General features: G+C 67.1%; 48 protein-coding genes and 5 pseudogenes. 25 read left to right on the forward strand and 28 right to left on the reverse strand.

Annotation, left to right across the window (positions count from 1 at the left end; genetic code table 11):
• Nucleotides 1-157 (forward strand): annotated as a pseudogene (locus tag ACWDA7_RS22705) (IS982 family transposase); the annotation flags it as partial.
• Between the two features lie 516 nt (nucleotides 158-673).
• Here ACWDA7_RS22705 and ACWDA7_RS22710 read toward each other — a convergent pair.
• The 24 genes from ACWDA7_RS22710 to ACWDA7_RS22825 all read right to left on the reverse strand — a co-directional run bounded on the left by ACWDA7_RS22710 (nucleotide 674) and on the right by ACWDA7_RS22825 (nucleotide 28,479).
• Entirely contained in the window at nucleotides 674-1,114 is a 441-nt protein-coding gene (locus ACWDA7_RS22710) for a kelch repeat-containing protein (protein ID WP_450606051.1), read from the reverse strand.
• A complete protein-coding gene (locus ACWDA7_RS22715; RefSeq protein WP_450606052.1) occupies nucleotides 1,051-2,037 on the reverse strand; it encodes a Kelch repeat-containing protein in 987 nt (328 codons plus the stop codon). The genes ACWDA7_RS22710 and ACWDA7_RS22715 overlap by 64 nt, the downstream gene beginning before the upstream one ends.
• Entirely contained in the window at nucleotides 1,959-2,441 is a 483-nt protein-coding gene (locus tag ACWDA7_RS22720) for a hypothetical protein (RefSeq protein WP_450606053.1), read from the reverse strand. Before ACWDA7_RS22720 ends, ACWDA7_RS22715 begins: the two co-directional genes overlap by 79 nt.
• 424 nt (nucleotides 2,442-2,865) lie before the next feature.
• Nucleotides 2,866-3,681 carry an SDR family NAD(P)-dependent oxidoreductase gene (locus ACWDA7_RS22725; RefSeq protein WP_450606054.1) on the reverse strand — a complete coding sequence of 272 codons (816 nt, stop codon included), beginning with the start codon at nucleotides 3,679-3,681 and terminating at the stop codon, nucleotides 2,866-2,868.
• A complete protein-coding gene (locus tag ACWDA7_RS22730) occupies nucleotides 3,678-4,436 on the reverse strand; it encodes an SDR family NAD(P)-dependent oxidoreductase (protein ID WP_450606055.1) in 759 nt (252 codons plus the stop codon). Before ACWDA7_RS22730 ends, ACWDA7_RS22725 begins: the two co-directional genes overlap by 4 nt.
• Before the next feature lie 35 nt (nucleotides 4,437-4,471).
• A complete protein-coding gene (locus ACWDA7_RS22735) occupies nucleotides 4,472-5,665 on the reverse strand; it encodes a thiolase family protein (RefSeq protein ID WP_450606056.1) in 1,194 nt (397 codons plus the stop codon).
• Between the two features lie 31 nt (nucleotides 5,666-5,696).
• Nucleotides 5,697-6,923 carry a CaiB/BaiF CoA transferase family protein gene (locus tag ACWDA7_RS22740; RefSeq protein ID WP_450606057.1) on the reverse strand — a complete coding sequence of 409 codons (1,227 nt, stop codon included), beginning with the start codon at nucleotides 6,921-6,923 and terminating at the stop codon, nucleotides 5,697-5,699.
• On the reverse strand, nucleotides 6,920-7,636 hold the full coding sequence (locus ACWDA7_RS22745; RefSeq protein WP_450606058.1) for an SDR family oxidoreductase: 717 nt from the start codon (nucleotides 7,634-7,636) through the stop codon (nucleotides 6,920-6,922). The genes ACWDA7_RS22740 and ACWDA7_RS22745 overlap by 4 nt, the downstream gene beginning before the upstream one ends.
• A gap of 29 nt (nucleotides 7,637-7,665) precedes the next feature.
• On the reverse strand, nucleotides 7,666-8,841 hold the full coding sequence (locus tag ACWDA7_RS22750; protein ID WP_450606097.1) for an acyl-CoA dehydrogenase family protein: 1,176 nt from the start codon (nucleotides 8,839-8,841) through the stop codon (nucleotides 7,666-7,668).
• Between the two features lie 26 nt (nucleotides 8,842-8,867).
• Entirely contained in the window at nucleotides 8,868-9,965 is a 1,098-nt protein-coding gene (locus ACWDA7_RS22755; protein WP_450606059.1) for an acyl-CoA dehydrogenase family protein, read from the reverse strand.
• A 134-nt stretch (nucleotides 9,966-10,099) separates the two neighbouring features.
• A complete protein-coding gene (locus tag ACWDA7_RS22760; protein WP_450606060.1) occupies nucleotides 10,100-11,203 on the reverse strand; it encodes a homogentisate 1,2-dioxygenase in 1,104 nt (367 codons plus the stop codon).
• Between the two features lie 49 nt (nucleotides 11,204-11,252).
• Nucleotides 11,253-11,789, reverse strand: coding sequence for a MarR family winged helix-turn-helix transcriptional regulator (locus ACWDA7_RS22765; protein ID WP_450606061.1), 537 nt, complete (start codon nucleotides 11,787-11,789; stop codon nucleotides 11,253-11,255).
• Nucleotides 11,790-12,172: 383 nt separating this feature from the next.
• The gene (locus ACWDA7_RS22770; RefSeq protein WP_450606062.1) at nucleotides 12,173-13,372 is read right to left on the reverse strand and encodes a flavin reductase family protein; all 1,200 of its coding nucleotides are present in this window, start codon (nucleotides 13,370-13,372) and stop codon (nucleotides 12,173-12,175) included.
• Nucleotides 13,373-13,416: 44 nt separating this feature from the next.
• Nucleotides 13,417-13,743: a hypothetical protein gene (locus ACWDA7_RS22775; protein ID WP_450606063.1), complete on the reverse strand. Its 327-nt coding sequence runs from the start codon at nucleotides 13,741-13,743 to the stop codon at nucleotides 13,417-13,419.
• 3 nt (nucleotides 13,744-13,746) lie between these two features.
• A complete protein-coding gene (locus tag ACWDA7_RS22780) occupies nucleotides 13,747-15,024 on the reverse strand; it encodes an NAD(P)/FAD-dependent oxidoreductase (protein WP_450606064.1) in 1,278 nt (425 codons plus the stop codon).
• A complete protein-coding gene (locus tag ACWDA7_RS22785; protein WP_450606065.1) occupies nucleotides 15,025-16,221 on the reverse strand; it encodes an alpha/beta hydrolase family protein in 1,197 nt (398 codons plus the stop codon).
• A 75-nt stretch (nucleotides 16,222-16,296) separates the two neighbouring features.
• Nucleotides 16,297-17,358: an LLM class flavin-dependent oxidoreductase gene (locus ACWDA7_RS22790; protein WP_450606066.1), complete on the reverse strand. Its 1,062-nt coding sequence runs from the start codon at nucleotides 17,356-17,358 to the stop codon at nucleotides 16,297-16,299.
• A 65-nt stretch (nucleotides 17,359-17,423) separates the two neighbouring features.
• On the reverse strand, nucleotides 17,424-17,840 hold the full coding sequence (locus ACWDA7_RS22795) for an Lrp/AsnC family transcriptional regulator (RefSeq protein ID WP_450606067.1): 417 nt from the start codon (nucleotides 17,838-17,840) through the stop codon (nucleotides 17,424-17,426).
• A 386-nt stretch (nucleotides 17,841-18,226) separates the two neighbouring features.
• Complete coding sequence (locus ACWDA7_RS22800) at nucleotides 18,227-19,309, reverse strand: 2-oxoacid:ferredoxin oxidoreductase subunit beta (RefSeq protein WP_450606068.1); 1,083 nt, start codon at nucleotides 19,307-19,309, stop codon at nucleotides 18,227-18,229.
• Complete coding sequence (locus ACWDA7_RS22805; protein WP_450606069.1) at nucleotides 19,296-21,218, reverse strand: 2-oxoacid:acceptor oxidoreductase subunit alpha; 1,923 nt, start codon at nucleotides 21,216-21,218, stop codon at nucleotides 19,296-19,298. The genes ACWDA7_RS22800 and ACWDA7_RS22805 overlap by 14 nt, the downstream gene beginning before the upstream one ends.
• A gap of 585 nt (nucleotides 21,219-21,803) precedes the next feature.
• Entirely contained in the window at nucleotides 21,804-24,602 is a 2,799-nt protein-coding gene (locus tag ACWDA7_RS22810; protein ID WP_450606070.1) for an ABC transporter permease subunit, read from the reverse strand.
• A 104-nt stretch (nucleotides 24,603-24,706) separates the two neighbouring features.
• A complete protein-coding gene (locus ACWDA7_RS22815) occupies nucleotides 24,707-25,393 on the reverse strand; it encodes an ABC transporter ATP-binding protein (protein ID WP_450606071.1) in 687 nt (228 codons plus the stop codon).
• Nucleotides 25,394-25,535: 142 nt separating this feature from the next.
• Nucleotides 25,536-27,071: a class I adenylate-forming enzyme family protein gene (locus tag ACWDA7_RS22820; RefSeq protein WP_450606072.1), complete on the reverse strand. Its 1,536-nt coding sequence runs from the start codon at nucleotides 27,069-27,071 to the stop codon at nucleotides 25,536-25,538.
• Nucleotides 27,072-27,204: 133 nt separating this feature from the next.
• Nucleotides 27,205-28,479, reverse strand: a complete 1,275-nt coding sequence (locus ACWDA7_RS22825; protein WP_450606073.1) for a CaiB/BaiF CoA transferase family protein — start codon at nucleotides 28,477-28,479, stop codon at nucleotides 27,205-27,207.
• A 201-nt stretch (nucleotides 28,480-28,680) separates the two neighbouring features.
• On the opposite strand from ACWDA7_RS22825, the gene ACWDA7_RS22830 reads away from it, so the two are divergent.
• From ACWDA7_RS22830 to ACWDA7_RS22850, 5 genes are read left to right on the forward strand one after another with little or no spacing between them, the layout of a single operon-like run.
• Nucleotides 28,681-29,436: an SDR family NAD(P)-dependent oxidoreductase gene (locus tag ACWDA7_RS22830; protein ID WP_450606074.1), complete on the forward strand. Its 756-nt coding sequence runs from the start codon at nucleotides 28,681-28,683 to the stop codon at nucleotides 29,434-29,436.
• Nucleotides 29,433-30,443: a phosphotransferase family protein gene (locus ACWDA7_RS22835; RefSeq protein WP_450606075.1), complete on the forward strand. Its 1,011-nt coding sequence runs from the start codon at nucleotides 29,433-29,435 to the stop codon at nucleotides 30,441-30,443. The genes ACWDA7_RS22830 and ACWDA7_RS22835 overlap by 4 nt, the downstream gene beginning before the upstream one ends.
• Before the next feature lie 7 nt (nucleotides 30,444-30,450).
• Nucleotides 30,451-31,731, forward strand: coding sequence for an acyl-CoA dehydrogenase family protein (locus tag ACWDA7_RS22840; RefSeq protein WP_450606076.1), 1,281 nt, complete (start codon nucleotides 30,451-30,453; stop codon nucleotides 31,729-31,731).
• Nucleotides 31,728-32,750 carry an NADPH:quinone oxidoreductase family protein gene (locus ACWDA7_RS22845; RefSeq protein ID WP_450606077.1) on the forward strand — a complete coding sequence of 341 codons (1,023 nt, stop codon included), beginning with the start codon at nucleotides 31,728-31,730 and terminating at the stop codon, nucleotides 32,748-32,750. The genes ACWDA7_RS22840 and ACWDA7_RS22845 overlap by 4 nt, the downstream gene beginning before the upstream one ends.
• The gene (locus tag ACWDA7_RS22850) at nucleotides 32,747-33,796 is read left to right on the forward strand and encodes an NAD-dependent epimerase/dehydratase family protein (protein WP_450606078.1); all 1,050 of its coding nucleotides are present in this window, start codon (nucleotides 32,747-32,749) and stop codon (nucleotides 33,794-33,796) included. The genes ACWDA7_RS22845 and ACWDA7_RS22850 overlap by 4 nt, the downstream gene beginning before the upstream one ends.
• Before the next feature lie 433 nt (nucleotides 33,797-34,229).
• On the opposite strand, the pseudogene ACWDA7_RS22855 reads toward ACWDA7_RS22850, so the two are convergent.
• Nucleotides 34,230-34,877, reverse strand: a pseudogene (locus ACWDA7_RS22855) (ISL3 family transposase); the annotation flags it as partial.
• Between the two features lie 140 nt (nucleotides 34,878-35,017).
• Between ACWDA7_RS22855 and ACWDA7_RS22860 the strand changes: the two are divergent.
• The 5 genes and pseudogenes from ACWDA7_RS22860 (at nucleotide 35,018) to ACWDA7_RS22880 (ending at nucleotide 40,380) form a co-directional block, all read left to right on the forward strand.
• The gene (locus tag ACWDA7_RS22860) at nucleotides 35,018-35,143 is read left to right on the forward strand and encodes a hypothetical protein (protein WP_450606079.1); all 126 of its coding nucleotides are present in this window, start codon (nucleotides 35,018-35,020) and stop codon (nucleotides 35,141-35,143) included.
• A gap of 314 nt (nucleotides 35,144-35,457) precedes the next feature.
• On the forward strand, nucleotides 35,458-36,531 hold the full coding sequence (locus ACWDA7_RS22865) for an ABC transporter substrate-binding protein (RefSeq protein WP_450606080.1): 1,074 nt from the start codon (nucleotides 35,458-35,460) through the stop codon (nucleotides 36,529-36,531).
• A 340-nt stretch (nucleotides 36,532-36,871) separates the two neighbouring features.
• On the forward strand, nucleotides 36,872-38,077 hold the full coding sequence (locus ACWDA7_RS22870; protein WP_450606081.1) for an RNA-guided endonuclease InsQ/TnpB family protein: 1,206 nt from the start codon (nucleotides 36,872-36,874) through the stop codon (nucleotides 38,075-38,077).
• A gap of 91 nt (nucleotides 38,078-38,168) precedes the next feature.
• Complete coding sequence (locus ACWDA7_RS22875) at nucleotides 38,169-39,347, forward strand: iron-containing alcohol dehydrogenase (protein WP_450606082.1); 1,179 nt, start codon at nucleotides 38,169-38,171, stop codon at nucleotides 39,345-39,347.
• A 116-nt stretch (nucleotides 39,348-39,463) separates the two neighbouring features.
• Nucleotides 39,464-40,380, forward strand: a pseudogene (locus tag ACWDA7_RS22880) (YceI family protein).
• 315 nt (nucleotides 40,381-40,695) lie between these two features.
• Here the strand turns inward: ACWDA7_RS22880 and ACWDA7_RS22885 are convergent.
• Together ACWDA7_RS22885 and ACWDA7_RS22890 are read right to left on the reverse strand one after the other, a co-directional pair.
• Nucleotides 40,696-41,607, reverse strand: coding sequence for a hydroxymethylglutaryl-CoA lyase (locus tag ACWDA7_RS22885; protein WP_450606098.1), 912 nt, complete (start codon nucleotides 41,605-41,607; stop codon nucleotides 40,696-40,698).
• Between the two features lie 287 nt (nucleotides 41,608-41,894).
• Nucleotides 41,895-42,269, reverse strand: a pseudogene (locus tag ACWDA7_RS22890) (transposase family protein); the annotation flags it as partial.
• 4 nt (nucleotides 42,270-42,273) lie between these two features.
• On the opposite strand from ACWDA7_RS22890, the pseudogene ACWDA7_RS22895 reads away from it, so the two are divergent.
• From ACWDA7_RS22895 to ACWDA7_RS22920, 6 genes and pseudogenes are all read left to right on the forward strand, one after another.
• Nucleotides 42,274-43,146 (forward strand): annotated as a pseudogene (locus ACWDA7_RS22895) (IS1634 family transposase); the annotation flags it as partial.
• A 301-nt stretch (nucleotides 43,147-43,447) separates the two neighbouring features.
• Nucleotides 43,448-43,639, forward strand: coding sequence for a ferredoxin (locus ACWDA7_RS22900; RefSeq protein ID WP_450606083.1), 192 nt, complete (start codon nucleotides 43,448-43,450; stop codon nucleotides 43,637-43,639).
• A gap of 121 nt (nucleotides 43,640-43,760) precedes the next feature.
• Entirely contained in the window at nucleotides 43,761-44,522 is a 762-nt protein-coding gene (locus tag ACWDA7_RS22905) for an enoyl-CoA hydratase-related protein (protein ID WP_450606084.1), read from the forward strand.
• A gap of 172 nt (nucleotides 44,523-44,694) precedes the next feature.
• Nucleotides 44,695-45,165 (forward strand): nuclear transport factor 2 family protein, encoded by a 471-nt coding sequence (locus ACWDA7_RS22910; protein ID WP_450606085.1) that lies wholly within the window; start codon nucleotides 44,695-44,697, stop codon nucleotides 45,163-45,165.
• On the forward strand, nucleotides 45,162-46,013 hold the full coding sequence (locus ACWDA7_RS22915; RefSeq protein ID WP_450606086.1) for a MaoC/PaaZ C-terminal domain-containing protein: 852 nt from the start codon (nucleotides 45,162-45,164) through the stop codon (nucleotides 46,011-46,013). Before ACWDA7_RS22910 ends, ACWDA7_RS22915 begins: the two co-directional genes overlap by 4 nt.
• Nucleotides 46,014-46,087: 74 nt before the next feature.
• The gene (locus ACWDA7_RS22920; RefSeq protein WP_450606087.1) at nucleotides 46,088-48,433 is read left to right on the forward strand and encodes a transketolase-like TK C-terminal-containing protein; all 2,346 of its coding nucleotides are present in this window, start codon (nucleotides 46,088-46,090) and stop codon (nucleotides 48,431-48,433) included.
• A 300-nt stretch (nucleotides 48,434-48,733) separates the two neighbouring features.
• On the opposite strand, the gene ACWDA7_RS22925 is transcribed toward ACWDA7_RS22920, so the two are convergent.
• Nucleotides 48,734-49,387, reverse strand: a complete 654-nt coding sequence (locus tag ACWDA7_RS22925) for a TetR family transcriptional regulator (RefSeq protein ID WP_450606088.1) — start codon at nucleotides 49,385-49,387, stop codon at nucleotides 48,734-48,736.
• Between the two features lie 215 nt (nucleotides 49,388-49,602).
• Here ACWDA7_RS22925 and ACWDA7_RS22930 point away from each other — a divergent pair, with 215 nt between their 5' ends.
• The 8 genes from ACWDA7_RS22930 (at nucleotide 49,603) to ACWDA7_RS22965 (ending at nucleotide 57,002) form a co-directional block, all read left to right on the forward strand.
• A complete protein-coding gene (locus tag ACWDA7_RS22930) occupies nucleotides 49,603-50,580 on the forward strand; it encodes a quinone oxidoreductase family protein (RefSeq protein ID WP_450606089.1) in 978 nt (325 codons plus the stop codon).
• A 286-nt stretch (nucleotides 50,581-50,866) separates the two neighbouring features.
• Entirely contained in the window at nucleotides 50,867-51,379 is a 513-nt protein-coding gene (locus tag ACWDA7_RS22935) for a nuclear transport factor 2 family protein (RefSeq protein WP_450606090.1), read from the forward strand.
• Nucleotides 51,380-51,450: 71 nt separating this feature from the next.
• On the forward strand, nucleotides 51,451-52,869 hold the full coding sequence (locus tag ACWDA7_RS22940) for an aldehyde dehydrogenase family protein (RefSeq protein WP_450606091.1): 1,419 nt from the start codon (nucleotides 51,451-51,453) through the stop codon (nucleotides 52,867-52,869).
• Nucleotides 52,870-53,716: 847 nt separating this feature from the next.
• Nucleotides 53,717-54,364: a class I SAM-dependent methyltransferase gene (locus ACWDA7_RS22945; protein ID WP_450606092.1), complete on the forward strand. Its 648-nt coding sequence runs from the start codon at nucleotides 53,717-53,719 to the stop codon at nucleotides 54,362-54,364.
• A gap of 400 nt (nucleotides 54,365-54,764) precedes the next feature.
• On the forward strand, nucleotides 54,765-55,340 hold the full coding sequence (locus tag ACWDA7_RS22950; protein ID WP_450606093.1) for a hypothetical protein: 576 nt from the start codon (nucleotides 54,765-54,767) through the stop codon (nucleotides 55,338-55,340).
• Nucleotides 55,341-55,492: 152 nt separating this feature from the next.
• Nucleotides 55,493-55,891, forward strand: a complete 399-nt coding sequence (locus ACWDA7_RS22955; protein WP_450606094.1) for a hypothetical protein — start codon at nucleotides 55,493-55,495, stop codon at nucleotides 55,889-55,891.
• Between the two features lie 222 nt (nucleotides 55,892-56,113).
• Nucleotides 56,114-56,446, forward strand: a complete 333-nt coding sequence (locus ACWDA7_RS22960; protein ID WP_450606095.1) for a hypothetical protein — start codon at nucleotides 56,114-56,116, stop codon at nucleotides 56,444-56,446.
• A gap of 286 nt (nucleotides 56,447-56,732) precedes the next feature.
• Nucleotides 56,733-57,002: a hypothetical protein gene (locus tag ACWDA7_RS22965; RefSeq protein ID WP_450606096.1), complete on the forward strand. Its 270-nt coding sequence runs from the start codon at nucleotides 56,733-56,735 to the stop codon at nucleotides 57,000-57,002.
• Nucleotides 57,003-57,034 lie beyond the last annotated feature (32 nt).

Consider the following 57,034-nt stretch of genomic DNA (forward strand, 5'->3'; position numbering starts at 1 on the left):
CAAAGGCCAACTCGACCTGGAACAACACGGCGCACGCACCCATGAGGGCGTCGCCGTGCGGGTCGCTCAGCGCGTGCTGGCGCTGGCGGCCGCAATCTGGCACAACTTCCAGACCGGCCAGGCGGTCAGCCGCTCACTGACCGCCTTCGATCACTGATCGTATTCGGACAGACTCGTCTAGGCTCGCGCGAGCACGAACCCCGCCAGCACATCGGTCTCGAACTCGGCGAGCTCCTCCTCGCTCACCGGCGCTCGGTACTCGCGCAGATCGCGCACTACGGCCGCAGCCAACCCACGCCTCCGCGACTTCACCCAGACCGAAGGAATCCCGACAGGGATGAGGGTTGCGCACTACGGGGGAGGGTGGGTCAGAACGGGCTGCGGTCACCCGGACGAGGTAACAGGCCCAGGTCCAGGCACTCTCAGTCGTGCCAAGAGCTGGGGGAAGAACGCAGAACTTGGGGACTATTGCTCACCCTATTCGTGCCGGCCCACGGACTTTCGTCGTCATCACGACGGACACCGACGTTGTGGAACAGATGGGCCGGATCACCGGCACCGACGTACGTGGTTGTCCACTCGCTGACAGAGGGGGCTCCCGGGTGTGGGTTTCCCGGGAGCCCCGTCAGATTGTGCGCATTCGGTCAGATGCGGACCGGTCAGCCGTCCGCAGTCAGTGCATGCCGGTCACCTTCATCGTGGCGGCGAGCGCCGGGACCGCGTACGGCGAGTCCGTTGCGACGGTGAACCCGCTCGTGTAGGTGCCGGCCTTGTCGACCTTGCCCGCGTCCAGGGAGACCCGCACCGTCACCGTGGCACCAGGAGTGACGGTGACGGTGTGCGGCGCCGACAGCCAGGCGGCGGTACCGGAGCTGCCGCAATCGTCGTATCCGGGCAGCTGCTCGACGCCGGTGACCGGATTGCCGGTGCCGTCCGCGCCGCCGACGACGTACAGCCCGCAGGCCCCACCGGCACGAGTGAGCGGCACGTTCGTCGCCGGCAGAGCCGACCACGTGTTGGCCGCCGGGTCGTACTCCTCCGCCTGGTTGGTCAGCTTTCCGCCGCTGATGCCACCGACCAGCTGAAGCCGCCCGCCGGAGGAGGCGGAGGCCATTGCCCAGTTCGGGTACGGCAGATCGGCCCGCGCAGTGCACGCGCCGGTGACCGGATCGAAGGCGTACGTCGCCGTCGTCTCCTGGCCGGTGACCGGATCGGTCCCGCCAGCGCACACGACCTGGCCGTCGATGCCAGTGCAGGAGAACCACGAGTCGGTGACCGGGTAGTTCGCCACCTGGCTCCAGGTGTTGGCCTGGGGATCGTAGACGTGGTCGCCTGCGAGGCCGGGAAGCAGTTGCCGCCGCAGCCGGCGATCACGTAGAGCCGGCCGCCGAGGACCGCCGTGCCGCCGGCGACGACGCCCGCGGGGAGCGACGCCACCGAGGACCACGAGTCGTGCTTCGGGTCGTAGCGGTATGCCGCGGCTGAGGCGTTCTCTGTGCTGTCCCAGCCGCCGACGACATAGATGTCGCCGCCGACCGCCTCCACACCGGGCTTTCGCAGCTGCTGGGGCATGTTCGCCAGCCGCTGCCAGCCGCCGGTGGCCGGGTCGTACACAGTGGCCTTGGACAGCGGGACGCGCCCCTGGGTCCCGCCGAAGGCGTAGACCTTCCCGTCGAGGGCCACCGTGCCGCCGTCCTCGACCGCTGACGGCAGGGCGTCGGCGGTCGTCCACGCGGTGCCGCCGGCCACGGCGGTCGTGCTGGCCCGGCCCGTCGGTGCCGCGGCACCGTGCACCGTGCCGGCGAGCAGCGGCCCGCTGGTGAAGGCGCCGCCGATGTGCCGCACTGCCGCACCGGTGCCGGGCTTCGCCGAGCTGCCCGGGTGCGAGTCCGGCGTGTACGAGCCGTCCTGCGGATTGAGCAGGATGTGGACCGGTGCGGTGCCGGTGTTGCGGAGCGTCACGGTCCTGGTAGCCGACCGGCCCAGCGGCTGGGTGACCCGCAGTGAGTCGCCGGAGACGGCGATCCCGGCCGGCACCCAGGCGCCAGTTCCTTCCGAGTGACAGTGTCGTGGGCGACGAGGACCTTCGCCGTCGAGCCGGAGTACGCGCCGTCGACAACGCCCAGCGTGGTGCGGCCCGAGCCGTCAGCGGCCGAGGCGGGCGCGAACAGCTCGTAGGCGCCGCCGGTCGTTGTGGCCGTCGGGGTGCCGGCCACGCTGACGGTGGCGCCGGACAGTGCCTGGCCGGTGTTGGCGTCGACGGTGCCGGTCACGAGCCCGCCGGCAGCGGTCTCGCAGGAGCGGTTGCCGATGAAGACGTTGTCGACCATCCACCACCACGAGTGGACCGCGTCGTACCGGAACCGGATCCGCACGTCGTTCTTGCCGGCGGCCTGCAGGATCGCCACGACCTGGGGGCCGTAGGAGGTCGTGCTGGCCATGTGCCAGACCGAGGTCCAGGTCTTGCCGCCGTCGAGGCTGACGTCGACGTAGGCGTTGGAGTTGTAGTGGGGGACTGGAAGCCGTTGTCGAAGGAGACAATCGGCGTGTGATCGCCGCTCAGGTCGACGACCGGCGAGACCAGGGTGGTCGTCTCCCGGGCGTCAGCGTCTGCGTCGATGGAGTCGACCTCCGCGAACTGGCCGGTGCCACCGGTTTTGTTGCCAACGCGGGCCGGGTCGTCGAAGCGCCAGGTGACGCCGGAGCCGCTGTCGTCGGTGACCGTCCAGCCGCCCTGCGGTGTGGCGCCGGACCAGCCGTCGAAGCCGGTCGTGGTGCCGGCGTACCCGTAGCGGTAGCCGGGCGCGGCGCAGTCAGTCGCGTCTACCGACAGCGACACGCCAGGTCAGGTTGCTTCGGGGATCGCTAGCTCCCAGACGACGCGATCAGCAATTCGCCCCCGTCGACGGGGACGACCACGCCGGTGATGTAGGCCGCGGCGTCGCTGGCCAGGAAAGACACGAGGGCGGCGACATCGCCGGGGCGCCCGATCCGATCCTGCGGGTTGACTGCGATCTTTTTCGCCGCCACAAGCGACTTGATCGGTGCCAGCAGGTCGGTGTCGATCTTGCCCGGCGCCACGGCCAGGACCCGGATGCCGTCCCGCGCCCACTCCAGTGCGAGCACGCGGGTCAGCATGGTCAATCCCGCCTTGCTGACGTTGTACGGCGCCAATCCGGTTGTCGGGTAGTGCGCTGCTGTACTGGTGATATTGACGATGACTCCACCGCACTCTCTCATGAGTGCGTGCGCGCGTCTGGCAAGCGTCCATGGAGCGCTGAGGTTGATCCCCAGAATGGTGTCCCACTCGTCATCGGTGACCTGCTCGGCCCGGGTTGCCCGAGGGAGAACTCCGGCATTGTTGACCAGCACGTCGAGCCGTCCGTACTGGCGGGTCACCGCGTCCATCAGTTGGTTCAGCGAGTCGCGGCTGCCGACGTCGCACGTCATGCCGGTAGCCTGACCACCGTCGGCCCGACACGCGGCCACCGCCTGCTCGACGGCTTCCTGGGATCGGGAAGACACGATCACGTGATAGTTAGCTGCGGCGAGCCGTAGGCTGATGGCGAGGCCGATGCCCCTGGTGCCGCCGGTTACGAGCGCGATCTTGCTGCCTCGGGCGGGGCTGTCCGGCACGCCGGGGCCTGTGGCGTGATCTGGCTGGCGTGGTTCGGTGCTCACCGGGGAGCCATCCGGATCGCTCCGTCGAGACGGATGACCTCGCCGTTGAGCATGCCGTTGGCGACGATGTGCGCGACGAGTGCGGCGAACTCGCTCGGATCGCCGAGGCGCTTAGGGTGCGGAACCTGCTGCGCGAGCGACTGCTGCGCCGCCTCCGGCAGCGACGCCAGCAGCGGGGTCCGGAAGGTGCCAGGGGCGATCGTTGCCACGCGGATCTGGTAGTCGGCAAGCTCCCGGGCGATTGGCAGCGTCATCGCGACGATCCCGCCCTTGGACGCGGAATACGAAGCCTGCCCGATCTGACCGTCGAACGCGGCCACCGACGCGGTGTTGACGATGACGCCTCGGTCGAGATCCGCTGGCTCGTAGTGCCGCATCCGAGCAGTTGCGAGCCTGATCACGTTGAAAGTCCCGACGAGGTTCACCGTGATTGTCCGGGTGAAGCGCTCGAGCGGCTGAGGGCCCTCCTTGGTCACGACCTTCATCGCTTCGCCGATTCCAGCGCAGTTGACGATGACTCGGACTGGTCCCAGTTGCTCCGCTGCGTCGAGGGCGGCGTCGACGTCGGCTTCGGAGGTGACATTCCCCGCCGAAAAGGTGAGGTAGTCCGATAGGGGCGTTTTCGGGTTGCCGTGGTCGTCCGGGAGGTCGAGGACTACTACCTTGGCTCCGGCGCGCGTGAGCAACTCTGCCGTTGCCCTGCCCAAGCCGGAGGCTCCGCCGGTTACGAGCGCGGACGCACCGTCAAGATTCATCGGTGAGACTTCCTTTCATTGGCCGGGGGTTCCGGTCACAGGCGCTCGACGAGTGTGGCGTTGGCCATTCCGCCGCCCTCGCACATCGTTTGGAGGCCGTAGCGGCCGCCGGTCTGCTCCAGCGTCGTGATCAGTGTCGTGAACAGCCGGGCCCCGGAGGCACCGAGGGCGTGGCCGAGCGCGATCGCCCCGCCATGCTGGTTGAGGCGGTCGGGGTCGGCCTTGAGGTCTTTCACCCAGGCGAGCGGGACGGACGCGAAGGCCTCGTTCACCTCGTACGCGTCGACGTCATCGATGGACAGGCCAGCGCGCTCGAGGACCTTCCTAGTGGCCGGGATGATGCCGGTCAGCATGAGGACGGGGTCGTCGCCGACGACGGCGAACGATCGCAGCCGGGCTCGGGGTGTCAGGTTCAGCGACCGTGCCGCGGCTTCGCTCATGATGAGCACCGCTGAGGCGCCGTCGGTGAGCGGCGAAGAGTTGCCCGCGGTGATCGACCACTCGATCTCAGGGAACCGCGCACCGTCCGGGTTGCTGGCGAACGCAGGCTTGAGCGTGGCGAGCGTCTGGACCGTTGTGCTTTTCCTGATCGTCTCGTCTACCCGGTGGACGGCGCCTAGTCCGTCGGGACCGGGCACGGTGACCGGAACGATCTCCTGGTCGAAGGCGCCTCGTCCGGTTGCCTCGGCGGCCAGCCGGTGTGATCGCGCGGCGAACTCATCGAGGTCATCCCGCCGCAGGCCCCAGCGGGACGCGATGATCTCGGCCGACAGTCCCTGGGTTATCAGGCCGTGCGGGTACCGTTCGGCGACCTTCGTGCCGTAGACGTCCTGTCCTTGGATTGCCGAGAACATCGGGGCACGGCTCATCGACTCGACACCAGCGGCGATGACGATGTCGTAGCAGCCGGCCATGACTCCTTGCGCCGCGAAGGCGATGGCCTGCTGGCTGGATCCGCACTGGCGATCGACGGTCGTTGCCGGGACTGTCTCCGGGAAGCCAGCGGCAAGGACCGCGTTGCGTGTGATGTTGACCGCCTGCTCACCGCCCTGGGTGACGCAGCCGCCGATGACGTCGTCGACACGCGCCGGGTCGATCCCGTTTCGCTCGATGAGCGCGGTCAGCACGCTCGCGAGCAGGTCCACCGGATGCTCGTTCGACAGAGCGCCGCCGGGCTTTCCCTTGCCCGAAGCGGTCCGTACCGCGTCCACGACAACCGCGTTGATCATGTCTGCCATCTCCTCGTCTGATATGCCCGTATCAGCTGGCGCTGGTGATCGTGGGTGTCGTCATGAGCGGCCCGAGCACTTCGTCGTTGTGCTCGCCGAGCAGCGGGGCTCCGCGCCGCACATAGCCAGGGGTGCCGCTCAGCTTGGGAACCACGCCGGGCATGGGGACCGTCTCCCCGCGGAGGCCGGGCTCGGGCACGTTCAGGATCATTTGCCGGGCCGCGTACTGCGGGTCACCCGCGATGTCACGTGCGGTGTAGATCCGTCCGGCGGGGACACCGGCCGCGTCCAGCAGGGCCAGCAGGTCTTCAGAGGTCCGGGTCCTGGTCCAGGCCGCTATCTCCGCGTCCAGCTCTCCCTGTGCGTGGCCGCGCTCAAGGTGCGTCCGGTATCGCGAGCGTGGATTGAGCCAGTCGTCGCGGGCCATTGCCGTCGCCAGGCGGGCGAAGACGCTGTCCTGATTGGCGCCGATGAGGATCCACTCGTTGTTCGCGGTGGGGTAGACGTTCGACGGTGCGATATCCGGCAGAGTCGGTCCCGTCGGCTGCCTGACGCGGCCCAGTTTCGCGAACTCGGCGAGCGTGGACTCCATGTACATCCACATCGCCTCATAGAGGGCTACGTCGACCATCTGCCCGACACCCGTGCCGCCGGGGCGGTCTCTCGCAAACAGCGCCAGGAGCGCACCGACGAAGCCCTGGGTGGCTGCCAGTGCGTCGCCGAGCGAGATTCCGACCCGGACCGGCGCCCGGCCGGGCTCACCGGAGAGATGACGAAAGCCGCTCATGGCTTCAGCCACGGAACCGAATCCGGCGCGGTCCTTATAGGGCCCGTCCTGACCGAACCCGGAGATCCGGATCATGATCAGGCGAGGGTTGAGCGCGCTGAGCTGCGCCCAGCCGAGGTTCCATCGTTCGAGGGTCCCGGGGCGGAAGTTCTCGATGAGGACGTCGGCGGTGGCGGCAAGTCTGCTGAGCAACGCTTGGCCGTCCGGCGTGCGCAGGTCGAGCGTCACCGACTTCTTGCCCCGGCCGATGATCGACCAATACAGCCCGACGCCACGGTACAAGCCGCCCCACTCGCGCATGGGGTCGCCCTTGCCCGGGGGCTCGACCTTGATGACCTCAGCGCCGTGGTCAGCGAAGAGGTGGCCGCAGAACGGTCCTCCGATAATGTGGCCGAGCTCGAGAACGCGCAGCCCTGCGAGGCTGCCGGCGGTAGCGGCGCGTTCTGACTGCGGCAACTCGCTGCTGGTCACATCGACATCCCGCCGTCGACAGGCAGCACGGCCCCGGTGATGTAACCCGCTTCCTCGGTTGCGAGAAACGCGACTGCGCTTGCGATCTCGCTGGGTTCCGCGAAGCGTCCTTGCGGGATCGCGCTGGTCAGTGCTGCCAGCTTGTCGGCCGGGATGCCCGTGACCATGGCGGTTGCCGCGTTCGGGGAGATGGCGTTGACCGTGATGCCGAACTGGGCCACTTCCTTGGCCACGGTCTTCGTCATCCCGATGATTCCTGCCTTCGCCGCGGCGTAGTTCGCTTGCCCGATGTTTCCGTGCATGCCGGTATAGGAGGTGACGTTGACGATGCGGCCGAACCCTGCCGCGCGCATCCCCGGGATCACGCAGCGGGTGAAGTTGAAGGTGCCCCCTAGATGCACCCGCAGTACCGCGTCGAAGTCGGCGGGTGTCATCTTCCAGACCACCGCGTCGCGGGTGATGCCGGCGTTGTTGACCAAGGTGTCCACCTGGCCGCACCAGTCGAGGATGCGCCCGACCGTTCGCTCGACCGAGCCGGTGTCGCCGACATCCGCCGCATAGACGGACAGCAGTTCGGGTCGGTCGGCCTGGTCCGCCCAGTTCCGCCGCAGCGCCGCCTCGTTGCTGTCGATGACGGCTACCCGCGCGCCGACGTTCAGGAATGCCCGGGCTATCGCGTGGCCGATGCCCTGTGCGGCACCCGTCACCGCCACGCTGCGGCCGGTGAAGTTGAAGGTGGTGTTCACGACCGCCTCGTCTCGTTCCATGGCACGCCCTTGTCCGCGCGCTGTTCGACGGGAAGACCGAGGACTCGCTCGCCGAGGATGTTCTTCAGGATTTCCGACGTGCCTCCTTCGATCGAGTTGGCCAGCGACCGCAGATAGTCATAGCGGATGTCCCCGTTGCCGCCCCGCACCGAGGTGAAGTCAGGCCGGGTCTCGGCGTAGCCGCCGAACAGCAGGGCGTCGGTGCCGATGAATTCCATCGCCAGCGCGTAGATCGACTTGTTGAGCTCGGCCATCTGCAGCTTGGCGATCGATCCCTCAGGACCCGCCGCCCTATCGGCGGCGCGCATGTTCGTCAGCCGGGCAGCCTCGGCCGCGACCCATAGTCGCATCAGGCGATCGAGGTCAGCGGGATCGGCCCGCCCTGCCGACGCAGCCTCCCGGAACGCTTCGACGGCCTGTCCGATCGGCCCTTCGCTCCGCTCGACATGCCTGCCCCCGAGTGACTGCCGCTCGTTCATCAAGGTGGTGACGGCCACCCGCCACCCGCCTCCGATGGCTCCGAGCACACAGTGGTCGGGGATGTACACGGCGTCGAGGAACACTTCATTGAACTCCGCCTCGCCGGTGAGCTGGCGCAGCGGACGGACTGTCACTCCCGGTGCGGACATGTCGAGCAGGAAGTACGTCAGGCCCTCATGTTTCGGCGCCGCCGGATCCGTACGCGCGAGGAGAAGGCCCTGCGCCGCGACGTGGCCAAGGCTCGTCCATACCTTCTGGCCATTGACGATCCATCCGCCCGGCGCGCGTTCCGCGCGGGTCGCCAGGTTCGCCAGGTCCGATCCCGCGCTGGGTTCTGAAAAGAGCTGGCACCAGATCTCTGCACCGGTGAACAGGGGTTTCAGGTACCGCAACTTCTGCTCTGTCGTGCCATGGGCATGGATGGTCGGTGCCGCCATGCCGAGTCCGATGACGTTGCGGGCGTCCCAGTTCGCCGCGCCCGCTGCCGTGAAGACGGACTCGACATGTGCCTGTGCGGAGGGAGCCAGGCCGAGTCCGCCGAAGTCCTTGTCGAAATGGACGAATGCCAGGCCTTCGTCGAACCGGGCAGCTCGCAGTTGGTCGTCGGGGGTGTCCGCGACCGGGAAGCGTCGCAGGAATGACGAGACGAGACCTGTCAGCGGCTCGCCCAGGCGGCTCAGCGGGTTCAGGTCAGAGCTCACGGCGCCGCCTTCACGATCTGGAGACGTTCGGCCAGCCGACGCCTCGCCAGCACGGCGTCGCCGAAAAGAAGGGATGACGACTTCGCCCGTTTGAGATACAGGTGCGCGGCGTGTTCCCAGGTGAAGCCGATTCCTCCGTGAATCTGGATGTTGTCGCTCGCACAGGCCAGGAATGCTTCCGAGGCTGCTGCTCTGGCCAGCGCCGCCTCGACCGGCCGGGCCGCCGGGTTCACCTCGCTCTCGTGCAGGGCGAAGTACACCACCGACCGCGCAGACTCGACGCGCACGAGCATCTCCGCGAGGCGGTGCTTGATCGCCTGGAAGGAGCCGATGGGCCTGCCGAACTGGTAGCGGGTCTTGGCGTAGGCGAGGGCCATGTCGAGCACGGCTTGCGCTCCGCCGAGTTGCTCGGCCGCCAGCAACAACCAGGCGGTGTCCAGCGCCAATTCGATGACCGGCCGTGCATCCGCCGCAATCTTCTGGGCCGGTGCCGACGAGAACGTTACCTTCGCCAGGGGGCGGGTTGAGTCAAAGGCCGTGAGCCGCTCGCGCCGCACGCCGGCGAGGGGCGCCCGGACCAGATATAGGCCAATGTCCTTGCGGGCATCCATGGCCGCGACCAGCAGGCAGTCGGCTGCCCAGCCGTCCATCACGACGGGCGCGACGCCGTCGATCCCGTGCGCGGTCGCGGCAAGGGGCGCGCCGGAGACGGCCGCCGACAAGCCGGCCCCGGCGACCACGACAGACCCGTCCGCGATGCCGCGCAGGAGTTCCGCGGCATCCTCGCTCACCCGGCTGAGCTCACTAAGCGCGGTTGCCGTGATGCCGACCGTCGAGAGGAACGGCGCGCATACCAGCGCCCGGCCGAGTTCTTCGAAGCAGACTCCGAGTGTGGTCAGGTCGCTTCCCGAGCCGCCGAATTCCTTCGCGACCGGCAGGCCCTGTACGCCCAACTGCCGGGCCGTCAGCGTCCAGAGCGTCGTGTCGTAGTCGTCCACGGAATCGGTCAGCTCGCGGAGCGCGCTCTCCGGCGAGTGCTTGGCGAGGAAGTCGCGGAAGTACAGGCCGAACTGCATCGCGTCGTCGTTCGGCATAAAGCTCATGTCCACCAAACCTCAACATTGCAGAAGTGACATCCGCCCGGGACGGTCCTGGCGCTGGAGGCAGCTGCCGCATGGTCACGCGCACAGCTTGTTGCGCCCGTCGGCTCTGGCCGCTCGACCGCGTTTCAGGCGGTCGGGGTGGCAAGCACCGGATCCAGCTTGAGCGGTCGCGCCGCCTCGACCATGATCAGCTCCCACTCCATGCGCGCGTACTGATCCCACTGGCGGCGTGACTTCAGGCGGGCCCGGTCTGGCATCCCGTGGTGGATGCCCTGGGGATCGTGGCTGACGAGTCCGGCGGGTAGCGGCTGGTCCAGCGACTTTCCGCCGTGGATGAGCGTGATCTCGTCGTAGTCGGCATTTCGGTGGAACCAGGGCATGCGCTCCACCCCCTGGACTGACTCCAGCGGGCGCGGCAGCAGGTTGATGATGTTGACACCGTTCGCGACGAGGAACACATGCATCGACGGGGGGAGATGGAGGCTGTCAGACATGATGACGTTCCAGTCGCGGATGTTGAAGGCGAACGGGAAGTAATCGCCCTTCCAGCCCTCTACGTCGCAGGGGTGCGTGTCCTGGAAGATCGAGGAGTACTCGCCGTCATACTTGACGAGTACCTCGTACTCGTCCCGGTCGCTGGGATGAGCCCGCGGTTCTGGAACCCGGATGACATCGGGATCGAAGGGAGCGTGCCGCCCCAGGCCCACGTAGGTCGGAGCGCGGAGCTCACCGACGGTCTCGATGCAGAACAGGACCGTCTCGTCGCTGTCGACAACCCAGCGGTGAGTCATCGCCTTCGCGATGACGACGTAGTCGCCCTGTCCGAACTCTATTGGCCCGAATTCGGTCTCCACGACACCTGATCCGCGGTGCACGAACCAGCACTCGTCGCCGTCGACATTGCGCCGGAAATAGGGCATCGGCACGCTGCGCCGGGACAGCCAGATCGTGACGTCCTGGTTGTAGTACAAGCGCTGCGGAGTGCCCCGGGGATCGGTGAGGTCACTCGGTTTGATGTCGGTCAACATGGTGTACGTCGAACGGAAGCGGCCCGCGGTGCGGAACACCGTGGGGTCGTTCGTCCGGTAGAGGACGGCTTCGCGACCGTCGAAACCCTGACGGGTCAGCTCGTCGTCTTTGAGAAGCACCTCTGCAAGGGCGGAACTGGGAAGGTCCCGATGAGCCTGCTTGCTCGTGCGTCCCTTGCTCAGCTGGATAAGTGGCCGCATGGAAGGAGCGTAACAGATCATCAAGCTTTTTACAAACACCGTTTGATTACTAGGCCTGGGGACGTGCCTGATCCGCCAGCGAGGTCAGCGTCGCGGTCAGCTGGCTTCGGGCGGAGGGCGTCAACGCGGCGAACCACGCCTTCTCCCGCCGTGCTTGGTCCAGCATTCCTTCCTTGAGTTGCGAGATGCCCAGTTCCGTCAGCGTGACGTCGACGAGCCGGCGGTCGTGGTCGCTACGGCTGCGCAGAACGAGGCCGTCGCGCTCCAGCGTCTTCACGGCGCTGGAGATGGCAGCACGCGAGTCGCCGGTCAGTCTCGCCAGGTCTCGGACCTCGACCGTGCTGAGCGCCCACAGGACGTTCATGATGCGAAAGCCCGGCCAGGACCAGCCGCGGCGCCGATGGATCGATTCGAAGTCTTGCGACAGCCGGGTGTGCAAGCGCATGAGGCTGAACGTGAGGAGCGCGTTCGCGACGGCCTCCTCATCGACCGTTCCCTCCGCGGTGTGGCGCGCGGCAAGTGCCTGCCGGAACTGCTCGACGGTCGCCGCGGAAGCCTCGGCCTCTCTGCTCGATCCGATGTCCATGCCCACCATCTCTCCTCGACGTCCAGTGACAGCATCGTCGCTCGGGATGGTCCCGCCAGGCAATGCCGTTGCTTGAGCATGGCAAGTAGTTCGTGGAGACGTTGGGCCGACGCGGTCTTTGGGTTTGCTATGCATCCGTGGGTGGGGGGTATCTGATCAGGTGCGGCTGGGTGGGGTCCGTACGGTCTTCGTCTGTCGCACATCCGGTGGTGACGGATGGTGATGACTGCGATGGGAGACCCACGAATCAAGAACGTGCAGGTCCGGTGTGCTGGAGCGGTCGTTCGTTGGAATCGGCCAGCCTGTGCCACGGTCGCCGATGTGAGTCTTGGCGTGCCCCGGGCCGCATCCACCGCGTTCGTAAGCAGTATGCCGCGGCGCGGCTAGTCACCTTTCCCCGGGTCATGGCGTGGCGACTGTGAGCCGATGAGCCGGCTCGCTTCATGACCTGCTGCGATGAGCTGCGGGGCGAGGTCCATGATGTTAGGCGACTCGCTGGTGAATCCGTAGAGCGTCAATGCGAGCGCGACAGCGCCGTCGCCGGCGAATATCGGAACCGAGATTTGCCCGATCCCTGCTGCGTCGGTATCGGTCAGTTCGGGCGGGTCAAACACCAGATCCTGAACCAGCGCGGTCATCGTGTCGTCGGAGACTGGTGCCGCGTTCGCCATCTCCGCGATCGCCCGGGCGAAAGCATGCTGCGCAGGGCTCTTCATCGCGACGGAGTAGCCGCGCCATCGCACCGTGTCCAGCATGTGTCTGATCCGGTCGTGGTCCTCGGCCCGCGCCGTTCTCCGTATCCAGGTATCCAGTTTGTCATCGGGATCCCACGCGGTGAGGACGGCGGCCGCCGGCAGCACGAGCGGTAGCCGCGTCCCGACAAGCGTGGTGTCTTGCCGCCCCGAATTGCCGGTTCCGGCGCGCGCGGCGATGACGACCTCGTCCCCGGCGCGGGCGGTGGCTATGCAGGTGCAGGCGAGCCTCGTCGCGAGCGACTCCATAAGTAGACGGATCAGGTCGACGCGGCGCAGCTGCTCGGCGAGTTCGCCGGTCGGGTCCGGCGAGGCGAGCGACAACGGCTGGAAGCGTCCGTACCCGCCACGGAAGAACAGTAGCGGTAGCGACGGGTTCTCGATCTGCAGGTTCAGCACCCGGCCGAGGACGACGAAGTGGTCACCAGCTTCGCTGACCGAGGCGATCTCGCAGTCGATCCAGGCGACAGCGGAGTCGATCACCGGGGTGCCCTGGGGGGAGATCCGGTGCTTGATCGGGTCCATCTTGCGGGGATGCTTCGATGCGATCTGCCGGCAGACCCACTCCTGCTCTTCGCTGAGAATGTTCACGCAGAAGCGTCCTGAGGCCTGAATCTTCGGCCACGAGGTGGACCCCTTGTCCGGAAAGAACGCGACGAGCGGCGGGTCAAGAGACACCGACGTGAACGATCCGACCGCCATGCCGACCGGGTTATCTTCGGGGTTCACCGATGTCACGGCGCACACCCCGGTGGGGTATTGCCCCAGCACCTTCCGGAACCAAGCAGGGTCGATCTCGCCAGCAGAGTGGATGGACTCAGTGTCAGTCACGTAGCACCTTTCCCGCCGAGTCATCTCTTTTCCGGGCGCTCATATCAGCCCCGGACGATATGGGTTGCCAAAGTCTGTGTGGCTGGCTCGAGCCAGCCGCGGTCCCCGCTATACCGGAGCATCTGCTCGAAGCGCGACGTCCAGTCTTCGCCGACGCTCGCGGCTTGGGCCGACGAACGCAGCCATTCCACGCGGATGCGTACGTGACCAGGTTCCGGGTGCGCGAGCGCGGCGCCGCGAGCAGCAAGCAACTGCAGAACCTGCTCGCCGGTGAGCCCCGAGCTCACGATGTGCAGCCGGGTGCAGTCGTCCGGTTCCCGGACCTCGACCTGCGGTTCCCCCTGAGCCGACTGCTTCACCTCGACATACACCCGTCAGCTCCTGTCATCACCGGGATCGAACGGTAGGGCGCTTACGCCCAGCGCCGAGCTCGTTGGCGAATGGTCGCGGTCCGCCAACGGCACCGTAGGGTCGCTGAGCCGCCCGGCGTGGACGACTCCGTCCGCCGCGAGCGCCCGGCGGCCCGCCGCCATCTCCGCCGGCGCGTTGATGGTGAGCAGGGCGGTCATGCGACCTGTGCCATCCACCCACGCTGCTGAGCGCGATCGGGTGCCATGGTCCCCGCGCCAGACGACGCTGTCCGAACCGCTCGCGACGCCGGCGAACTGTAGTTTGCAGCCGAACTGGTCACTCCAGAAGTACGGGACGGGATCGAAACTCAGGCGCGGTGGCTCGGAACGGATCGTGCGGTCGAGGACGGCTGCCGCAGCCGTGCGCGCCGCAGTCGCGGCGTTGTCCCAGTGTTCGACCCGCAGGCGGCGCTGATATCGCGGCGACCAGCGGGCAGCGGCATCGCCTAGCGCCACGATCCCGGCGGTGGCCTCGAGGTGCTCGTCCACGATCACGGCGCCATCTGCCCTCGGCAGCGATCCGGCGAGCCACTCGGTGGCAGGCTTGACGCCGACGCCGGTGACGACGAGGTCACCGTGAAGGACAGTTCCGTCCGTCAGTTCGACTCCGTCGGCGACGACTTCGCGGACGCGACATCCGGTCCGCAGGTCCACCCGATTCCAGAGCGGAGCAAGCTCCGCACCTACCTGCTCGCCAAGGGATGCGGCGAGCGGCGCTTGCGCAGCCTCCAGACAGATGACCGAGCAACCGCGAGCCAGCGCCGCGGTCGCCACCTCCGCGCCGATCCAACTGGCACCGATGATGATGACAGCCGATCCGGGAACGAGCCGTGACCTGATCGCACGAGCATCGTCGATCGTGCGCAGCGTGAATTGCGGACCCGAACCCGGCAGTCTGATGGAGTGGGCTCCGGTAGCGATGACCAGGCCATCGAACGACAGGGGCCCGTGATCGGTGATCAGGCAGCGTCCCGGCACGTCCAGCGACGTCGCGTTGCTGCCAAACCGGCTGTCGATATCCAGCCCACGCAGGTCGACCGACAGCGCCGTGTCGTCACGTCGCCCGTGCAGGACGTCCTTCGACAACGGTGGCCGGTCGTACGGCGCATGCGGTTCACTCCCGAGCAGCACGATTTCGCCGGTGAAGCCCTGCCTTCTGAGTTGCTCGCAGGTCCGGCCGCCGGCCAGACCCGCACCTACGACGACAATCCGATTCATCGTTTCATCCACAGATGTCGACAACTAGCCGAGGTTGTGCCGGTGCAGCCAGCCGTACACCACGTCCGCGGCCTCGGCCATGGGCGCGCGCTGGGTCGTGCCACTGAAGTAATGGTTCGCGTCGGTGATCTCGACGAGCTCCTTGTCGTCGTGCCCGATCGCGTCGTACACCTGGCGGGGATGGCTCGCTGGTACCGCGTCGTCGCGGCCATTGACGACCAGGAGCACCGGAACCGTCACCCGCGGCGCGGCGCCCGCGGCGTCAACCTGCGCCGTTGTCAGGCTCCACTGAGACAGCCAGCTGCGTGTCGTCGTGAAGCGCATCAACGCCCCCGGGCTGTTGTTCGCGACAGCGGGGTCGCCAAGGTAGCTCCGGCCTGGCTGCCGTCCGTTCGGTTCGATGGTGGGGTCAAGCCAGCGCGGATCGGCCATGGTGCCGTGGACTATGAACGCGTGCTCGTCATGCGGTTGGCCCGCGGCCGCGAAGCTTGCCAGCTTGCTTTGCGCGAACTCGGTGATCCGCAGGTTGCGTGTCCGCTGGCGCGCGCGGTACTCCCGCAGGTAGTCCGCCGAGTACGGCGCCTGGTTCGGGTTCGCCGGATCGTAGAGGTCGAACTCCGGGTCGCGACCGGAGTCGGGATCGAGCTCGTTCGTGATCGAGGCGTCCAGGAAGTCGGTGAGCAGGCGGTGCCTGCTGCGCGGCGCAGCGAGCAAGATGACGCCGTCTGCGGGCATCAGGTCGGCGTTGGCCAGGAGTGTCGGTTCCCCGGCGGCCGTCACGCTGATCGCCGGTTTCTCCGCCTCCGCCTGGTAACCCATCATCGGCGAGCCGCCGCCGCTCCATCCCGCGAGTACCACGTGCCGGTAGCCGAGGCGCTCGCGGGCATCCCGAACGCAAGCAGCGAGGTCGAGCAACACGTTCTCCATCTGGAGTGCGGCGTCGCCCGCCGAGTAGCGGTTTCCGCAGCCGATGACGTGAACGCCGGTTCGCGCGAGTTCGGAGAAGAGCGGGAGGTAAGCCGGCGAGCCGATCGGATGCATCGCCAGAACCACCGTGTCCGAGTCGGCCGGCCCGCGCAGCAGCTGCGCCTGCCGCACTACGTGGTCGCCGATGCTGCCGTAGACGTCCTTGCGGATCGCGCTCTCCCGCGTGACGACGAGGTAGGGCGTGCGCGTATATCTGACCCTGGGAACAATGTCGGGCGCGCTCTGGTCAGCCATGTTCTGCTCCGTTCAGTCGGTGGCTCTCGGCAGAACCGATCGCGCATAGGTTGGTCCTTGCTCCGTGGCGGCCGCCTAGGCTGACACCCCTTCTTGCGGGTCTTCCGGCAACCGTGGCAGCACCTCGGTGCCGAGCACCTCGACCATGGACACGAACTCGGCAGCTGGCTGACCGCCCATGTCCATGTAGACGATGTTCACGTCGGCTTGAAGCTTCTCCGACACCGTGCCCAGCCGGTCCGCAACCTCCTCAGGGCTGCCGACGATCGCCGGGCCACTCGTGGTCAGGTACTCAAAGTCAAACGGCTTCTTCGCGAAGGCCGGCGGATCGGGGTTGACGCGATGCAGGATTGCGCTGAACAGCTCGAAGTAGGCCCGGTACCGGGGTTCCCACCGCTTGCGCGCGCGCTGGCTGGTCTTGTCAACGTTGAGGTGCCAGCAGGCCCCGATGCGTGGCTCCCCAGGGTGCCCGGCCGCGGCGAACATCTCCTTGTACTTCTCCGCGGTCGGAGCGAACAGCGTCGGGTTGCCGAACGAGCTGGGCAGCATGAGGTCCAGGCCGAGTTCCGCAGCGAGCATGAGTGTCTCCGCGGACGCCCCCCCGCCCACCCAGACCGGAGGCATCGAGGCGGGGGCGGGCTGGAGCGTGAAGTCCTCGATCGGGGTGCGGAATTTCCCGCTCCAGGTGATCTTGTGACCGCTCCAGAGATCGATGATCAGCCGGACGTTCTCCGCGAACAGCTCGTGTGAATCCTCAGGCCGCAGGCCGAAGAGGTCATAAGTGCGGGTGAAGAAGTTTCCCCGTCCGACAACCATCTCCATCCGTCCGTCGGACAGCGCGTCCACGGTCGCGTAGTCCTCGGCCACTCGCACTGGGTCGAGATTCGCAGCCAGTGTCACTGCCGTGCTCAGAACCAGCCGTTGTGTCCGCGAGGCGATCGCGGACAGGATGACCGGCGGAGCGGAGTAGATGTACTCCATCCCGTGATGCTCGCCTACATGGACGCCGTGCAAGCCGACTTGCTCCGCCACCACCGCCGCTTCGACGATCGCCTGGTGGCGTTGGGTAGGGGTTTCACGCTGCCCGGTGACAGGGTCTGTGTCCAGATCACCGAGCGTCATCAAGCTCAGCTTCACGCAGCCTCCTTCGTAGTAGCGCCCCTAAATTCTAACACTGTTTGGTTTACTGGGCAAAGAGAGTCTCACAGTGGTGGCTTTGCGTCAGCCGGGCCCACGGTCTCGCCGGTCGCCACGGGTTCAGTCGACAGTCGGCCCGCGGTGCCTCTGGCTATCGCACACGGTCTGCGCAACGGAGCAGCAAAAGGCGTGATGCGGTAGTTCACGAGTTCGCGCATCACGAGCGCGGTGTTGGTGCGTTCGACCCCGCGGATGGCCAGGACCCGGCCGGCGATGCGGTAGAGGTCGTCAGCGTCGGCCGCGACGTGCGCGAGCAGTTCGATCTCTCCGCTAATGCCGTGGACCTGCAAGACCTCCGGGATGCTGGCGAGCACTGCGGCTACCTGATCAAGCTGGCGCTGGGTGACCCGGATGGTGATATGCGCAGTGAGCGGGAAGCCGAGCATCGCGGGCGGGATCTGGCACTCGAGGGAACCGAGCACGCCGCTTCCCCCAGCCTGGCGAGCCGGGTCTGAACGGTGTTGCGAGACAGCCCTGTCTGCCCGCTGAGGGCGATGGCCTTGGCACGGGGCTGCCGGGCCAAGACGAGGATGAGCAGGGTCTCCTCGGTGGCATACGCGTCAGAGCAAGAGCGGGTCGCTGCAGAAGACCGGTAGAGCCAGCCGCTTGGGCAGCAGTGTCTCCGACATCTGTGTGGTGCTCAGGGGACGGCCCAGCAGACACCGCTTGGGCAGGCACATAGGCGGAGTGTAGGAGCGGGCACCGGGGGCGGGGACCACGCGGAAGAAGGCAGATACTGACCGATGGCCAATATCCGCCCGATTCCAGCAAACGCTGTGATGGGCGCAGGTTGCTGCCTACCGCTCCGTCAGCTGACGACCGACCACGCGTCGTTGCCGGTGAGGAGGGCGGCGAGGTCGCCTTCTCCGCTTCGTTCGACGGCGGTGTCGAGCTGTTCGGCCATCAGCGTGTCGTAGACCGGACGGTCGATGTCGCGGAGGACGCCGATAGGGGTGTGGTGGAGGGTGTCGGGGTCGGCGAGGCGGGAGAGGGCGAAGGCGGTGGCGGGGGAGGGGGCGTGGGCGTCGTGGACGAGCACGTCGGCCTCATTGTCGGAGGTGACGGTGGCGATGGTCAGCTCGCCGGTGTCCGGGTCGCGGATGACGCCCTTGTCGCCGCCGGTGCCGAAGCGGATGGGTTGGCCGTGTTCGAGCTGGATGAGGGCCTCGTCGGCGGTGTCGCGGTCCTTGAGGGCGTCGAAGGCGCCGTCGTTGAAGATATTGCAGTTCTGGTAGATCTCGACCAGGGCCGTGCCGGAGTGGGCGGCGGCCTGACGCAGCACGCCGGTGAGGTGTTTGCGGTCGGAGTCGATGGTGCGGGCGACGAAGGAGGCCTCGGCGCCGAGTGCGAGGGAGACGGGGTTGAAGGGCGCGTCGAGGGATCCCATCGGCGTCGATTTTGTGATCTTGCCGATTTCGGAGGTGGGGGAGTACTGGCCCTTGGTCAGCCCGTAGATGCGGTTGTTGAAGAGCAGGATCTTGAGGTTGACGTTGCGGCGCAGGGCGTGGATGAAGTGGTTGCCGCCGATGGACAGCGCGTCGCCGTCGCCGGTGATCACCCAGACGCTCAGGTCGCGCCGGGAGGTGGCCAGGCCGGTGGCGATGACGGGGGCGCGGCCGTGGATGGAGTGCATCCCGTAGGTGTTCATGTAGTACGGGAAGCGGGAGCTGCAGCCGATGCCGGAGACGAAGACGATGTTCTCGCGCTTGAGTCCGAGTTCGGGCAGGAGGCCCTGGACGGCGGCGAGGATGGCGTAGTCGCCGCAGCCGGGGCACCAGCGCACTTCCTGGTCGGACTTGAAGTCCTTCATCGTCTGCTTGGCCTCGACGGCCGGGACCAGCGACAGCGCCGGCATGGCCTGTGATGTGTCCTGCGGCTCAGTCGACGACATCGATGGCCTCCTCGAGGGCGTGGGCGAGCTGTTCTGCCTTGAAGGGCAGGCCGGTGACCTGGGTGTAGGAGCGGGCGTCGACCAGGTAACGGGCGCGGATGAGGGTGGCCAGCTGGCCGAGGTTCATCTCGGGGACGACGACGTGGTCGTAGGCCTGAAGCACCTTCTCCAGGTTGGCGGGGAAGGGGTTGATGTGGCGCAGGTGGGCCTGGGCGATCTGTCGTCCCGCCCCGCGCACTCGGCGTACGGCGGCGGTGATGGGCCCGTAGGTTGAACCCCAGCCGAGGACGAGGGTGGTGGCCTCGCCGGTCGGGTCGTCGACGGTGATGTCGGGGACGGCGATGCCGTCGACCTTGGCCTGGCGGGCGCGGACCATCAGGTCGTGGTTGGCCGGGTCGTAGGAGATGTTGCCGCTGCCGTCCTGCTTCTCGATGCCGCCGATGCGGTGTTCCAGGCCCGGCGTGCCCGGGATCGCCCAGGGGCGGGTCAGGGTTTCTGGGTCGCGCAGATACGGCCAGAAGGCCTGGGTGCCGTCCTCGAGCTGCTTGTTGGGCTCGGTGGCGAAGTCGACGCGCAGGTCGGGCAGCTCGTCGAGGTCGGGGATGCGCCAGGGCTCGGAGCCGTTGGCCAGGTAGCCGTCGGAGAGCAGGAAGACCGGGGTGCGGTAGGTCAGCGCGATCCGCGCGGCCTCCAGCGCGGCGGTGAAGCAGTCGCCGGGGGTGGCCGGCGCCACGACCGGTACCGGTGCCTCGCCGTTGCGGCCGTACATCGCCTGCAGCAGGTCGGCCTGCTCGGTCTTGGTCGGCAGACCTGTGGAGGGGCCACCGCGCTGGATGTCGACCACCAGCAGCGGAAGCTCCAGGGAGACCGCGAGCCCGATCGTCTCGGACTTCAGCGCGATGCCCGGTCCGGAGGTGGTGGTCACCGCGAGCGAGCCGCCGAAGGCCGCCCCCAGCGCCGCACCGATACCGGCGATCTCGTCCTCCGCCTGGAAGGTGCGCACGCCGAAGTTCTTGTGCCTGGACAGCTCGTGCAGGATGTCGGAGGCCGGAGTGATCGGGTACGAGCCGAGGAACAGCGGTAGCTCCGACTGGCGCGAGGCGGTGACCAGCCCGTACGCCAGCGCCAGATTCCCCGAGATGTTCCGGTAGGTTCCCGACGGAAACGCGTCCGCTGCCGGAGCCACCTCGTAGGTGACGGCGAAATCCTCCATTGTCTCCCCGAAATTCCACCCCGCCTGGAACGCCGCGATATTCGCCTGCGCCAGCTGCGGCTTCTTGGCGAACTTCCTGCGCAGGAAGGTCTCGGTGCCCGCGGTCGGCCGGTGGTACATCCACGACAGCAGGCCCAGCGCGAACATGTTCTTGCTGCGTTCGGCCTCCTTGCGGGTCAGGTCGAACTCCTTCAGCGCCTCGACCGTCAGCGAGGTGAGCGGCACCTCGTGCACCGCATACGCCGACAGCGACCCGTCATCCAGCGGGCTGGCGGCGTAGCCCACCTTGGCCATCGCCCGCTTGGTGAATTCGTCGGTGTTGACGATGATCTCCGCGCCGCGCGGCAGATCGCCGATGTTCGCCTTCAAAGCGGCCGGGTTCATCGCCACCAGCACATCCGGCCGGTCCCCGGGCGTGAGGATGTCGTGGTCGGCGAAGTGCAGCTGGAAGGAGGAGACCCCCGGCAGCGTCCCGGCAGGGGCCCGGATCTCGGCCGGGAAGTTCGGCAGCGTCGACAGGTCGTTGCCGAACGACGCCGTCTCGGAGGTGAACCGGTCACCGGTCAGCTGCATGCCGTCCCCGGAGTCCCCCGCGAACCGGATGATCACCCGGTCAAGACGCCTGATTTCTTTGCCGGCCTTGCGCTGTTCTCCGAGAATTGCCTGATCGGCTGGGCTACTGACCTGGCTGGCCACTGAACTAGACCTCCTTCGAGATGGCGCGATGGAACGCTTCCCCTTGGCCATTTAGTCCTAGGACCCAGGGATTCCCTTAAGGCTGAAGCGGCTGTGTCCGACAAGGCTCGCGCCTGACACCATGTCGGATGATCAAGAATTGAGGTAAGTCAGCATGGCGAGAACCGGCCGGTGGTCGCTCTCGCTGGGGGAGCGTTTCTCAGCCACTTGACGAACTACAGGAGCGTCAGCACTCTCGCCGAATCCTTTTCCAGGCTCTGAAGCGGGAGCTGGCTCATTGGTGACGCTGGGCCTCGAAGACGCAGGCCCGGCTGGAGATCTTTGATCGCTCCACGTACGCTACAACTCGTCGTATAGAAACCGGTGTCCACTGCCGGGGAGTAACCTCATCCACCTGATCGTCCTGCCTGACGGACACTTGGCCAGCCCTCTGCGCGACGTACTGGTAGCCGACCTTATCGAGCTTTCCGAGCAGGCTCGCCGCGCGAATGCGTATAACGGTTTGCTTGGCGATTGGCTCGGGCACAGGTTCCGCGACGAAACGAAGCTCGTTCAAGCTGGGCTCATACAGGCGATAGACCTTTATCATTCCTCCGGAGTCAGTGCCGGCGCTGGCTGGTTACGCACGACCTGGGCGTCGTCAGATATACCCACGTACGCCTCGACCACTGCCTGATGCGTGCGCACGATGTCCGGCGGGGAGGCCGGTAGCAGTTCGGCGCCGGCGCTCATCACGGTGATCTCGTCGCAGACAGACAGCACAACGTCGAGGTTGTGCTCAACAAGCAGGACACCGATGCCCCACTGGTCGGCAAGAGCACGGATAAGGTGGCCGAGTTCTTCCGCTTCGGACGAGTCCAGTCCCGAGGCGGGCTCGTCGAGCAGAAGCACCGAGGGCGCTGACGCGACGGCGCGCGCGATGGCAACCATCCTGCGCTGCCCGAAGGGCAGGCTATCCGGCCGTTCGGCGAATACGTCCTCGAGCCCGAAGGTATGTGCCGCCATTGTGGCGGCAGCACTCAACTCGATCCGGCCTGGATGAACGAGATCGCTTACGTACCGGGTTAGCGACAGATCGTCACAGGCGACGGTCAGGTTCTCCAGCACGCTGAGGTCGGCAAAGAGTTCTCCGCTCTGAAACGAGCGGGACAAGCCGAAGCGACTACGGCGCCGAGCGCTCCAGCCCTCAATATTCGTCTCGTTCAACTTGATGGTGCCGGAGCTTGCACGAACGAATCCGGTGACTGCGTCGATGAACGTCGTCTTACCCGCGCCGTTCGGTCCGATGAGGCCATGGACTGTTCCCGGCCGGACAGTCAGTGAGACGTTGCGAACTGCGGTCACGCCGCCGAATCGCACGGACAGCCCTTCGACCATGAGCGTCTTGGGCTCAACCCGTATGGGCTGCCGCTGTGGTTTCTGGATGGCCCTGTTCGCGGTCCCTACCGCCGTCGCCGACGCCGCGTGCTCAGGTTTGCCGGCCTGTCGGGCCTTTCCCGGCTCGATACCGGTAAGCCGACGTAGCATGCCTGCGAGTTTGCTCAGCAGCACGCGGTTCTGCTCAAACATGCCATCCGCTCCTGCGAGCAGGACGAGCAGGACGAGCACACCGCTGATCAACGGCAAGTACAAGTTCAGGGTCACACTGAGACTGCTCAGGAACGTGGAGGTGATGCCGCCGCTGACAACCGTCGACCCCAGGATCCCGCCGCCCACCATACCCAGACCGCCGACCACGGTCGCCGTCACGAACCCCATCGAGCTGAAGACGTCGAAGGGTGCGAACAGGACGCTGGTGTTGAGGTAGGCGACTGCACAGACACCGACGGCAGCGATACCAGTTGACAACATGAAGGCGTAGAGCTTGCTGGTGTAGACGCTCACTCCGAGTGCCAGTGCCGCACGTTCGTTGGACCTGACCGCGAGCATGCGGCGCCCCGCGGCGCCGCGGCGGAGGTTCGCTATTCCGATCGCTATGAGGACAAGCACCGTCAAGGTGATCAGCCCGTAGCGTTCCGGATGAGTTGCCGGGTCAATGCTCCAGCCGAAGATGCTCGGAGTGGCGATCGGAACGCCGCCGATCACGCTTACCAAGCTGATGTTCGTGAGGAAAAGCGAGTAGATGGCAACACCGATGCCCAGCGTCACGACGGCGAGCGTGAGTCCGCGGGTGCGCAGCGCCGGCGCGCCTACGAAGGCGCCGACGGCCACTGCGGCGCCGACGCCGATCATGAAGGCGAGAACGAATGGCACATGCGCGTCAGCCATCAGCTTGGCGCCGATGAATGCGCCGATGGCACCGATGGTGGATTGCGCCAGCGACAACTGTCCCGCATACCCGGTTACGACGACCACCGAGATGCAGACGATGGCGTAGCACAGCGTGACCGTCAGGGCGATGGACCAGTTCGCAGGGAACCAGACGATCGCGGCCGCGCAGCCGGCGACCGCAGCGACGACCGGTATCGGCCGGATACGGCCCGTGCCGACCTTCGGCAGCCGGTCGGAAAGATAGCTGCGCAGGGGAATGCCGCGCCCCCGGACAATGAGGTAGCCGATGACGACCAGGAAGGGCAAGCTGTTGGACCAACCGCCCCACCAGTTGCGTGCGGATGCCTCGTAGGTGATGACAGACTCACCTACTCCGATACCCAGTGCCGCGCAGAAGGCCGCTGGGTAGGAGGAAAAGCCGCCGAGCAGCGCGGCGGCCAGCGCCGGGAGGACGATCGCCGGCGTCTGCGCTGGCTGCAGCGATGTGACAGGTGCGATCAGGGCTCCGGTGGCAACGGCAAGTGCAGTGCCGATAGCCCAGTTCCCGCCTGCGATCAGATCTGGCGACAGCCCCATTGAGGCGGCCGCAAGCTCGTTCTCCGAAACCGCGGTTGTCGCCTTCCCGAACCGCGTGAAACGGTACATCGCCCAGAGGAGCGCCGTCGCCACGACCCCGAGAAAGAACAGGACGATGTAGTCCTCGGTGATGAGGATTCCGCCAATGTGGACTAGGTCGGCGGGAAAGATCGCGTTGACGCTCACGATGTCGTGGCCGTAGCGCAAGATCGCCGCAGCCTGCAGGATCTGCAGGATGCCGAGCGTGGCGACAACACGCGCGATTGGCGAGGAGCTCTTGAGCGGGCGCATGACGGCGAAGTGCACTAGCAACCCCAGCAGCGCCCCGGTTACCAGGACCAGGACTAGAGACGATATCTTGTCCAGACCATCTTGCTGATTTAGCTCGTAGTACTCGTAGCCTCCGAACATGACGAAGCCGCCCAGCGCCAGGTTCACAATGCCCGACGCGCGATACACGAGCACGATCCCCTGCGCGGCCACCGCGTACAGCGATCCGATCGCCAAACCCAAGAGCACGAATCTGAATAGCTCCACGAACTACAGCCCTCCTATTGCCTTTACTACCGGGAATCTCTCGCGACCTCGGGAGAATCAGGTGCGGATAGGCGGACGACGCTCATCCGGATGGCCTTCCTGCGTCACATATAGGCATCCGAGAGGTCACTGACGCTGGTCGTGGCAGTAATGCCAGATCCGGCGAGCGCACCGTGCCGCAGCAGGTACCAGCGATCGGCGACAGACAGAGCGCGCTGCACCTGCTGTTCGACCATGAGGACCGCTGTTCCGTTTTCGGTCGCCGCACTGCGCAGCATCGAGAACAGGGACTTGACGACGATCGGCGCGAGCCCCAGGGACAGCTCGTCCACGAGCATGATCGACGGCTTCGATGCCAGGCATCGCGCGAGCGTCAACATTTGCTGTTCCCCACCGGAAAGCAAGCCGCCGGCCCGCCCGAGCAGTGGCTGGAGTTGCGGAAACATGTTCAGCACCGCGTCAACGGGGCCGCGTCCGAGCCGGAGGTTGTCGTGGACGCTGAGCTTGCCGATGACCGAACGCTCTTCGGGAATGAACCCCATGCCCTTCCGCACCCGTCGGTGCAGCGGTGAGGTCACCACTTCGCCGTTCCACCGGACGGTTCCCTTGATCACCGGCAGCGCACCGCCAAGTGTCTTCAGGGTCGTCGTCTTGCCGGCCCCGTTCGGGCCGAGGAGCGCGACGATCTCACCAGGACCTACGACGAGGTCGAGGTCCCGCACGGCCGCGAGATCACCGTAGCCCGCGAATAGGCCCTCTGCTTCGAGGATCGGAGTTCCTGCGTCATTCATATCACTGGGACCTGTCTGTCCATGGTGTGTGAATACCCGCCAAGGAGCCGAAATCTAACGCTGATTGGCAACCGGGTCAACAACGGTGCCACCGCGGTCGCTGTCGTAGGTGCGCGCGTACCGGAGCCGGTGGCACCAGGCGTCAGGCGCCCACATTTCCGAAAGTCCGTTCGACCCACCGCAAGTCGCGCTTGCCGGAGTCGTGGTGCGGAATGCTCGGCACGGTCACCACCCGAGTGGGCAGCTTGAACTTCGCCACGCGGTCGCGGCAGAACTGGAGGATGCTCTCGATCGTCATGTCAGCGCCGTCACGCGTGACCACCACGGCCAGGCCGGTCTCGCCCCACTTCTGGTCAGCCACCCCGATGATGGCGACCTCGGTGATGTTCGGATGCTCGATGAGCACCGCCTCGACTTCCGCCGGATAAACGTTCTCGCCTCCAGACTTGTACATGTTCTTGAACCGGTCCACGACGAAGTAGAACCCCTCGTCGTCTCGATAGGCCGCGTCTCCGGTCCTGAACCAGCGGCCCTCGAAGGACTCGGCATTGGCCTCGGGCGAAGCCCAGTAGCCGTCGGTCACGCTTGGTCCTGAAACCCAGATTTCGCCGATCTCCCCAGGGGTGACCTCCTTCCCCTCGTCACCGACCAGACGCACCCGGGTGTGCTGGACCGCCCGGCCGATCGAGCCGAGTTTCCGGGCAGCGTCGGCCACCGGCATCTGCATGACCGCAGGCCCGGTCTCGGTCGCGCCATAGACCGCCTGGAGGGTCACCCCCTTCGCGGCGAAGGCGTCGAACACGTGCCGGGGAAGCCGCCCCCCGGCGAACTCCATGAACCGGACCCCGGAGAAGTCCGCCGTCTTCCACCCCGACGAGTCCATGAGCATCTGGTAAATCGTCAGAACGCCCGTGAAGTGCGTCATCCGCTGGGCGGGATCGCCGAGCAAGCGCACCGTCTGTTCCGGGTCGAACCGTCGGGCGATGGCAAGTGACCCGCCGGCGAGCAGGATCGGGTTGGCCAGTGCGGTCAGGCCGCCGCCGTGGAAGAGCGGGAGAGGGTTGTACATCCGGCTCGTATGGTTGACGCGCTTGTCTGACTGGATGTTGAGCAGATTCCAGATCATCGTCCGGCGGCATAGGCTCACCCCCTTCGGCTGGCCGGTGCTGCCAGACGTGTACAAGATATGGGTCGGCTCGTCCAGGTCGTGGTCGGCGATCTCGGCGTAGGCCGGAGCGTCGGCGATCGCACGCTCGTAGTCCAGCCACGCGCCTGCGGTGTTCCATGCCATCGTCGGGATGTTCCGCGCTGCCGCCAGCGCTGCCGCGGTGTCGGCGACCGCGTGATCGTAGACGATCACAGCGGGCTTGGCATGGTCGACGAGTGCACCGAGGTCAGCGCGCACCAGCCGCCAGTTCAGCGGCGCGATGATTGCGCCGATGCGCATGCAGGCGAACTGCAGCTCGAACACGCGAGGGTCACTCTCGGACAGGACCACCACCCGGTCGCCGCGCCCCACGCCGCACTGCCCGGCGAGAACACTGGACAGCCGTGCCACGCGGACATCCAGCTCGCGCCACGTTATCGCCCAGCCGTCGTCGACGCTGAGCAACGCCTCCTCGTCCGGTGTCCGCTGTGCGTGGTAACTGACCCAGTCACAGCCCAGGTCGCTCGACATGCTGATCTCCTCGGCGGCTCGTTCCTCGGACCGGTGTGTGTCACATTCTCCAAGATTGGTCGACGATTATCAATCGTCGTTTGATTTAATCTGCGGGACCGGGTCTGTGCCTGCCGATGAACAGTCGGGTACGTCATGAGGTGCCCCCCGGAGCAGCACCCGGCGTCAGCGCGCCAGCAGCCACGAGCGCTATCACCTCGTCCTCGGTGAAACCCGCCTCGGCCAGCACGGCGCTGGTATCCTCGCCCCGCTCGCGCACCCGCGGGGCGAGGCGCCAGGGACTGCGCGACAGCCGTGGGGCCGGAAGCGCCTGAAGCACCCCGTCAGAAGTAGTAACGGTGCCGCGTTCACGCAAGTGCGGGTCGCCGGCTAGCTCCTCCAGGCCGAGCACGGGGGTACCGCAAGCGTCCACCCGTGAAAACTCTGCCGCCCAGTATTCCCTTGGCTTCCCGGCGAACGCCGCTGCGATCCGCTGCCGCAGGGAGGGCCAGCATGCCTGGTCGTGCCGGTCGCCAAGGCGCCTGAGCTCCTCGCCGTCGAGGCCGAGCACCTCGATGAGATTCTGGTAGAACCGCTCTTCGATCGCTCCTACGGCGAACCATTGCCCGTCGCTGCACTCATACACGCTGTAGAACGGCGCGTTGCCGCTCAGCATGCTGTGACCGAGACCGCGCCAGGTCCCGGCGGCGTAATCGGCGAACTGCCCCGCGAGGAGCATCGCTGCGCCGTCGACCATTGCCGCGTCGACGACCTGTCCCCGGCCGGACCGGTCTCGCTCCAGCAGGGCCAGCAAGATGCCCAGCGCCGCGGTGAGGGACCCGGATGCGAAGTCGCCCAGGATGTTCAGTGGCGGCGTGGGGCGGTCGGTGCCGATCGCGCCCAGGGCGCCTGCGGCGGCGATGAAGTTGACGTCGTGTCCAGCGCGCTGTGCGTAGGGCCCGCTCTGGCCGAAGCCGGTGATCCGGGCGTACACCAGGCGCGGGTTCTCCTCCGTCAGCACGCTCGGACCGAGGCCGCGGCGCTCCATCGCTCCCGGGCGGTAGCTCTCGATGAAGACATCAGCCGTCTGCGCCAGGCGACGCACGACCTGCGCGCCTCCCGGGGCGCGGATGTCGACTACTACCGACCGCTTCCCGCGCGAAAAGAACGGGGAGGGATCGAACGGCACCGGGTCGGGTCGCTCGACTGCAATGACATCGGCCCCGTAGTCCGAGAGGAGCATCGAACAGAACGGTCCGGGGCCGAGGCCGCTGATGTCGAGGACCTTGACACCGTGCAGCGGGCCCCTCGAGCGAGGTTCATCAATCATGGCAACCTGTCCCAAGTCGATGTGGTGGATCGATCGTGCTCCGCGACCACCAGGGGCGACGCGCGACCGCGTGACCATAACCAAATTCTGTTTGCCCACAGCCGCAGCGTCTGGAGGACTGCAGCCGTGGCGTTGCCGGAAACTATCAAACGATGTTAGATTAAGTCACGGCACGGCCCCGCTGCCGGCTCATACCGAGGTCACCCCAGTATCGCCAGGCTTAGGAGGGCCATCTCCGGGCCGCGCGGTGGTGATCGGCTAGGCGTGTGCTCAAGGAGTCACTCGAAGGAGTGGAGAGTCATGAGTTTTGCCGACCTGTCCGGCAAGGTCGCGTTGGTGACCGGGGGATCGCGCGGACTGGGCAAGGAGATCTGCCGGGGCTTCGCGGCCGCTGGCGCGGACGTGATTGCCGTGAGCCGCAAGGCGGAGAACTGCACGCGGCTGGCCGGGGAGATTCAGGACGAGTTCGGGGTCAAGGCATCTGGCATCGGGTGCCATGTCGGGCGCTGGAATGACATCGACGCGCTCGTCCAGCGTGTCTACGCCGATTACCCCGGTGTGGACATCCTGGTGAACAACGCGGGCATGTCGCCGGTGTACGACACCGAGAGTGCGGTATCTGAGGAGCTGTTCGACAAGGTCATCGGGGTCAACCTGAAGGGCCCGTTCCGGCTTAGCGCGCTGGTCGGCGAGCGCATGGCGGCCGAGGGTCGCGGGGGATCGATCATCAACATCACGAGCATGGCGGCGGTCAATCCCCAAGGCCCGTCGCTGCCCTACGCCGCGGCCAAGGCCGGGCTCAACACGCTCACGGTGGCGTTCTCGCGCCGGCTGGGGCCGACGGTGAGGGTGAACGCGATCATGTGCGGTGCGTTCTTCACCGAGGTCTCCGGGCACTGGGACATGGACGAGTTCAAGGCCCGGGCGGCGCGCCACTCGCTGCGTCGCGGAGGGCAGCCGCACGAGATCGTGGGTACGGCGCTTTATCTAGCCAGCGATGCTTCCAGCTTCACGACGGGCGTCGTGATCCCGCTCAACGGCGGCGAAGTCGCGTGACAGTACACCCTCCGGACACGCATGAGCTCAAGGAGCGGCTGGCGCGCCATCTGGGGACGGATGAGGCCGTCGTCTCGCTGGATCGCCTTCCTGGGGGCCTGTCGGGGATCACCTACTTGGCGTTGTGCGAGGGGGCAGCGGGCACACGGCGGATCGTCGTCAAAGTCGCTCCCCGCGGCGTGCTCCCGACCGGCAACCGCGACGTTCTCCGGCAGGCGGCGATACAGCAATTCCTCCGCTCGGCCGGGGCCGTTCCCATCCCAGCAGTCCTGTTCTCCGATGGCGGGGATCCCCCTGACATCCCTCCCTTCTACGCAACCAGCTTCCTCGATGGCGACAGCTGCGAACCACTCGACGAGGAGACCTCTTCGGTACCCGCCCCCGACGTACTGCGACGCCGTTACCTCACCGCAGCCCGGACCCTGTCCCGGCTACATGCCACGGCGACAACAGCGACGCTCTTCGCGAGGGTGCCAGTGATCACTCCGGGTACAGAACTGGACCGGTGGATCCGGGCTTTCGAAGCGGTCCCCGAAGAACTCCAGTTCAGCAGCGCCCGCGTGGGTCGTCGCCTGGCGCTGTCCACGCCAGAACCGCTGGGCTCGGTACTCCTCCACGGGGACTACCGCCTGGGCAACACGATCTGCGTCGGTAGCGACGTACGAGCCGTCATCGACTGGGAACTGTGGGGACTGGGCGACGCCCGCACCGATCTGGCCTGGTTCCTGCACATGTCCGACCCCCACGTCAAGACCGCCCGGCGGCAGCTACCGGGCGTGCCGACTCAAGACGAGATCGTCCGGGCCTACTGCGGCGAATCCGGCACCGAGATGCCCCACCTTTCCTGGTTCATGGCGCTTGCCCTTTTCAAGCGCGCGGCCGCGACCGCGCTGATCGTGAAGTACAACCGCCGTTCCGACAACCCCGATCCTGCGAAAGAGAAGGCGCTCGAAATCATCGAGCCCCTGTTGACTGCCGCCGAGGCGGCCATGAGCCAGACGGAATGAGGCAAGCGTGACAGTCGATTTCTCCCCCGATGCCGCGTTCGAGGAGAAGCTCGCCTGGGCCCGGGAATTCGTAGTCAACGAGGTCGAGCCGCTCGACCTACTGTTTCCTGGCCTGCACTACGCGCCGCCGACTCCGGAGATCGCAAAGATCGTCAATCCGCTCAAGGAGCAGGTGCGCGCCCAAGGCCTGTGGGCTTACGCGCTGCCCCCTGAGCTCGGGGGCTGCGGTGGCAGCGCTGTCCGGCTCGCCCAGCTGAACGAGCACGTCGGGCGCGCCTGGTGGGGACCTGTCATCTTCGGTTCCCAGGCCCCCGACACCGGGAACGCCGAGATCCTCGCCAAGTTCGGGACCGAGGAGCAAAAGGGGAAGTACCTCCAGCCGCTGCTCAATGGCGAACTCTTCTCCTGCTTCTCGATGACTGAGCCGCAGGGCGGCGCGGATCCCGGCGTCTTCACCACACGAGCGGTGCGTGACGGCGCGGACTGGATCATCAACGGGACGAAGTTCTTCTCCTCGAACGCCAGGTGGGCCTCGTTCTACATCGTCATGGCCGTGACGGACCCCGACAAGCCGATCTACGAGGGCATGTCGATGTTCCTCGTCGACAAGGGCACTCCCGGTGTCGAGATCATTAAGAACTTCGGCCTCGCCGGCGATCCGGTAGGCGAGGGTTCGCATGCGCTGATCCGCTACGAGAACGTGCGCGTACCCGCAGACGCCCTCCTCGGAGAGGAAGGGAACGCCTTCGCGGTCGCTCAGGTGAGGCTAGGCGGCGGACGGTTGCACCACGCGATGCGCGCCGTCGGGCTGGCGCAGCGCGCATTCGAGATGACCTGCGAGAGGGCGCTCAGCAGGGTAACGAAGGGGTCGCCGCTGTCGGAGAAGCAGATCGTCCAGATGTACGTGGCGGAGTCGTGGCAGCTGGTCCACCAGCTCCGGCTCCAGGTGCTGCACGCTGCCTGGACGGTGGATAACGGCACGGAGCGGGAAGCGCGCGAAGCGATCGCAGCGGTCAAGGTCGCCGCTCCCCGCACGCTGCGCGAGGTAGTGACGAGCGCGATCCAAGTGCACGGCGCCCTCGGCGTCAGCAACCAACTCCCGCTATGGGAGTGGCTACACCAGGCGTACAACATCTCGCTCGCTGACGGGCCCGTTGAGGTGCATCAGCTCAACCTCGCCAAGAGCGTGCTGCGGGCCCACCGGGGCACAGACAGTGACTGGCCAAGCGAACTCATCGATGACCGGCTGGCGACAGCCCGTGACCGTTACGCGGGGCTCCTGCCGTGAAGGCGGTCCAGGTCGTCAAAGCCGACGACGGATTGCGGTTGGAGCAGGTGTCGCTTGCGCAGCCGACGGTTCCGGGGGTGGTGATCGCGGTCGAGGCCGCGGGTGTCGCTCAGCCGGACGTGCTGCAGATCTCGGGCGCCTACCAGGTCAAACGGGAAATACCGTTCGTGCCGGGAACCGAAGCGGTCGGCGTCGTCGTCTCCGCGCCGCCGGGCGCCGAGCACCTGGTCGGCCGCCGGGTCATCGCGATCACTCCTCAGGGATCATGGCAAGAGCAGGTGAGCGTCCCGCCGCAGGCGACCTTCGTCGTGCCCGACGGCCTATCACCCACGCAGGCCACGCTCCTGCTGGTCAATCATGTGGCCGCGTACTTCGCCCTGGCGACCCGCGGTCGTGCGCGCCGCGGCGAGACCTTGCTCGTGCACGGCGCGGCCGGCGGGATCGGCGGCGCCGCTGTCCAGATAGGAAACGCCCTCGGACTGCGCACGATCGCTGTCGCGAGCACGCCGGAGAAGGCCGCCTACGCCCGCTCTCTCGGCGCGACGGACGTCGTCGCCAGCGACGGCTGGAAGGAGAGCGTCGAAGCGCTTGCCGGACCTGCCGGGGTAGACCTCGTGTTCGATCCGGTAGCCGGCGATCGTTTCGAGGACGGGCTTCGGGTACTCAAGCCTGGCGGCCGGTTCCTGATCATCGGATTCCTCGGGGGGCCAATCCCCGAGGTGAAGGTGAACAAGCTCTTGCTGCGCAACATCTCGCTCGTCGGTGTGGCTGCTGGTGCCTACATGCAGTACGACCCGGGCGAGATGAGCCGCACCTGGGCAGCGATCACCGCGCTGATCGACCGCGGAGCGTTGCCGCTCGCCGAAGCGACGACGTTCCCCCTGGCTGACGCCAGCGTGGCCGTGAGTCTGGTCCGCGACCGCCAAGCCGTCGGCAAGGTGTGTTTGGTACCCATCGGCAACGGCGGGGCAAGAGGCCTAAAGGCCAGACAACCGGAACAAACGGAGGATCGCCAGTGAGGGCTCTCGTCATCGGCGGAACCGGGCCGACTGGGCCGCACGTGATCGGCGGCATGCTGGAGCGGGGGTACACCGTCTGCCTGCTGCACCGCGGGCTGCACGAGGATGCCAGCCTGCCCGATCTCGAGCACATCCACGCCGATCCGTACGACGTCGAGTCGCTCACCGCCGCGATCGGCGACCGCCACTTTGACGTCGTACTCGGCATGTACGGGCGGGTCAAAGCTATCGGCGAGGCGATGGCCCACCGCTGTGAGCAGCTGGTCTGCATCAGCGGGACACCCGTCTACCAGGGCCTGATCGACCCGTACTCGACTCATCCGTCCGGAATGCGGCTGCTTGCCCGAGAGGGCAGTCCCACTGTGGACCAACTTCCAAGCCCGCCCCGGTTCGCCGCGGCGATCAGGTCGGCCGAGCAATACGTTCTCGCGCAGCGGGACGCCGGCGCATACCGGGCAGCAGGTGTTCGCTACCCGCAGATTTACGGACCGCGGAACGTCATTCCGTGGGAGTGGCCGATCGTGAAGCGCGTGCTCGACGGCCGCACTCGGATGATCATCCCCGACGACGGCCTGTGGATCGTCACCCGATGCGCAGCGCGCAACGCAGCAGAGGCAGTGCTCAAGATCGTCGACAACCTCGATGTCGCGGACGGGAAGTACTACAACATCGCCGACGAAGAGCAGTTCACCATCCGACAGCTGGCGGAGCTCGTCGTCTCGCGGATCGGGGGCGAGATGGAACTCGTCGGGATACCCAGTGAGCTGGCCCCCTCCGGATTCCGGGAATACGTACCGCCCGGCGGCCGACCACACATGCTGCTCGACATCAGCGCGGCCAGGGAAGAGTTGGGCTACCACGAGGTCATTTCGGCGCGCGAGGCGCTGAACGCGACGGTGGACTGGATGATGGCCAACCCCATCGATCTCACGGGGTACCCCGCCTACCAGCCCTGGTTTGACTACCGTGCAGAGGACCAGATCCTCGCGGCCTGGCAGCAGGCTACCGCACAGCTGAAGTTGGTCACAGCTCAGGCCACCGGGTAAGAAGCCGTTGTCTTTCCGATGTCGAGTGGTGTCCGTCGAACGGGAGTCTCGATCGGGTGATAGCGGTCGGCGCTGAGCATGGGAACAGGGCCTCTTGGCAGCTCAGAGGGTGTCTACGCCAATGATCGCTCCGGGAGGCCTGTTGTCGCAGTCGTACGCCACCGCCGAGGCGGAGTCCACCTCGCCCACCCTCGCGTGTGACTGCCTGGCTCACCGGCCAGCAGGCGGTCACCGCGCAAGGCGACCCACATCCACTCCGGACGTCGGCGGCCGCCAGCAAGGCCGTCCGCCAATTCCGGCTCTCCCGGCATCGGCGTGGGTCAGCCGGTGCGAGTTGAGGGTTTGTCCCAGGGCGGGACGAGGGTGATGGGTCCGCAGGTGAGCATGACCAGAGCGAGTGCGGCTGTGGCGGTGTGGAAGCGTAGGCGCGTCGGATCAGTAGGCGGACGTGGTTGTTCAGGCTTTCCGCCCGCCCATTGTTGATCTTCATGCGGATCGAGGCCAGGATCCCGTCGCGGAACTTGCGGATGGTCCTGGCGACCTTGACGAACGGGGGGCTAGATCGTTGCGCCTGAGAGGTCCAGCGATTGATCAGCTCACCGGCCTCCTCAGCCTCCAGGTCGCCGGCGAAGATGGCCCGGAAGGACTCCTTGAGGCGGTAGGTGCGCCAGATGCCGCCGCCCTTGCGTTTGAGCTTGCGCAGGGTGGAGGCCTGCTCGTCGGTGAGGCTCTCCGGGTTCTTGAGCAGGAACCAGCGGGCGCTTTTGAACTTCTTCGCCCCTTCCTGGTGGCCGAGTTCGCGCATCTCGTTCCAGGCTTCCCGGCGCACGGTGTTTAGGGCGTCGCCGACGAGTTTGACTGTGTGGAAGGGGTCGATGCAGATCACTGCCTGCGGGGCGTGGACGGGGTCGCGGACGCTCTTTGCGAAGGCCGGGCCCATGTCCATGCCCACCGCGGCCAGTTGTGCGGCGCGCTCGGGGCCGAGCTCGGTGAAGAACTGGTCCAGGGTCTCGCTGTCCTTTCCCTCGGCACCCCAGACGATCTTCTTCCCCGTGTGGCCGGCGACCAGGGTGAGGTAGTTGTGGCGCTTCTTTCAGGAGACCTCGTCCACGGCGATGGCGACCAGGCCGTCGAGCCGGTCGGTGTCCAGGCCGTCGGTGACCACGCTGGCGCAGATGCGGCCGACGGTGCCCCCTCGTCGATCGGTTCTTCGCCCATCCGATGCGCACCCGCCCTCTGGTGCGCGACTTCGAACGCCGCACCAGCAGCGCCGAGGCGACGGTCTACTGGTCGATGACGCTCATGACACGCCGCGTGGCCTGGGCACGCCCTTCGCTCGCGTCCTAGACCGTCCACTCCGTCCCGTCCGGTACCAGCCGTTGACCCAGAAATAAAACGCTGTTAGATTTTCGTCCAACTCCGGTGCCCGAGGCCCTCCGGAGGAACAGGCAGCCATGTAGGCGAGGGAGACATCGATGTTCCAGCTAGCACGGCACAGGCGGCACCTGGTGTTTGCGGCGGGAGTAGCCGCGTGCGTGGTCGCCATGACCTCTTGCAGTTCCGGTTCGCCGGCAGGGCTCGCTGATTCTGGTTCCTCCTCGTCGCCGGCGACGAGCTCTTCCGCGGGCGGGGCATCGGCTACGGGCTCGCCGGTCAGTGTCATGGTGATCGCGACGAGGAGCAATCCCGGCGATTCGGAAGCTAATCTGTTCGCGGCGGCGCAGGCCGAGACTGACGCGGTCAACGCCAGCGGTGGTGTGAACGGCCACAAGTTGGTGCTGCTGCAGTGCGACGAGAACTTCGACCCGAACCAGGAAAAGGCGTGCGTCGATAAGGCCGTCTCGGCGAAGGTGTCGGCGGTCGTCGGATCGGACCTGCTGTTCGACCAGTTCGACGCGCTGAGCAGCGCCCACATTCCGCTGCTGTACAGCATCGGGCTAACCCCGAAGCTGTTCACCGATCCGATCTCCTACCCGACCTCGGGGATCGTGGCATGGTTCGCGGGTGAGGCCATGATGGCGGGCAAGGACGGGATCAAGACCGCCGCGCTCGCCGAGGTGAACCAGGCTTCGTCCGCCGCGGCCTGCAACATTACGAAGGTGGGCCTGACCAACCAGGGCATCAAGGTGCTCGGGGCCGTGACCAGTAACCTGACCTCGCCGGACCGGACCGCCGACGCCGTCGCGCTGATGAAGGGAAATCCTGGCGGCATCCTGCTCTGCGGCAATGACGTCTACAACGTTCCCATGATCAAGGCGCTGCGCCAGGCCGGGTACCAGGGCCACATCTACTCGCAGGCCTCGGGCATCCTGCCTGACGAGGCCGAGTCGCTCGGTTCGCTGGGCGAGGGCGTCCGCGTACCTTTCGTCGGTCAGCCCTCGAGCAATACCAGCAACCCGATCGTCGCCGAGATGGTGAACAGCGTGAACAAGTACGCGCCGGGAACCAAACTCGACGAGAGAGGTGCAGTTGGCTGGTCCGGGGTGTACCTGTTCGCGCATGTCATGGCGAAGGCGACCTCCTTCACCGGTCAAGACGTGATCAACGCCCTCAACGCGGTGAAAACACCCATCCAGGGCGGCGTCTTCGGTCCTTTCGTGGGCAGCGGAACCCCGTCATTTCCCCAGTACCCGCGCCTGTTCCACGCTTCCTTCCTGCCGGCCCAGGTGGAGTCCGGGAAGATCGTGCCGACCGGAAACTTCGTCGCAATCCCGGCGAGCATCCTCAAGCAGTAGGCCCAAACCGACCTGCCATGACCGATCACCAGGCCGCCGCGCGGAACGCCGTTTGCCCCGTGACCGGGTACCAGCAGCATTCCCTGGTCGGCAGGACACGAGCGCGGAGTATTCCGAAACCAATCACTGATTCTCAAAATCGGTACGCCTCACAGCCTTACCGGATTCCTCCGAGGACGCCCCGGCCTTCAGGCTGGGGAGGAATCGGACTCCTGCGCAGCAGGGCTGGGACAGCCGCATCGCCGCCAGGGCGATGCGACGTCCACCCCGTGCGGTGGCGAGGTAGGCCACCACGGCCATCGACGCTCAACTGTCACACCCCCCAGGTAGGTTGAGGAACATGACGACAGGGCCGCAAACGAGCGAGGATACCGGGCACGCCCGGTACACCTACCGTCTGCGCGTGTCGTCCACCGCCGGTGCGGCCCTGCTCGGGGAGTCGGCGCGGTGCCGGTGGATCTGGAACGAGTGTGTCGCCCGGTCGAAGAAGGCCTACACCGACGGGGAAAACTGCGGCCCGGCAGCCTTGGACAAGATGCTCACCCAGGGCCGGCGGGCCATCCCGTGGCTTGGAGAGGGCAGCAGCGTTCCGCAGCAGCAGGTCACCCGCGATTTCGGCAAGGCCCGCGCCAAGGCGCTCAAGGACATCCAGGACCGGCTGCCGATGCACCGCTGGGCCGGAATGCCCCGGTGGAAGAAGAAGCGTGAGGCGCTGCCGAGTCTGAACTACACCCGGCGTGGCTTCCGCCTCAGGGACGGGCGTCTGCACCTGGCGGGCGGGATCGTGCTGAGGGTGGTGTGGTCGCGGGATCTTCCGGCCGAGCCGTCCAGCGTGCGGGTCTATCAGGACAACATCGGGCACTGGTACTGCTCGTTCGTCGTTCCGGCCCACGTCGAGCCGCTGGCCGCCACGGGCCGGGTGATCGGGGTGGACTGGGGCGTCAAGGAGATCGCGACCACCACCAGCGACGGCCACGACCTGCCCCACCCCGGGCACGGCCACAAGAGCGCGGTGAAGTTGGCCCGCTACCAGCGGATGATGGCCCGCAGGAAAACCCCGAAGGGGCGGGCGGCCTCCAAAGGCTACCAGGCGGCGAAGAAGCAGGCCGCCAAGCTGCACCAGAAGGTCGCCCGGCAGCGCCAGGACACCGCCCGCACGTGGGCCAAGTCCGTTGCCCGTGACCACGACGCGATCGCGGTCGAGGACTTCAAGCCGAAATTCCTGGCCAAGACGTCCATGGCCCGCAAAGCCGCCGACGCCGCGATCGGCGCCGCGAAGGCGGCGCTGATCGAGATGGGCCGCAAGCACGGCCGGACCGTGCACCTCATCCACCCCGCGCACACCACCACAGACTGCGCACGGTGCGGAGCGAGAACCAAGCACGCACTGCCGCTGTCCGAACGAACCTATACCTGCAGCGGGTGCGGAACGGTCTCGCCCAGAGACAAGAACTCCGCGCGCGTGATGCTGGTCCGGGCTGGTCTGACCCCGGCTAGTGCTGATCGCGGAAGACCGGCCGGGGCGCCGCCCCCTCTGGCAGCGTGAGCTAGAAATCCCCGCTCAGCCCGAAGGAGAGAATCCCCTTCCCTTCAAGGCAGGGGAGCAGCCAACTCTATAGAACCGGAGGCCGGTCACGATGGAAACCGCAATTCGCACGTATGACCCATCGACAGTCGGCCGGGTCGTGCACGGTGTCGGTGCACTCGGCGAGGTACCCGCACTTCTGCGGGAAATCGGGAGCAAGCGGCTGGTGGTCGTGACCAGTAAGTCGATCATCGAGCGCACCGACTGGCTGGACCGGCTGGGCAAGCTGGTCGGTGACCGCCTTGCGGCCGTCGCCTCTCCGATCGGTCCGCATACCCCGGTGGCCGATGTCGCGGGCGTAGAGAAGACCAGCTCGGAAGTCGGAGCTGACGCGATATTGGCGTTCGGGGGATCGAGCGTCGCGGACGGGGCGAAGATCGCTGCACTGCGGCTCGGCGGCGCCACCTTGCAGACCGTCATCACCAACGGCGTCGTCGAATCAGCCGCCTCAGGGTTCACCGAGCGGCCAGTACCGCTCATCGTGGTTCCCACGACGCTCTCGGCGGGAGAGTACACGCACGGCGCTGGCATGATCGGGGACGGACACGGCGGGAAGATCGTGACGATGGACGACCGGATGCCGCCGTGGGCGGTCGTCCTCGATCCGGAAGTGACCCTGGCCACGCCTTCGGAGCTGTGGCTGTCCACTGGCGTCAAGGCTGTCGACCACGCCGCCGAGACGATATGGGGTGCCAAGTCGCATCCCATGGGAGACGCGATATCCAGCGCCGCGCTGCCTTTGCTTATCGAGTCCCTCACGATAACGGCAAGGAATCCAGAGGACTTGGATGCTCGCCTTCAGTCACAGCTGGCGGCCTGGATGTCCGTCGCGACCATGAAGAACACGTCGCTGCATCTGAGCCATATCCTCGAACACTGCATGGGTACCTACTGGCACCTCAGTCACGGCATCACCTCGTGCGTCGCGTTGCCCACTGTCATGGAATATCTGACCGGAGAAAGCCCGGCGAAGGTTGCCCGCGTCGCCCGTGCGCTCAAGCCCGATGCTGGGATCGCCTCGGACGATGAACACGTCGCTCGCGAGACGGCGCAGTGGCTACGGGAGTGGGTCGGACAGATCGGCCTGCCTGATCGGCTTCGCGACGTGGTACCTGATCGCAGTGGATTCGACGACGTCGCGCATCAGGCGGTCTTGGAACTGTCGGTCTTCGGTTACATTCCGGTCGGCGGAGCCGACACCATCAAGATGCTCCTGGACCGCATGTGGTGACTCGGCGGCGGCCGACATTGGCTTGAAACGGGGATCGTGATGAGGGCATCCCACGATCCGGTGTCGTGCGCATTACCGCTCGCAGGGCCGCGCCTGCGAGAAGAAAGGTGAACAACGTGGTCCCCACACTGCTCCGACGCCGGCGGTCCCGAAGTACCTCAGCCCGGGAGAGCACCCTCGCGCTGCCCCTCCCGCCCGACGCGGGCGCCGTCGTCCGCGAGATCGTCGACCCGACGGGCGCCCCGCTGCCGTTGACGGAGGTCGTCGTCACCGCCCTGGACACGAACCGCGTGTCACGGTCCGCGGCACGACCGACCCGTACGGTCTCTTCCTCACCGCGCTGCCCCCGGGCCGCTACAGCCTGCTGGCCACGGTGGAGGGGCTGCGGCCCCACCACGAGACGGTCGAGATAGCGGCCGGTGCGGTGGGAGCCATCGAGAGGATCTGGCTGGAGCCTGCCGAACATCAAGCGCTGCCGCAGCCAGGTGACTGGCTCTTCGACCCGCCGCACACGGCGATCCGGTTCATGGCCAAGCACGTCGGCATGGCTCATGTCCACGGCCGTTTCGATCGCTTCGACGGCGGTATCCAGATCGCTCACGACATGGCTCAGTCGCACGTCCGTCTCTGCATCGACGCCTCCAGCATCAACACCGGCAACCACACACGCGACAGCCATCTCCGCTCCGCCGACTTCCTGGACGTGGAGAATTGCCCATACATCGACTTCACGAGCACGCGCTTCGTGTACCGCGGTGCCAGCAAGTGGTCCCTGCTGGGCTCCCTGACGATGCACGACGTGAGCCGTTCGGTCGCACTGGACACGACGTACCTGGGCACGGTGCACGGCGGCTACGGCGAGGAACTTCGCTGCGCGGCCCAGGCCAAGGCGGAGCTGCACCGTGAGGACTTCACCCTCAACTGGCGCTCCAGGCTCGCCCGGGGAATCGCGGTGGTGGGCCCGACGATCCAGCTCGAGTTGGCCGTCCAGGCGATGTACCGGACCCACGACACGCCGACGCCGCCAGAGTAGTGATCGAGCGGGGTGTTCGCGGACCCCGTCACACGGACAGGGCGACGAGCGCCGCACCGCACGCCAGGCACACACCCGTCGCCGTCCACTGCCGTGGTCTCGGCGCGGTCGTAGTGCTTCGCGGTGGCCTTGTCCCAGGGCGGGCGGCAACAACTGGCATACAATGTGGGCTGGTTGAGCTTGATGGTGAGCAAGTAGTGAGCTGCGCGGCCCAGGAGATCTTCGGTCCTGTGCTGGCTGTGTGCTCGTTGTGTTGGAAAAGCTTTGATGGCCCTCCTGTCGGAGTGGCTGCGCGGATCGCGAGAGTTCTGCGCGTCAGGGAGACGGCGACGCCGCGGCGCCCAAAGGGCGTAGTCGGCCTCCGGCGCGGTATAGGGAACTTGGTAGGTCATGACCCACCGCTTGCTCGGTGACCGCTGCGGCTGCGATGACGGCGTCGAGGTCGATCCCGCTCGCGACGCCGCATCCGTCGAGCAGGTATACGAGTTCTTCGGTGGCGATGTTGCCGCTCGCGCCGGGCGCGAAGGGGCAGCCGCCGAGGCCGCCTACCGATGCGTCGAGTGAGGTCACGCCGGCCTGCAGCGCCACCAGGGCATTGGCGATCCCGGTTCCGCGAGTGTTGTGGAAGTGCACGCCGATGTCCTGGCCGTCGGCCACATGGCGCACTGCGTCCACCAGGTCAAGGACTCGCCGCGGGGTGGTGGTACCGATCGTGTCGCCGAGGCACAGGGAGTCGGCTCCGCGGCGCACCGCATCTTGGGCGACCTTGATCGTTCGAGACATGGGCGTGGGGCCGGTGAACGGGCAGTCCCACGCGGTCGCGATGATCACCTCGAGCATCCCGCCGGCAGCGTGGACCTGTTCGGCGACCTCGTTGACGAGGCTGATCGAATCTTCGGTGGATCTCCCGACGTTCACTCGGCTGTGCGCGTCGGCTGCCGATACTACGTATTCCAGATGCGTGACTCCGGCCCTCAGCGCCCGCACCGTGCCGCGCGGACTGGCGACGAGGGCCGACCAGGTGACCTGCGGCCAGCGGCCTAGCGTCTCGGCGACCTGCTCGGCGTCGGCGAGCGCGGGCACCGCCCGGGGCGACACGAAACTTGTTGCTTCGATCCGGCGGACACCAGTGGCCACGATGGCCTCGAGCATCGCGATCTTTTTCTCGGTGCTGATCGGCTGCTCGATCTGCAAACCGTCGCGTGGCCCGACCTCGCGAATACTCACCGCGTCGGGCAGGACAAGATCCCAGGCACCGGCGCGCCGGCCATGGATTGACGGGTTTCCCATCCTCGAGCGGCCTCCCGGACGTGGCCCGTCTTGGCGACGGGCCACGGTTTCCTACGTAAATCAAACAGTGCAAGATACCGTAGGGTTCAGCTGGCCGCCGTGTCAATGAACTACCGCGACTGCAGCCGGCCGCCGGAGGAGCAGACCAGCCGGGTAGACGAGGGGGACATCGATGTCTCAGCGGTCTTGGAACCGTCGTTGTTCGGTTAAGGGCATGCAGATCATCAACATGCTTTCTTGATCTTGCGGGGGTTAAGGAACGTCGCGACGTCGGATGGTGTGCGAAAGCGGGCGGTGGAGGCGCTGATGGGATGGTCGTGCGCTTCCAAGACGGGGGCGGACTTCCTGGTTCGCGCGGCTGATGGTTGGGGCGGTGACGCCGCAGCGTTGGCCGAGGAGGTCCATGCTGGCGAAGCTGCGCAGGTGGAGCATGGTGACCAGGATTCGCTCAGCTGGGGTGAGTTTGGCTTTGGCGCCTGTGCCGGGGGATACCAGGCGTTCGTGACCACGGCGAGTGCGAGGCACGTGCTCGCGTTGAAGCTCCAGTGCGGGAGTGTCAGTGTGTCGATGAGGTTGCTGAGTTGCTGGTGGGTCACGCCGGGGGTCCGCGAGGACCTGCGCGAGTGGAAGCTGACCCGCATCGTGTGGGTCGCCGACCGCGGCTTCGCCTCCCAGACCAACCGCCGCTTCCTGCAACGGGCCGGCGGCCACTACATCCTCGGCGAGAAGATCCGCTCCGGCTCGCCCGCCGCCCAGGCCGCCCTCTCCCGGCAGGGCCGCTACGCAACCGTCGCCGACAACATGCAGGTCAAACAGGTCCAACTCCTCGACACCGCAGACCGGTTCGTGATCTGCCACAACCCCGACCAGGCCACCCGGGACGCAGCCATCCGCACCGACCTCCTCGCCCAACTCGGCGAGGCCAACAAGGACACCGACAAGCTCAGCCCGACCAAGCGCGCCGAACTACGCGGCAGACTGTCCACCAAGCCCGGCCTGCACTGCTTCCTGCGAGTCACCCCGAATGGCCTACTGCGGATCGACAAGGCGGCGATCAAGGCCGAGGAGCGGATGGGCGGCAAGTTCCTTGTGCACTGCAGCGACCCGCACCTGTCCGCCGAGGACATGGCCCCCGGCTACAAGCAGCTCCTGGAAGTTGAACGCGGCTGGCGAGATATGAAAACGATCACTGATCTGCGGCCCGTCTACCACCGCAAGGAAGACCGGATACGCGGCCATGTCCTGCTCTGCTGGCTCGCGTTGCTACTGATCCGCATCGCGGAGACCACCTGCGACGACACCTGGCTCAACCTGCGCGAGGAACTCGAACGCACCCACTTCGGCACCTTCGCCGGCCCCGCCGGAACCTTCCGCCAGCGTACCGAGACCACCCCCGCCCAGCGCGTCATCCTCGCCAAGCTCGGCCTCACCGAGCCCAAGCACGTCATCATCTTGGAACCCGGCACAAGCGCCTGACCAGCACGAACGCCACCGCCTAGACACACGGCGATCCGGTGTGTGTTCACGCATACCCGCAGGCCGACCCATGTTCTCATGTAGCGCCACCGCAGCTGCGGAACTCAGGTCTTGCCGCGGCTGGGCGAGTGGTTGACCCAATTTTCGAACAGTGTTAGATTCCTGGAAGGCATCCCGGCGAATCGTTGGCTGCGCCGACTCACCCGGATCGGTGAGGTCCCGGCGGCCTCCGCGGGGGATCTACCGGTCTGTGCATTCGGTTGTGGATCGGCAATATCAGCGCGAACCGTGAGGATCATCGATGAGGGTTCGGGTTCACGAGGACAGGTGCCAGGGGCACGCCATGTGTGCCATCGCATGTCCGGGCGCGTTCGTTACCGACGAGAACTCCGGGCGCGCGCATGTCGTCAGCGAGGTCGTGCCTGCGGCCCTCGAGGACGACGTCCTGGTCGCCCGGGACAGCTGTCCGGAAGAGGCGATCCAGGTCTACTAACTGCCGTACCCGCCTGCGAGATGCAACCCGCCGCCATGCCGACGACACCAGAGATTCCAGGAGACACGATGGCGCAGGACCCGAACCGCGAATCAGGGTCCGGTCTGACAGGGGGTGGGCGATGACTATCCGGGAAGAAGAGCACCCAGATGGCGTCGTCGAGCTGATCATCGACGCCCCGCCGGTGAATGCACTAACGATCGCGGACCTTCGACTGCTCGCAGAAGTGCTTGATTCTTACTCCAGGCGGCCACAGGTCAACGCGGTTGTCCTCCGGGGTGAGGGTCGCGGCTTCGCGGCGGGCGGCGACGTGAAGGAGGTTCAGCGTATGGAGGGGCATCAGGGCATCCTTGGTCAAGCGTCGGCATCGCTTGCGGCGACCGTTGCACTGCACGAGTGCGCGGTACCCGTCATCGCTGCCGTACATGCCTACTGCATCGGGCTTGGCGTCCTTCTCGCCGGATCGTGTGATGCCGTCCTGTGCGCCCGGGATACGAAGTTCGTGCTCGCCGAGGTAGACAATGGCGCGGCAGGGGGAGCGATCCAGGCGAGCGGGCTCATGCCGGACAAGCGGCTGCGGGTAGCGATGCTCACCTGCGAGCCGGTCGCCGCCGAAGAGCTGCGACGCTATGGCTCTGTCTACGCGGTGGTCGACGGCGCAGACCTGCAAGGTGCTGCGCTCGACCTGGCCGCCCGCATCGCGGCCAAGCCTGGCCGGGCGGTGCGGGCGGCAAAGCTCGCCCTCAATGCGAGCACTGGCAGGCGGATTCGTGACAGGTACCGCCAGGAGCTGAGCTACACCTATGAGCTGAACCTGCTGGGTGACGCGGCGGCTGCCCGAGAGCAATTCGTGACGGGAGAACGTCCTGGGTATCAGGTCTGACTCTGTCCACGTGCCTCCGCTTGGCGCGAACCCCTGTTTCCCTGACCTGCATTGACGCTCCTGCGGGCCCCACCGCAAATTTGACGTAGACTTAACCAAGCATTGATTGATTAGGACGATCAGCGAGACGCGAGGCTCCGGCTTATCGCGCTGGCGTCAGGGAAGGTGAACAATGCAGGCCATCCCTCCGGTCGATGTACAGGAAGTAACCAGGCCCGTCGTCCAGTACGGGCATCTCGTCGATGCGCGGGACTGGGAGGGCATGGCGGCCATCTTCACCGGTGAAGCAACGATCGAGTGGGTCAACGACCAGGGCAGTATCAAACTTTCGATCACTGAGGTCCTGTCCAGGCTGGCAGTTTACGATCATCCTTCGGCCCATCACGCCACCAATGTCCTCACTGATGTCACAGATCAGGACACGGTCCGGGTGACCTCGAAAGGCTTGGCGATTGAACCGGATGGCCGGAGTTGGAGCGTGACCTACACCGACCTCGTCACGCGCACGCCCGCTGGCTGGCGGATCGCGCAGCGGGTCGTGCAGGAGCATCCGAGCCAAGCGCGCGAAGAGCGCGCCCGAGCCCGTCAGCAGCAACCGTGGCCCCCGGCCCGCCCAATCGAAGAGAGGCACAACGGACGATGACGACCGTTCCCAATGCTTTCATGGTGGACCAGGTGGGTATGTCTGTTCCGGGACAGGCCATCACGGCGGATCCTGAATTGGCTAGCAACCTCAGCGCCACCCTCGCCGACCGCGATCCCGAGCACCTGAGCGGGCGTGCCATTACGCCTATGTTCAACATTCTCCCGATCTACAGCTGCATGTTTCTCGCCGTCGACCTGGTGACGCCGGAGCAGGCCAGGCCGAAGATCGTCCATGGGGCGCACGACATCCGATTCGTGAACCCGATTCGGGTGGGCGCCACGCTGTCAGCGAGCGCGACTGTAGCCGGGGTGCGTCCGGTCCGGGCCGGAGCCGCGGTCTCCGTGCGGATACTGGTGAGCGACGACCGGGGTACGATCACCTCGGAGCAATGGGCGAGCGCCATCGTCAGGGGTGAGACGCTCGCCGGTGCCGTTGGCGCTAACGTTCCCGAAGTCGGCCTGAAGCCGGAGTCCGCACAGCCAGTGGAACGCACGGTACTCACGCCGTTGAACGCTGAGTTGCCGCGCCGCTTCGCTGACATCTCCAATGACCGGCATGCAATTCACCTTGACGATCTTGCCGCGCGTAGTGCCGGGTTCGACGGCGTGATCATGCACGGACTGTGCACGATGGGGTTGGTGTCGAGCGCGGTCGCCGAAACCGTCTGCCCCGGCCGTCCCGCTCGGCTTGCACGGCTTGCTGCTCGGTTCACGGCGCCCGCGTACCCCCGGGGAATCCTCACGACCACCGTCCGCGATCTCGGCGGCAGGCGACACGAGGTCACGGCCGTCTCTGCCGATGGCACGGCCGTCATCAGGAAGACGCTAGCCGAGGTAGCTGGCTAGCGCGCACGTCAGAGGGCGATACGTGAGCTGGCGTCCTGTCTAAAGCATGGTGCCGATGGCGGAGGTGGTTTGTGATGGTCGCGGAACTGAGGTCGGCCGACGCCGACGGTTCGGGCCCCGGCTGGGAGGAGCAGCTCGCCGTGCTGGAGTCGGTCGAGGATCGGGTGCTGTGGCTGTCCACCGCGATCATCGACCACGCCAACCGGGTGCGGGCCAACCCCTCGGGGCTGAAGGTGGGTGGCCATCAGGCGTCCAGCGCGTCGATGACCTCGATCATGACGGCGCTGTGGTTTCATGCACTGACCGCTCGAGACCGGGTGTCGGTCAAGCCCCACGCCTCACCGGTGCTGCATGCGATCAACTACCTGCTGGGCGAGCTGGACGAGTCCTATCTGACCACCCTGCGCGCCTTCGGAGGTCTGCAGAGCTATCCCAGCCGGTCCAAGGACCCGGATCCGGTCGACTACTCCACGGGTTCGGTCGGTATCGGCGCCACCGCGCCTGTGTGGGGTGCCCTCGCACGCCGCTATGTGGAGGGCCATTTCGGCGGTGCCGGTACGGGACGGCAGTATTCCCTGCTGGGCGACGCGGAGCTGGACGAGGGTGCGATCTGGGAGGCGATCCAGGACCCGATGGTGCCGAGCCTGGGCGAGGTGGTGTGGGTCGTCGACCTGAACCGGCAGTCCCTGGACCGAGTCGTCCCCGGTATTGCCGCGGACAAGCTGCGGGGCATGTTCGCCGCGGCCGGCTGGCAGGTGATCACCCTCAAGTACGGCCATCTGCTGCACGAGTTGTTCGTGCGGCCGGGCGGCGCGGCCCTGCGCGCCCGTATCGACGCCATGGGCAACCCCGAATACCAGCGCCTGCTGCGCTGCTCCGCCGGCGAGTTGCGCGAGCGCCTGCCCGGCACCGGCTCCACGGCCGGGCCGATCGCTGACCTCATCGCAACCCTGGACGATGCCTCGCTGCTGGCGGCGCTGCGCAACCTGGGCGGCCATGACATCGGGGCGCTGACGGACGCGTTCGACCGTGTCGATGACACCCGCCCGACCGTGATCTTTGCGTACACCGTCAAGGGCTCCGGGCTGCCCACCGAGGGCCACCCGCAAAACCACTCCTCGCTGCTGAGCGCCGACCAGATGAGGGCACTGGCCGATCGCCTGGGAACGGACCTTGACCACCCATGGGAGGTCTTCGCCGCCGACTCGCCGGAAGCGGGCCTGTGCGCGGCGGCCGCCACGCGGCTGCACCGCTCCGGACACGCATCGCGGCAGCCCCCGGCGGTCCCTGCCGACCTCGTCCGTCCGGCACCGACGGGCACCGGTAACACCCAACAGGCACTCGGTCGTGTCCTGCTAGACCTCACCCGCCGTGCACCCGAGGCGGCGAGCCGGATCGTCACCGTCAGCCCGGACGTCAGCTCCTCCACCAACCTCGGCGGCTGGCTCAATAAAGTCGGCGTGTGGTCGCCGACCGAGCGCCCCGACTGGTTCGCCGACGACGCCGAGACCATCCTGCACTGGCGGGAGAAGCCGACCGGTCAACATGTGGAGCTGGGCATCGCGGAGACCAACCTGGTCGGCATGCTGGGTGAGCTGGGCGCCACCTGGAGCCGCTGGGGCCAGCCACTGCTGCCGATCGGCGTCGTCTACGACCCCTTCGTCAACCGCGCCCTGGAACCGTGGTCGTTCGGCATCTACGCCGGCGGCCAGTCGATCCTGGTCGGCACCCCGTCCGGCGTCACACTCGCCCCGGAGGGCGGAGCGCATCAGTCGATCACCACCTCCTCGCTGGGCATCGAACAGCCCGGCTGCGTCACCTACGAGCCCGCATTCGCCATCGACACCGAATGGTGCCTGCTGGCCGCCCTCGGCAAACTCGGCCGCCCGGACGGGAGCTCGGCCTACCTGCGGCTGTCCACCCGGCCCGTCGACCAGTCCGCGGCCGCCGTGCCCAGCGACCCGGCCGCCCGCGAACGCCGCCGCCGGCACGTCACCGCCGGGGCCTACCGGCTGCGGCAGCACGAAAAGCCCGTGGTGACCCTCACCGCGATGGGCGCCCTGGTCCCCGAAGCCCTGGCCGCCGCCGACCGGCTCGCCGCCCTCGGCCACGGCGCCGACGTCGTCTGCGTGACCAGCCCGGACCTGCTCTTCCGAGCACTTCAAGCCCGCCGCGGCCTGTCGGACGACCCGACCTGGATCCTCGACCAGGTGTTCCCCGCCGACCGGGCCACGCCCCTCGTCACCGTCCTCGACAGCCACCCCCACACCCTGGCCTTCCTGAGCACGATCCACAACACGCCCACCACCACCCTCGGCGTGACCCGGTTCGGCCAGTCCGGGGCGATCGAGGACGTCTACCGCTACCACGGCATCGACACCGACAGCATCGTCACCGCCGCACTGGACCTCGTCGACTGACGAACGCGACTGCGGTGGAGGGAAGGCCACGCCAACGTCTGCGGAACCGATCCCGTGCCGCCCCTGGCCGCAGAAGGCCGCATCAGTTCCCGACTCCACGCAACTCGGGGCAGGCCGAGGACTCCAGGGAACCGGGGGGCAGCTCACCTCGACCGGCGCGACGACCGACGGGGTTTCGTTGTCTGTCATGTCCGTCCGTCCCGGCTGGCCAGGGGCCCAAGGCTGGGCCTCGGCCAGCCTGTCACATCACGGACTTACGCGATCTTTCGGACATGCTCGAGCGACCCGCGAAGTCCGGGTCTAGTTGTGGGTGAGGCCGTCACAGAGGGCGGTGAGGAGGCGGGTGAGGGTGGGTTCGAAGTCGATGCCGATGTGTGCGACGGTGGGTTCTTCCCGGTACAGCCGGGCGAGGCTTTCCCCGGGGTGGCCGGCCTGCCACAGCGGCGCGGTCAGGGCGATGGTGGCGATGACGAGTTCCCGGGCCTGACGGCGGTCGAGAGCGCTTGCCGTGTTGATGGCGCCGGTCAGGACCGCCGCGGCGTTGCCGGCGGCGTGTTTGAAGGTGCGGACGCGTTCGTAGGTGACCTCGCGTTCGAGGCTGAGGGTGACATGGGTGAGCAGGTCGCAGAACAGGGGACGCTCGGCGAGAGTCGCGACCAGCGTGCGTGTCAGCTCTGCGCAGGTCAGGTTGCTGCGGCGGGAGAGCTGCGCTGCGACGGCCCGTGACCAGTCGCCGTAACCCTCTTCGGCGAGGTTGAGCAGGATCTCCTCGCGAGAGGCGTAATAGCGGCGTACAGCCGAGACGTGGACGCCCGCGTGCTGGGCGATCGCGGTGAGGGTGACCCCACGTACGCCGTCGCGGGCGGCGAGGGCCCGTGCCGCCTCCATCAGGTCGGCGGCGCGCTGCGCCTTGTGCTCGGCGGAGTAGGCGCGCTGGAAGCCGGGCGTGGTCATGCCCAATATGGTAACGCAATCGGCATGCGTTGCCTAGTGGCCCCCATTTACAACGCAAAGCCATTGCGTTGACAACGCAATATGATTGCGTTATGTTTCCGGGGTCGCCACCGAAGAGGTGCCAGGGATGTCTCCTTTTGCGGGGCGATGGCCGCCCGGGCTGTGAAAGGTCCGCAGTGACGGCCGTAGGGAACCGACAAAGTACGGAGTGCACCATGCGTGCGATCACCATCAATGAATTCGGTGGGCCGCAGATTCTCACCGAGACGGAGCTTCCCGAGCCCCGGCCTGGCCCGGGCCAGCTCACCATCGACACCACCCACGCAGCGGTGGGCCTGGTGGACGTGTTCTTCCGCCGCGGGGACCTCGCCGGACGCCCCGACATGCCGCAGCCGCCCCTCGTGCCCGGTCTGGAGGCCGCCGGGACCGTCCGCGCGCTGGGCCCAGGGGTGACCGGGTTCCTGATCGGTGAGCCGGTGGTCACCCTGACGCAGATGAGCCTGGGCGGCTACGCCTCGGTGACCCTGGCCGACGTGGCCATGACCGTCTCCCTCGAGGGTTCCGGTGTGGACCCCGCGCAGGCCGTCTCGGCCTTGCCCAACGCCACCACCGCCTATCTGGCCCTCACCAGGGTGGCGCACCTCCAGAAGGGCGAGAGCGTGCTGGTGCACGGCGTGGCCGGGGGCCTGGCCGCCACCTTCCCCGCGGTCGCCCGGTCGCTGGGCGCCTCGCGCGTGTTCGGCACCGTCTCCTCGCGAGCCCGTATCAAGGACACTGAACATCTGGGTCTGGACGAGGTGTTCACCAGCGATCAGTTCGTCAAGGATCTGCACGGCCGGCTGGCCGACGTAGTCGTCGACCCGGTCGGCGGCGACGTACGCACCGCCAGCCTGGACGTCCTGGCCCAGCTCGGCCGCATCCTCCTGGTGGGCCATGCCGCCCGGACTCCTGACACCCCGCTCACCGGCGACGACCTGTGGCATCGAAACGCGGGCATGCTCGGCTTCGCGGTGGGCCCCTACCTCGCGGCCAACCCGGATGCCGCCCGGCCCGCCGCCGAGAAGGTCGTCGACCTCCTCGCCCGCGGAGAACTGACGCTGCGCGTGGACGAACTGCCCCTGTCCCAGGCCGCGGAGGCACACCGCCGCCTGGAGGCGCGCGAGGTCCCCGGACGCCTCGTCCTCACGATCTGACCAGCCCGTCCCGCCAACCGACACCTCCCTTCCGTTCCGGTGAGCGCGGCACCTACCCGGCAGCACATCACCGGCGAAGCGGTCTTCTCACGCTTCCGGAACGCCCCATCCCTTGCTGGGTACCGGGCCTTTAGACCCGCCGCGCCGGCGGCCTGCAGCACTCACCCGGTTTCTCGGCGCCGTGTGGCCTGCCCAGCGTTCAAGCCCGGTACCGACCTGAGTGCTTCTCTGCTCCGGTCCGCGCACGGCACCAAAGAATTCCCCGAACAACTGACAAGGAACAGTCATGTCTACAGACCTCGATATCCGCTACCTCCTCGACCGGATCGCTATCCAGGACATCATCGCGAAATACGGCTTGGGCCAGGACCTGCACCAGGGCAACAACAATGACCAGGACCTGATGGCCCAGTGGGCCGAGGTCTTCTCCCCGGACGCCGTCATCGATGCCTCCGATGTCGGCCAGAGCGCCGAGATCGGGCTCGAGGACTACATCGACTTCATGCGCGGCACCGACCGCAAGGGAACCGAGGGCCTGGGCAAGCTGTTCGGCCTGTGGCAGCACCGCGAGGGCTACGCCACCGTCACCCTCGACGGCGACACCGCGACAGCCACGTCCCCGTTCCTCCACACACACGAGACTCGCGACGGCCAGGCCAACGTCATCCACACCGGCCTGTGGCACGACCGCCTGGAGCGGCGCCCAGAGGGATGGCGAATCGACCACCGCCGTGTGGAGAACGGCTTCTTCCACACCTTCGCCCGCATCGACAACCCCCACGACCTGGTGGAGCGCTGACCCCACCGCCCCACCGGAAGAGCCAACCACCACGCTCTCTTCCGCCCGCAAAAGATTCAAGGACACCCTTCGTGAAGACCGTAAACCAGCACTTCATCAACGGACGCTTCGTCGACTCGCACGGCCAGGACACCGTCGATGTCCACAACCCCGCGACCGGTGAACTCATCGGCCGCTCGACCCTCGGTGACGAGGTCGACACCGAGCGGGCCATCGCGGCGGCCAAGGCCGCCTTCCCCGCCTGGTCCGCGACCACCCTGGAGGAACGCAAGGAGTACCTCCAGCGCATCGCAGACGCCCTGACTGAGCGCATGGACGAGCTGGTCGCGATGACCGTCGCCGAGTACGGCGCCCCCGTCTCCTTCGCCGGCTACATCGACAGCCAGGCCCGTGACTTCTTCCTCCTGGCCCAGGACGTCCTCAAGCCGGAGAACTTCGAGGAGAAGCACGGCAACGCCACCATCACCAAGGTGCCGGTCGGAGTGGCAGGTCTGCTCACCCCCTGGAACGGCAACCCTTGGTTCATTGCTGGGAAGACCGCCTCCGCGCTTGCCGCCGGCTGTACCGTCGTCATCAAGCCCAGTGAACTGAGCACGCTCGAAGCGCAGATCCTCATGGAGTGCTTCGAGAAGGCCGACCTGCCGCCCGGCGTCATCAACGTGGTCAACGGTCCCGGCCCGGTCGTCGGCAACACCATCACCCGCAGCCCCGACGTCCAGAAGATCTCCTTCACCGGCTCCACCAAGGTCGGCAAGCAGATCAACCACGACGCCACCGAAACGATGAAGCGCGTCACCCTCGAACTCGGCGGCAAGTCCCCCACGATCGTCCTCGACGACGCCGACATGAACAAGGCGATCCGGTTCGCCCTCACCGCCGGCCTGCTCAACACCGGCCAGGCATGCATCGCCGGAACCCGCATCCTCGTTCCCGAAAGCCGACTGGAGGAAGCCAAGACCGCCATCAAGTCCGGCATCCAGGCCCTGACGATAGGTGACCCGCACGCACCCGACACGGTCATCCAGCCGATGGTCTCCAAAGGACACTACGAGCGGGTGCAAAGCTACATCCGCAAGGGCATCGAGGAAGGCGCCGAGATCTTGGTCGGCGGCGAGGGCAAGCCCGAGGGCTACGAGGCGGGCAACTACGTGAAACCCACCGTCTTCGTCGGTGTCACCAACGACATGACCATCGCCCAGGAGGAGATCTTCGGCCCCGTCCTGTCCGTCATCACCTATCGCGACGACGAAGAAGCCATCGCCATCGCCAACGACGTCGAATACGGCCTACACGCCTACGTCTACGGCGAAGACCAGCAGCGCGCCCGCGCGGTCGCCGAGCGGATACTCGCTGGACGAGTGATGATCAACGAGCTGGTCGACGACCCCAGGAGCCCCTTCGGCGGCTTCAAGATGTCCGGCTTCGGCCGCGAGTTCGGCATCCACGGCCTCAACGCCTACCTCGAAACCCGCACCGTCTTCGCCAACTGACACCCACCCGGCGGCGCTGGTGCCAGTCCTCCGACGAGGGCTGACACCAGCACCGGCGCCTCGCTTCAGACACACAGCCGATGCCAGGCACACCAAAACGATGGCACGCGGGTGTCAGCGTGCTACCGGCCAGCCTTGCGTCCGGTCCGACGGCGCAAGCCCAGAGTCGGAAGGAGCGCTGGGAGTTCGCCGACACGGGAGAGACCCTAGTAGCGGGCGGCGCTATCCCCACCGACGGCTCTCCCCGGCTCGTCGCCTCCCGGCCACCACCCCGCTGCTCGGCGCGAACGGCGCTTCACGTCTCGGCGACGTCTCCGTGACGGACTGGACCCGCCTCGATGTCGACCTCAGCGGTGTGTTCTACGGCCTTGCGGCCGACTGCCGGCCGTTGCGCGCAACGGCGGCAGGATCATTGTCCCGTGAGCGAACGTCTGGCGCGTGGCGCATCGCGAAGCGCACCACAGCAGGCATACGCGATCGGGCCGGATTCCATTACCGTCCGTGAACCAGCGGCTGCACTCACCCTTTCCAGGTGGAGTCCTGGCCGGCAAGCCGGCCAGAGGTCGCGCATTCGCCGCAGAAGCGGCAACGGATCCGCTACCGCTGAGGCAATAGTCGAGGGCGGCCGCGAGGGCCGCGCGGTCCAGGATCCGCCCGGCGCCTCCTGCCGGTCCGACTGCTCGCGGCACACCAACCCTCCTCGGCCGGTCGGGGCCGCCGGCGACCCGGTCACCGCCCGGCGCCTCCGAGCCGTCTCCGGCGTCGCCTTGGCCGCCCGGCTGCGGATGACTGCCGATGGTGCGTGAATTCCGCCTGATACCCACCACAGTGACCCAAGGAGCATCCCGTGTCCTCCGAAGCCTTCTGCGCCACCGAGAGGCGCGTCTCGTTCCTGGCGGAGTTCGCCCGCAGCCCCATGACCGTCGGCGCGGTGACGCCCAGCGGCGCCGCTCTGGCCCGGGCCGTCACCGCCTCGATACCGCGGACTGGTAGTCCCGTGGTCGTCGAACTCGGCGCCGGGACCGGAGCATTCACCGAGCAGATCCAGCATCGACTCGGCGGGCGTGGCCATCACATTGCTGTGGAGATCAACGAAAGATTCGCCCGACGCCTGAACACCCGATTCCCGGCGGTGGACGTCGTGGCCGACGATGCCCGAAACGTGCCCGGTCTGCTGGCCGCACGTGGCCACCACTACGCGGACATCATCGTCAGCGGCCTGCCGTGGGCCGCGTTCGCCCCTGGCCTCCGGGATGACGTCCTCAGCGCCGTCGTCGGTGCGCTGGCCCCGCAAGGTGTGTTTACCACCTTCGCGTACAGCTACCTGCGCTGGGCGCCGCCAGCCCGGCGGCTGCGCCGATCGCTGGAGGGCGCCTTCGAGGAGGTCGTTCGGAGCCGGAACATCTGGGCGAACGTGCCTGCGGCGTTCGTCTACCACTGCCGCCGACCCACAGCCGCTCCGGAGAACACGCTGGGTTCGTCAGGACGTCCATGACAACGCGACAGGCGTGCTGACGGCGGACCATCACGCCGGGCTGGTTGTCGGCCCAGTCCGTGTCGCGTGCCAACTCCCGCAGCGCGGGTAGGGCCGTTGTCGGTCCGCTGGCCACGGTGGGGTTCAGTGCTCGTCGAGCATGCTGCGGGTCCGCGCTTACGACTCGGTCGGCGATAGCTGATCGCGGATAGGCCGTGACATGAGGACGGCCGCACGGCGGGGGAACCTCAGTCGTCGTCTGGGGTCAGGGGGAGTCCTTGCGCCAGACGTTCGTGACGAGCTCTCGCTGAGGCTCAATCACCGACGACCCGATACCGGTGCAGCACCCTGATCCACAGACACACGACGAAGCCCCGGCCGATCCCCGCCGGGGCTTCGTCGTGTCGTAGCGTCCGCCGCCTTGACATGGAGCAACGGCATCGCCGTCAGCGGCCCGCCGCAGGACCTCGCCCGCCGCCTCGAACAAGCCGCCGCCATCGCCCGAGCCGCCGCACGACTCCTTCAAGAACCGCTGCGCCATCTCCCCGACGGACTCGACCCCTGGGCCTGGATCGTCCTCGGCACCGACGTCGACTCCCCGGAGGAACACAACAACACCCTCTGCCGCACACCCGGCATCACCGTCGCAGACCCGCACCGCGTCACCTGCGGCGACTGCATCACCGTGTGGAACACCCGCTGGCACGGCGAGTTCGCCTTCCCCGTCACGCTGCGCATCCCCGACGACCCGGCCGACTGCCGGATCGGGGACCAGTTGCCGTACGCGTCCATCACCTGGATCGGCACCACCGACGACGGCAACGGGCAGGACCCGCTGCCCGACCCCGACGAGAACAACATCAGCTGGATCAGCGTCCGCGACAAGCACGGCCGCACCCACGCCGCCCAGTTCTCCGACTGCGTCCGCGTCGACCCCCCGGTCCAGCCCGAAGACGACAGCCCGCGCCGCCCGTTCGACGACCGCAACGGCCACTAACCCCCGGAACCGGCGCAGCCCCCGCACCCCCGCCGCCGCCGGGTGTGGGGGCTGCCGCGTTTGCGTCGCTAACCGGCCGTCCCGCCACTGTCCGTGCACGCCGAGCGCCGCCAGCACGGGGCCGACACCGACGAGAAGAGGGGCCACCGGCCATGCACCAGCCCGACCCGGACCACCGGCACGCCGCCGACACCGACGAGGTCACTCACGCCCGGGTCCACGTCCTCGGCCTGGACCCGGTCCCGCCGATCCGGATCAGCCACGACGACGACGGAACCGCCATCGTCCACGCCCGCTGCGCCTGCACCCGCATCGCCTACCTGGCCGCCCAGTTCGAGCACATCAGCCTCGCCGCCGACCAGTGGCTCGACCAGAACACCCGCCCGTGGCGGCTGTGCCCCACCTCCGAGACCCGTGTCACCACCCCCACCGCCCACGGCCGGATCACCGCCACCCACCGCAGCAGCGACGGCACCGCCCAGGTCGAGATCGAACAGGCCGACGGGCAGCGCACCACCGTCCCGCTCCACCAGGTCACCGCCCAGCCCTGACCCGCCGCCACACACACCGCGTCACCGTGCCTGGCCTGCCGCGACCCGTGCGGGCCGGGCGCGTTGGTTGCGCCGCTTGCCGTGCCGCGTACGACAGTGGCCTCAGCCGGGAACGCCCCGCACGAACCCCCTCCGTGCGCCGTGGCCTCCCGGCACCCCACTCATTCAGCGCCGCACCCCCACTGCGACAGCCCGCCCCCAACCGGTTGAAGGGACCCACCTGTGAACGGCAGCGACAACACGAACCCATCCGGGCTGAAGCAGTACCCGAAGCACATCCGGGCCGTGATCCGATCCGAAGCGGAGGTATGGCGCTACGGCGATGTCGCCTCCGCGCTCTCCTCGTTTGAGTCCACCGTCCAATGGGCGCGCGGCCTGAACCAGGAACAGCGCAAGTACCACGCCGCCGGCTACTGGTACACCAATCAGAACATGCACAGGGCTGCGGTCGGCGTCGTGCAGAAAGAGCTAGGCGACGCCCCCGACTGCGACAGCCACTTGTGCCCGACCGGCGCAAACTGCCACCCGAAGCCCACCGCGCCCGGCAAGCCGTAAGCCCACCCCCGGCCCACCGCCGGCCGCACCCGCCACCGCTGCGGGGTGAGCCCTACCCGGCCCCCCACCACGACCCGCCCCGGCGCGGTGGGCCCACGGGGGTTGCGCCGCTTGCCGTGCCGCGTACGACAGTGGGCTCGGCCGGGAACGCCCCGCACGAACCCCCTCTCGTGGCTGGCAGGCGCCCGGCCCGGCCGGACCGCGCAGTGCGGACCCCCTCCCTTTCCGCACCGCGCGGTCCGGCCCCACCCGCCCCGCCACACCGCCGCGCAGGAGAGGACACGCCATGAGGCACCCCTTCACAGGACTGGAAACCGTGACCGTCACCTACAAGGGCCGACGCCTTGGATACGTGGAAACCCACGGCCCCAACGGCCACTCGGCTGTGACGTCCAAGGGTGGACGCCTCAAGGCGCCGGGCGACCGGGGAGTGGGATTCTTCTTCCCGTCCGTGCGAGCGGCCCGCACCGCGCTGATCGAAAAGTTCCAGCGCTCCCCGTGGCCCACGATCCCCGCCCGGGCCACGCCGCCGGCGGGCCGTCCACGCCGCGCCTGAACCGACTGGCGGCCCCGGCACCCGCGTATCCG

Source organism: Streptomyces sp. NPDC001156, assembly GCF_053598275.1.

What these genes read in the sequence shown, in the direction of transcription:
- ACWDA7_RS22710 (WP_450606051.1), bottom strand. Translation starts at nt 1,114, where the DNA reads ATGGCCTCCGCCTCCTCCGGCGGGCGGCTTCAGCTGGTCGGTGGCATC.
- ACWDA7_RS22720 (WP_450606053.1), bottom strand. Translation starts at nt 2,441, where the DNA reads ATGGCCAGCACGACCTCCTACGGCCCCCAGGTCGTGGCGATCCTGCAG.
- ACWDA7_RS22730 (WP_450606055.1), bottom strand. Translation starts at nt 4,436, where the DNA reads ATGAATCTTGACGGTGCGTCCGCGCTCGTAACCGGCGGAGCCTCCGGC.
- ACWDA7_RS22735 (WP_450606056.1), bottom strand. Translation starts at nt 5,665, where the DNA reads ATGATCAACGCGGTTGTCGTGGACGCGGTACGGACCGCTTCGGGCAAG.
- ACWDA7_RS22755 (WP_450606059.1), bottom strand. Translation starts at nt 9,965, where the DNA reads ATGCCGAACGACGACGCGATGCAGTTCGGCCTGTACTTCCGCGACTTC.
- ACWDA7_RS22760 (WP_450606060.1), bottom strand. Translation starts at nt 11,203, where the DNA reads ATGCGGCCACTTATCCAGCTGAGCAAGGGACGCACGAGCAAGCAGGCT.
- ACWDA7_RS22765 (WP_450606061.1), bottom strand. Translation starts at nt 11,789, where the DNA reads ATGGACATCGGATCGAGCAGAGAGGCCGAGGCTTCCGCGGCGACCGTC.
- ACWDA7_RS22785 (WP_450606065.1), bottom strand. Translation starts at nt 16,221, where the DNA reads ATGGCTGACCAGAGCGCGCCCGACATTGTTCCCAGGGTCAGATATACG.
- ACWDA7_RS22800 (WP_450606068.1), bottom strand. Translation starts at nt 19,309, where the DNA reads ATGTCGTCGACTGAGCCGCAGGACACATCACAGGCCATGCCGGCGCTG.
- ACWDA7_RS22815 (WP_450606071.1), bottom strand. Translation starts at nt 25,393, where the DNA reads ATGAATGACGCAGGAACTCCGATCCTCGAAGCAGAGGGCCTATTCGCG.
- ACWDA7_RS22820 (WP_450606072.1), bottom strand. Translation starts at nt 27,071, where the DNA reads ATGTCGAGCGACCTGGGCTGTGACTGGGTCAGTTACCACGCACAGCGG.
- ACWDA7_RS22830 (WP_450606074.1), top strand. Translation starts at nt 28,681, where the DNA reads ATGAGTTTTGCCGACCTGTCCGGCAAGGTCGCGTTGGTGACCGGGGGA.
- ACWDA7_RS22860 (WP_450606079.1), top strand. Translation starts at nt 35,018, where the DNA reads ATGCGCACCCGCCCTCTGGTGCGCGACTTCGAACGCCGCACCAGCAGC.
- ACWDA7_RS22865 (WP_450606080.1), top strand. Translation starts at nt 35,458, where the DNA reads ATGGTGATCGCGACGAGGAGCAATCCCGGCGATTCGGAAGCTAATCTG.
- ACWDA7_RS22870 (WP_450606081.1), top strand. Translation starts at nt 36,872, where the DNA reads ATGACGACAGGGCCGCAAACGAGCGAGGATACCGGGCACGCCCGGTAC.
- ACWDA7_RS22875 (WP_450606082.1), top strand. Translation starts at nt 38,169, where the DNA reads ATGGAAACCGCAATTCGCACGTATGACCCATCGACAGTCGGCCGGGTC.
- ACWDA7_RS22900 (WP_450606083.1), top strand. Translation starts at nt 43,448, where the DNA reads ATGAGGGTTCGGGTTCACGAGGACAGGTGCCAGGGGCACGCCATGTGT.
- ACWDA7_RS22905 (WP_450606084.1), top strand. Translation starts at nt 43,761, where the DNA reads ATGACTATCCGGGAAGAAGAGCACCCAGATGGCGTCGTCGAGCTGATC.
- ACWDA7_RS22910 (WP_450606085.1), top strand. Translation starts at nt 44,695, where the DNA reads ATGCAGGCCATCCCTCCGGTCGATGTACAGGAAGTAACCAGGCCCGTC.
- ACWDA7_RS22915 (WP_450606086.1), top strand. Translation starts at nt 45,162, where the DNA reads ATGACGACCGTTCCCAATGCTTTCATGGTGGACCAGGTGGGTATGTCT.
- ACWDA7_RS22920 (WP_450606087.1), top strand. Translation starts at nt 46,088, where the DNA reads ATGGTCGCGGAACTGAGGTCGGCCGACGCCGACGGTTCGGGCCCCGGC.
- ACWDA7_RS22925 (WP_450606088.1), bottom strand. Translation starts at nt 49,387, where the DNA reads ATGACCACGCCCGGCTTCCAGCGCGCCTACTCCGCCGAGCACAAGGCG.
- ACWDA7_RS22930 (WP_450606089.1), top strand. Translation starts at nt 49,603, where the DNA reads ATGCGTGCGATCACCATCAATGAATTCGGTGGGCCGCAGATTCTCACC.
- ACWDA7_RS22935 (WP_450606090.1), top strand. Translation starts at nt 50,867, where the DNA reads ATGTCTACAGACCTCGATATCCGCTACCTCCTCGACCGGATCGCTATC.
- ACWDA7_RS22955 (WP_450606094.1), top strand. Translation starts at nt 55,493, where the DNA reads ATGCACCAGCCCGACCCGGACCACCGGCACGCCGCCGACACCGACGAG.
- ACWDA7_RS22965 (WP_450606096.1), top strand. Translation starts at nt 56,733, where the DNA reads ATGAGGCACCCCTTCACAGGACTGGAAACCGTGACCGTCACCTACAAG.